54 protein-coding genes (1 of these 54 running past the window's edge) are annotated in these 57,671 nt (G+C 29.8%); 5 read left to right on the forward strand and 49 right to left on the reverse strand.

Annotation, left to right across the window (positions count from 1 at the left end; all coding sequences use genetic code 11):
* Positions 1-423 precede the first annotated feature (423 nt).
* From VJY32_RS06355 to typA, 5 genes are all read left to right on the forward strand, one after another.
* Positions 424-1,047 carry a LuxR C-terminal-related transcriptional regulator gene (locus VJY32_RS06355; RefSeq protein ID WP_353677067.1) on the forward strand — a complete coding sequence of 208 codons (624 nt, stop codon included), beginning with the start codon at positions 424-426 and terminating at the stop codon, positions 1,045-1,047.
* A gap of 120 nt (positions 1,048-1,167) precedes the next feature.
* Positions 1,168-3,531: a TonB-dependent receptor gene (locus VJY32_RS06360; protein WP_353677068.1), complete on the forward strand. Its 2,364-nt coding sequence runs from the start codon at positions 1,168-1,170 to the stop codon at positions 3,529-3,531.
* A 32-nt stretch (positions 3,532-3,563) separates the two neighbouring features.
* Positions 3,564-4,196 carry an HmuY family protein gene (locus VJY32_RS06365; protein WP_353677069.1) on the forward strand — a complete coding sequence of 211 codons (633 nt, stop codon included), beginning with the start codon at positions 3,564-3,566 and terminating at the stop codon, positions 4,194-4,196.
* A 21-nt stretch (positions 4,197-4,217) separates the two neighbouring features.
* The gene (locus tag VJY32_RS06370) at positions 4,218-4,817 is read left to right on the forward strand and encodes a sirohydrochlorin chelatase (RefSeq protein WP_353677070.1); all 600 of its coding nucleotides are present in this window, start codon (positions 4,218-4,220) and stop codon (positions 4,815-4,817) included.
* A 174-nt stretch (positions 4,818-4,991) separates the two neighbouring features.
* Complete coding sequence (gene typA, locus VJY32_RS06375; RefSeq protein ID WP_353677328.1) at positions 4,992-6,800, forward strand: translational GTPase TypA; 1,809 nt, start codon at positions 4,992-4,994, stop codon at positions 6,798-6,800.
* Positions 6,801-8,426: 1,626 nt separating this feature from the next.
* Here the strand turns inward: typA and VJY32_RS06380 are convergent.
* The 49 genes from VJY32_RS06380 to fliQ all read right to left on the reverse strand — a co-directional run.
* A complete protein-coding gene (locus VJY32_RS06380; RefSeq protein ID WP_353677071.1) occupies positions 8,427-9,428 on the reverse strand; it encodes a Gfo/Idh/MocA family protein in 1,002 nt (333 codons plus the stop codon).
* 87 nt (positions 9,429-9,515) lie between these two features.
* Positions 9,516-11,597: a HAMP domain-containing methyl-accepting chemotaxis protein gene (locus VJY32_RS06385; RefSeq protein WP_353677072.1), complete on the reverse strand. Its 2,082-nt coding sequence runs from the start codon at positions 11,595-11,597 to the stop codon at positions 9,516-9,518.
* A 21-nt stretch (positions 11,598-11,618) separates the two neighbouring features.
* Positions 11,619-12,014, reverse strand: coding sequence for an energy transducer TonB (locus VJY32_RS06390; protein ID WP_353677073.1), 396 nt, complete (start codon positions 12,012-12,014; stop codon positions 11,619-11,621).
* Positions 12,015-12,043: 29 nt separating this feature from the next.
* Positions 12,044-12,451, reverse strand: a complete 408-nt coding sequence (locus VJY32_RS06395; protein ID WP_353677074.1) for a bacteriohemerythrin — start codon at positions 12,449-12,451, stop codon at positions 12,044-12,046.
* Positions 12,452-12,529: 78 nt separating this feature from the next.
* Positions 12,530-13,024: a chemotaxis protein CheW gene (locus tag VJY32_RS06400; RefSeq protein WP_353677075.1), complete on the reverse strand. Its 495-nt coding sequence runs from the start codon at positions 13,022-13,024 to the stop codon at positions 12,530-12,532.
* 162 nt (positions 13,025-13,186) lie between these two features.
* Positions 13,187-13,450: a hypothetical protein gene (locus VJY32_RS06405; RefSeq protein WP_353677076.1), complete on the reverse strand. Its 264-nt coding sequence runs from the start codon at positions 13,448-13,450 to the stop codon at positions 13,187-13,189.
* Positions 13,451-13,454: 4 nt separating this feature from the next.
* Positions 13,455-13,787, reverse strand: a complete 333-nt coding sequence (locus VJY32_RS06410) for a hypothetical protein (RefSeq protein ID WP_353677077.1) — start codon at positions 13,785-13,787, stop codon at positions 13,455-13,457.
* 6 nt (positions 13,788-13,793) lie between these two features.
* Positions 13,794-15,581 carry a flagellar filament capping protein FliD gene (gene fliD / locus VJY32_RS06415; RefSeq protein ID WP_353677078.1) on the reverse strand — a complete coding sequence of 596 codons (1,788 nt, stop codon included), beginning with the start codon at positions 15,579-15,581 and terminating at the stop codon, positions 13,794-13,796.
* Between the two features lie 4 nt (positions 15,582-15,585).
* The gene (locus VJY32_RS06420) at positions 15,586-15,918 is read right to left on the reverse strand and encodes a flagellar export chaperone FliS (RefSeq protein ID WP_353677079.1); all 333 of its coding nucleotides are present in this window, start codon (positions 15,916-15,918) and stop codon (positions 15,586-15,588) included.
* Between the two features lie 78 nt (positions 15,919-15,996).
* Positions 15,997-16,842, reverse strand: a complete 846-nt coding sequence (locus VJY32_RS06425; protein ID WP_353677080.1) for a flagellin — start codon at positions 16,840-16,842, stop codon at positions 15,997-15,999.
* A 428-nt stretch (positions 16,843-17,270) separates the two neighbouring features.
* Positions 17,271-18,101: a flagellin gene (locus tag VJY32_RS06430; protein WP_353677081.1), complete on the reverse strand. Its 831-nt coding sequence runs from the start codon at positions 18,099-18,101 to the stop codon at positions 17,271-17,273.
* 194 nt (positions 18,102-18,295) lie between these two features.
* Entirely contained in the window at positions 18,296-19,819 is a 1,524-nt protein-coding gene (locus VJY32_RS06435) for a glycosyltransferase (protein WP_353677082.1), read from the reverse strand.
* 2 nt (positions 19,820-19,821) lie between these two features.
* Positions 19,822-24,675 (reverse strand): rhamnosyltransferase WsaF family glycosyltransferase, encoded by a 4,854-nt coding sequence (locus tag VJY32_RS06440; protein ID WP_353677083.1) that lies wholly within the window; start codon positions 24,673-24,675, stop codon positions 19,822-19,824.
* Positions 24,676-24,685: 10 nt separating this feature from the next.
* Positions 24,686-25,756 (reverse strand): rhamnosyltransferase WsaF family glycosyltransferase, encoded by a 1,071-nt coding sequence (locus VJY32_RS06445; RefSeq protein WP_353677084.1) that lies wholly within the window; start codon positions 25,754-25,756, stop codon positions 24,686-24,688.
* A 7-nt stretch (positions 25,757-25,763) separates the two neighbouring features.
* Positions 25,764-28,430: a CmcI family methyltransferase gene (locus VJY32_RS06450; RefSeq protein WP_353677085.1), complete on the reverse strand. Its 2,667-nt coding sequence runs from the start codon at positions 28,428-28,430 to the stop codon at positions 25,764-25,766.
* Entirely contained in the window at positions 28,430-29,728 is a 1,299-nt protein-coding gene (locus VJY32_RS06455) for an RraA family protein (protein ID WP_353677086.1), read from the reverse strand. The genes VJY32_RS06450 and VJY32_RS06455 overlap by 1 nt, the downstream gene beginning before the upstream one ends.
* A 128-nt stretch (positions 29,729-29,856) precedes the next feature.
* The gene (locus tag VJY32_RS06460; RefSeq protein WP_353677087.1) at positions 29,857-31,689 is read right to left on the reverse strand and encodes a hypothetical protein; all 1,833 of its coding nucleotides are present in this window, start codon (positions 31,687-31,689) and stop codon (positions 29,857-29,859) included.
* Positions 31,690-31,703: 14 nt separating this feature from the next.
* A complete protein-coding gene (locus VJY32_RS06465; protein WP_353677088.1) occupies positions 31,704-33,557 on the reverse strand; it encodes a PAS domain-containing sensor histidine kinase in 1,854 nt (617 codons plus the stop codon).
* A gap of 9 nt (positions 33,558-33,566) precedes the next feature.
* Positions 33,567-34,214, reverse strand: a complete 648-nt coding sequence (locus VJY32_RS06470) for a hypothetical protein (protein WP_353677089.1) — start codon at positions 34,212-34,214, stop codon at positions 33,567-33,569.
* A 48-nt stretch (positions 34,215-34,262) separates the two neighbouring features.
* Complete coding sequence (locus tag VJY32_RS06475; RefSeq protein WP_353677090.1) at positions 34,263-34,916, reverse strand: response regulator; 654 nt, start codon at positions 34,914-34,916, stop codon at positions 34,263-34,265.
* Entirely contained in the window at positions 34,906-35,310 is a 405-nt protein-coding gene (locus VJY32_RS06480) for a response regulator (protein WP_353677091.1), read from the reverse strand. The genes VJY32_RS06475 and VJY32_RS06480 overlap by 11 nt, the downstream gene beginning before the upstream one ends.
* A 3-nt stretch (positions 35,311-35,313) precedes the next feature.
* Positions 35,314-36,132: a flagellar motor protein MotB gene (locus tag VJY32_RS06485; protein ID WP_353677092.1), complete on the reverse strand. Its 819-nt coding sequence runs from the start codon at positions 36,130-36,132 to the stop codon at positions 35,314-35,316.
* Positions 36,132-36,986 carry a flagellar motor stator protein MotA gene (motA, locus tag VJY32_RS06490; RefSeq protein ID WP_353677093.1) on the reverse strand — a complete coding sequence of 285 codons (855 nt, stop codon included), beginning with the start codon at positions 36,984-36,986 and terminating at the stop codon, positions 36,132-36,134. The genes VJY32_RS06485 and motA overlap by 1 nt, the downstream gene beginning before the upstream one ends.
* Positions 36,987-36,995: 9 nt before the next feature.
* A complete protein-coding gene (locus tag VJY32_RS06495) occupies positions 36,996-37,715 on the reverse strand; it encodes an Hpt domain-containing response regulator (RefSeq protein WP_353677094.1) in 720 nt (239 codons plus the stop codon).
* Positions 37,715-37,951: a carbon storage regulator CsrA gene (csrA, locus tag VJY32_RS06500; protein ID WP_353677095.1), complete on the reverse strand. Its 237-nt coding sequence runs from the start codon at positions 37,949-37,951 to the stop codon at positions 37,715-37,717. The genes VJY32_RS06495 and csrA overlap by 1 nt, the downstream gene beginning before the upstream one ends.
* Before the next feature lie 3 nt (positions 37,952-37,954).
* Positions 37,955-38,335, reverse strand: coding sequence for a flagellar assembly protein FliW (gene fliW / locus VJY32_RS06505; protein ID WP_353677096.1), 381 nt, complete (start codon positions 38,333-38,335; stop codon positions 37,955-37,957).
* Positions 38,336-38,340: 5 nt separating this feature from the next.
* Complete coding sequence (locus VJY32_RS06510; RefSeq protein WP_353677329.1) at positions 38,341-39,114, reverse strand: OmpA/MotB family protein; 774 nt, start codon at positions 39,112-39,114, stop codon at positions 38,341-38,343.
* Positions 39,003-39,779: a motility protein A gene (locus tag VJY32_RS06515; RefSeq protein ID WP_353677330.1), complete on the reverse strand. Its 777-nt coding sequence runs from the start codon at positions 39,777-39,779 to the stop codon at positions 39,003-39,005. The genes VJY32_RS06510 and VJY32_RS06515 overlap by 112 nt, the downstream gene beginning before the upstream one ends.
* Positions 39,779-40,654: a flagellin family protein gene (locus tag VJY32_RS06520; protein WP_353677097.1), complete on the reverse strand. Its 876-nt coding sequence runs from the start codon at positions 40,652-40,654 to the stop codon at positions 39,779-39,781. Before VJY32_RS06520 ends, VJY32_RS06515 begins: the two co-directional genes overlap by 1 nt.
* A 3-nt stretch (positions 40,655-40,657) precedes the next feature.
* Complete coding sequence (gene flgK / locus VJY32_RS06525) at positions 40,658-42,049, reverse strand: flagellar hook-associated protein FlgK (protein ID WP_353677098.1); 1,392 nt, start codon at positions 42,047-42,049, stop codon at positions 40,658-40,660.
* Between the two features lie 2 nt (positions 42,050-42,051).
* Complete coding sequence (flgN, locus tag VJY32_RS06530; RefSeq protein ID WP_353677099.1) at positions 42,052-42,495, reverse strand: flagellar export chaperone FlgN; 444 nt, start codon at positions 42,493-42,495, stop codon at positions 42,052-42,054.
* Positions 42,492-43,301, reverse strand: a complete 810-nt coding sequence (locus VJY32_RS06535) for a transglycosylase SLT domain-containing protein (protein WP_353677100.1) — start codon at positions 43,299-43,301, stop codon at positions 42,492-42,494. The genes flgN and VJY32_RS06535 overlap by 4 nt, the downstream gene beginning before the upstream one ends.
* 1 nt (position 43,302) lies before the next feature.
* Positions 43,303-44,403, reverse strand: a complete 1,101-nt coding sequence (locus VJY32_RS06540; protein WP_353677101.1) for a flagellar basal body P-ring protein FlgI — start codon at positions 44,401-44,403, stop codon at positions 43,303-43,305.
* 9 nt (positions 44,404-44,412) lie between these two features.
* The gene (locus VJY32_RS06545) at positions 44,413-44,982 is read right to left on the reverse strand and encodes a flagellar basal body L-ring protein FlgH (protein WP_353677102.1); all 570 of its coding nucleotides are present in this window, start codon (positions 44,980-44,982) and stop codon (positions 44,413-44,415) included.
* A 4-nt stretch (positions 44,983-44,986) separates the two neighbouring features.
* Entirely contained in the window at positions 44,987-45,637 is a 651-nt protein-coding gene (gene flgA, locus VJY32_RS06550; RefSeq protein WP_353677103.1) for a flagellar basal body P-ring formation chaperone FlgA, read from the reverse strand.
* 2 nt (positions 45,638-45,639) lie between these two features.
* The gene (gene flgG, locus VJY32_RS06555) at positions 45,640-46,440 is read right to left on the reverse strand and encodes a flagellar basal-body rod protein FlgG (protein WP_353677104.1); all 801 of its coding nucleotides are present in this window, start codon (positions 46,438-46,440) and stop codon (positions 45,640-45,642) included.
* Between the two features lie 15 nt (positions 46,441-46,455).
* Positions 46,456-47,166: a flagellar hook-basal body protein gene (locus tag VJY32_RS06560; RefSeq protein ID WP_353677105.1), complete on the reverse strand. Its 711-nt coding sequence runs from the start codon at positions 47,164-47,166 to the stop codon at positions 46,456-46,458.
* 11 nt (positions 47,167-47,177) lie between these two features.
* Positions 47,178-47,789: a hypothetical protein gene (locus VJY32_RS06565; protein ID WP_353677106.1), complete on the reverse strand. Its 612-nt coding sequence runs from the start codon at positions 47,787-47,789 to the stop codon at positions 47,178-47,180.
* Positions 47,786-49,096 carry a sensor histidine kinase gene (locus VJY32_RS06570; protein ID WP_353677107.1) on the reverse strand — a complete coding sequence of 437 codons (1,311 nt, stop codon included), beginning with the start codon at positions 49,094-49,096 and terminating at the stop codon, positions 47,786-47,788. The genes VJY32_RS06565 and VJY32_RS06570 overlap by 4 nt, the downstream gene beginning before the upstream one ends.
* The gene (locus tag VJY32_RS06575) at positions 49,093-49,974 is read right to left on the reverse strand and encodes an HDOD domain-containing protein (protein WP_353677108.1); all 882 of its coding nucleotides are present in this window, start codon (positions 49,972-49,974) and stop codon (positions 49,093-49,095) included. The genes VJY32_RS06570 and VJY32_RS06575 overlap by 4 nt, the downstream gene beginning before the upstream one ends.
* A 9-nt stretch (positions 49,975-49,983) precedes the next feature.
* The gene (locus VJY32_RS06580) at positions 49,984-50,853 is read right to left on the reverse strand and encodes an HDOD domain-containing protein (protein ID WP_353677109.1); all 870 of its coding nucleotides are present in this window, start codon (positions 50,851-50,853) and stop codon (positions 49,984-49,986) included.
* A complete protein-coding gene (locus VJY32_RS06585; RefSeq protein ID WP_353677110.1) occupies positions 50,846-51,472 on the reverse strand; it encodes a sigma-70 family RNA polymerase sigma factor in 627 nt (208 codons plus the stop codon). The genes VJY32_RS06580 and VJY32_RS06585 overlap by 8 nt, the downstream gene beginning before the upstream one ends.
* Positions 51,465-51,701, reverse strand: a complete 237-nt coding sequence (locus VJY32_RS06590; RefSeq protein ID WP_353677111.1) for a hypothetical protein — start codon at positions 51,699-51,701, stop codon at positions 51,465-51,467. The genes VJY32_RS06585 and VJY32_RS06590 overlap by 8 nt, the downstream gene beginning before the upstream one ends.
* Positions 51,702-51,789: 88 nt before the next feature.
* Positions 51,790-52,632: an AAA family ATPase gene (locus VJY32_RS06595; RefSeq protein ID WP_353677112.1), complete on the reverse strand. Its 843-nt coding sequence runs from the start codon at positions 52,630-52,632 to the stop codon at positions 51,790-51,792.
* The gene (flhF, locus tag VJY32_RS06600) at positions 52,632-53,744 is read right to left on the reverse strand and encodes a flagellar biosynthesis GTPase FlhF (RefSeq protein WP_353677113.1); all 1,113 of its coding nucleotides are present in this window, start codon (positions 53,742-53,744) and stop codon (positions 52,632-52,634) included. Before flhF ends, VJY32_RS06595 begins: the two co-directional genes overlap by 1 nt.
* On the reverse strand, positions 53,734-55,791 hold the full coding sequence (gene flhA / locus VJY32_RS06605) for a flagellar biosynthesis protein FlhA (protein ID WP_353677114.1): 2,058 nt from the start codon (positions 55,789-55,791) through the stop codon (positions 53,734-53,736). The genes flhF and flhA overlap by 11 nt, the downstream gene beginning before the upstream one ends.
* Before the next feature lies 1 nt (position 55,792).
* The gene (gene flhB / locus VJY32_RS06610; protein WP_353677115.1) at positions 55,793-56,878 is read right to left on the reverse strand and encodes a flagellar biosynthesis protein FlhB; all 1,086 of its coding nucleotides are present in this window, start codon (positions 56,876-56,878) and stop codon (positions 55,793-55,795) included.
* Between the two features lies 1 nt (position 56,879).
* Positions 56,880-57,656 (reverse strand): flagellar biosynthetic protein FliR, encoded by a 777-nt coding sequence (gene fliR, locus VJY32_RS06615; protein ID WP_353677116.1) that lies wholly within the window; start codon positions 57,654-57,656, stop codon positions 56,880-56,882.
* Positions 57,653-57,671, reverse strand: the final stretch of a protein-coding gene (gene fliQ / locus VJY32_RS06620) for a flagellar biosynthesis protein FliQ (protein WP_353677117.1). The gene runs 251 nt beyond the window's last position; 19 of the gene's 270 nt are visible here — the last part of the coding sequence; the start codon falls outside the window, past its right edge; it ends in the stop codon at positions 57,653-57,655. The genes fliR and fliQ overlap by 4 nt, the downstream gene beginning before the upstream one ends.

Below are 57,671 nucleotides of genomic sequence, written 5' to 3' on the forward strand. Positions count from 1 at the left end.
GACGAAACGAGATCTCGTCACTTTTTCAAAGTGACGGAAATCTCGCCCTCTCCGCAAATATAAATAAACCTAAAATCGCAATCTTATGTAATTTCTACTTTCCATTAAATAAAGCTTTGCATTAAAAAAAGTCATCAATTTTGTCATCACTTTTTTGATGCTTTCTACGAACTCAAAGAACGTTTTATTAAATGAAAAGACCCCTCATGAAAAACTTAGGGCTTGGCGTCCCTAAAACTCTGAATGGCTTTCCATTAAAATAATTTCATACATTTGGCTTTGTATAAAAAGTTTATTATCAATTATTAATAAAAACTAAATTAACATAATTTAATTCTTGCTTAAATAGAGAATATTCAAAATACTTGCTATTGTTATTATCATTATTTAGATTTAGTCTTGATAATAATTAGGCAATTTCTTATGAAAAATATTATGATAGCAAGCTCTGTTTTCCTTTTTAGGGAAGGATTGAAATCCATCCTTAAAAAAAACAATAATTTTATTCTTCAAGATGAAATAACAAACAAAAAAGAGTTTTGGAATAAATTAAAAATATCACAACCTGATATTTTAGTAATTGATATTGATCAACGAAACTTCATACTTCATGATGATATAGATATGATTAATGAAGTCTCTCCATTAACTAAAATTTTGGTAATATCAGAGAATAATAAAAAGGATATTATTCTGAAAGCTATAAAAAACGGAGTCCTTGGTTACTTAACTAAAGAATGCGATGAAAATGAGATATTAATTGCTTTAAACTCTCTATCCAGAGGAGAGAAATTTTTCTGTAATAAAATTCTTAACATTATACTCGAAGAAAAAATAGAAGAACCTAAAAACGAGGCTGAATTAACAAAAAGAGAAATAGAAATAATTAGACTTATAGCGGAAAAGTATTCCAATCAAGAAATTGCTGATAAACTTTTTATAAGTATACATACTGTTTACACTCACCGCAAAAACATTATGAAAAAATTGAAACTGAAATCCCCTGTAGAATTAATTCTTTATGCAATTGACTCTGGGATTATTTAATATCATGCAATCCTAAAATTTTATACCTAAAATTGTTAAAAAAATTACCTAACCCAGTGAATTGTTATTATTATCAACAAAAAATAATTTTGTTGTTAAGATTTAGTCTTAATAAGAATTATGCACACAATAAAAATTAAAACTTTACATTTTATAATATTTCTCTTTTTGGGATTTTATTCACTCTTAAACGCACAACAAAAATTTACAATTTCAGGAATTGTTATTGATGAAGATCAAAATCCTATATCAAATGTAAATATAAAAATTGAGGGGACAAAGATTGGTGCCTCTACAGATATTAAAGGCAATTTTGAGATTAATAATGTTGATTCAGGAAAATATGTCATAGTTTTATCTGCTATTGGTTATGAAACAGAAAAAAGAATTGTCGATTTATCGGTAAATCATAAAATCTCACTAACATTTACCCTTAAAAAGAAAAGTATCTTATTAGATAATATTGTTGTAACTGGAACTCGTACAAACAAGAATATCCTTAATACCCCAATTAAAACAGAAATTGTAACTAAAAACGATATAAAAAATTTTGCATTTACAAAATTAGACCAAGTAATTATTGAACAACCAAATTTATTAGTTATTAATGAACCTTGGGGTAAGGGCGTTCAAATGCAAGGGTTAGACCCAGATTATACTCTCGTTTTAATTGATGGAGAACCATTAATTGGAAGAAATGCCGGCACCATTGATCTTTCTAGATTTTCTGTGTCAAACTTAAAACAAATCGAAATAGTGAAAGGACCCTCATCTTCACTTTATGGAAGTGAAGCACTTGCAGGTGTAATAAATTTAATTACAGATATACCCGACAATTCTTACAACCTGACTTTTCAATCACTCTACAAGACATACAATACATTAGATGTTATTAGTAATTTATCACTTACTAAAGAGGAAGTCTTTAAGCAAAATGATAAAATTTATATTTCTCTCCTTTTAGAAAGATTGAGTTCCGATGGGTACAAAATTAATTCATCATCTTTATCTTCAACCGTACCAGAATTTTATAATTACTCTATATCACCTATAATAAAATATAAAATTAACGATTCTTCTTTTTTTAAATTTAATAGCAGAATTTTCTTGCAGCAGCAAAATAATATAGAACAAGCATCAGTATTAAACGAAATAAAATTAGTTAATACTATCGATAAACTAACCGATTGGAACAATAGTTTATTATTCGAACATAGATTTACTTCATCAATTAAAACGGAAGCTAAATTATATTTTTCAAGATACTTTACAAATTCCAAATCAATTTTCCAAAATGATTACAGTATTTATGAAGAAAATATTTTTGACCAGTACTTTTATAAAGCTGAAATTAAAAATGACTTTTTGTTAGATACCAAAAATTATCTTATTGTTGGTGCAGGATATATTTGCGAAACTGTAAAGTCTGATAGAATTTATGATGGTAAAAAAAATACAAGCTCTTACTATTTTTTTGCACAGGAAGAATGGTTACCAAATGACAAATTCGATTTTGTAATTGGTGCTCGATTCGACCATCACAGCGATTTTACTGCAAGGTTAAGTCCTAAATTCTCGATGCTTTTCAAACCTTATAACTTTCTAAAAATTAGAGCATCTATTGGAAGTGGATTTAAAGCACCAACGCTCCAGCAGCTTTATCTTAATTTTACAAATGCTCAAGTTGGTTACAGTGTTTATGGTTCTTCAAACATTCAAGAGTCTATTAAACAACTATTAGAATCGCAGCAAATCCAAAGGATATTAATAGACCATAAAAGCATATCAAAAATTCGTGCTGAAAGTTCTGTTGGTTTTAATCTGGGAATAGAATACTCCCCCACTAATTCATTTTTCGCTTCAATAAATCTTTTTCGAAATAATGTTAAAGATTTGATTGAAGCAAGTCCAATTGCAATCAAAACAAATGGACAAAGTGTGTTTACTTATTTCAACATTAATAAAATATATACTGAAGGAATTGAAACTTCGTTAGCATATTCCCCATTTGATAATTTTTCCTTTTCTATCAGTTATCAATACTTACAAGCAATAGATGAAAAAATTCTTAACGAAATAAGGAATGGCAAAATTTCAAAAGTTGGATCTAATGGAAGAATAAGGTTAGTACGAGAATCAGAATATGGCGGACTCTTCAACCGTTCAAATCATTCAGGTACAATTAAACTTTCTTATCAAAATATTGAACTGGGTATTTTAGCAAACTTGAGAGGAATTATACGCAGCAAATATGGATTTGGTGATACTAATGGCAATGGAATTCTTGATGATAAAAGTGAATATGTTCCTGGCTATGCTGTTTGGAATTTTACTTTAAAAAAACAAATAAAGAATAATTTAAATATTGTTTTGGGAATAGAAAACATTCTCGATAAAACTAATCCACAATTTATTCCTTCGTTACCTGGCAGAATTATTTACGGTGGAATAAATATAGAATTTTCAAAAAACACAATTGATTAACTATTCTAAACATTAATAAATTAGGAGTATACATGGCTAAATTATCAAAACTAAATTACAAAGCAATAAAATATTTTTTGATTATCACGCTAATCGGATTAATTACTACAAGTTGTTCTAAAGACAATCTAACAGAACCTGAAGCACCACCACAATCGGCAAAAGTTCATACAATATACAATATACCTGCGGATACAGCTAATCAAAATAAAAGCACATATTTCAGATTTAAGGATAGTACAATTGTTACTGGTCCTGATACTGCCACTGCCAATTGGGATATAGCTTTCAATAAAACTATAATTTTTACAAACAGTGGCAGCAGCGGTCCTGGCAAAGGTGGCGCTATTGTTTTAAGAAATGTTAATTTTGAAGATGTAATCGAAGCCCCTGAGACAGGTTATGATATTGATTCTACATCAGCGCCGGCAATTCCATCCGGCTCCGATAAAGGCTGGTATCACTATTCAGGTCCACCAAATCATTTAATAACACCTATACCCGGGGTAGTTTTAATTATAAGATGTGGAAATGGTAAGTATGCCAAAGTCCAAATATTAAGTTATTATAAAAATGCACCACAAAATCCTACAGGGAAAGAACCTTCAAGATTTTATTCATTCAAATATTTTTATCAAGATGATGGTTCAAGAAATCTTAAATAAAACAAAAAAGGAGAATTAAAAATGAATAGAAAAATTTTAATACAATCACTTTTGTATTTATTAATTAATACAGTCGTAATATATGCATCTCATTATAATTTTACCCAGTATAATTCAGATAAACCCCTATCTAAAAAGAAAATTTCTGTTATAATTGTGGGACATGGAGCTCCTGCAAAAGATTTTCCTAAACTAAGCGAATATTTTAAGCTACATGATACTCATTCAATTGAAGCAGAGTTATTAGAAGAAGAGTTAAGAAACTGGCCTAGAAATGCCAATAATGACCCTTACTGGGCAGGTTTTATCGAAGTAATTAATGAATTCAAAAAACAAAATAAAGAATTTTATTCTGTGTATTATGCTTTTAATGAAATGTGCGGACCTACAGTTGAAGAAGCTCTTGAACATGCTGCTCACGATAACCCTGAGATAATAATTGTGACAAGTATAATGTTTACACCAGGAGGGAATCATTCTGAAATAGATATACCTGAAAAGATTGAATTATTTAAGGAAAATCACCCAAATATAAAAATTATTTACGCATGGCCTTATAAAACCACAGATATTGTTAATATGCTAAGTAAACAAATCTATAGTTTTATTGAAAAAAATTAATTATTGATGGTATTGTAAAAATGTATAAAGTATGTTATGGTATTATTGGTTATTATAAAATTTGAGTCAAAAATTTTCTTTAATATTTGTTTTCTCTCTAAATGTTAATTACAAAATAAATGTTTATCTTTATTTTTTATTAAAAAAATTATAATGAATTTCATCATGAATAATATAAATAAGCTTAGAAACATCGCTATAATCGCTCATGTTGACCACGGGAAAACTACATTAGTTGACCAGATTTTAAAACAATGTCAGATATTTCGTAAGAATCAAATTGTTCAAGAAAGATTTTTAGACTCCAATGATTTAGAACGAGAACGCGGTATTACAATACTTGCCAAGAACATTAGCATCCCTTTCAATGGTTATAAAATTAATGTAATAGATACACCTGGGCATGCTGATTTTGGCGGTGAAGTTGAACGTGTTCTAAAAATGGCAGATGGCGTTTTACTTCTTGTTGATTCATTTGAAGGACCGATGCCTCAAACAAGATTTGTGCTGGAAAAAGCTATGAGTTTACACTTAAAGCCAATCGTTGTAATTAATAAAATTGATAGACCTGATAATAGGCCTCAAGAAGTGTTAAATGAAATTTTTGATTTATTTATTGAACTTGATGCTGATGAAGAACAATTAGATTTTCCTGTTCTTTATGCAAGTGGCAGAGAAGGCTGGGCAGTTTTTAACCTCGATGACGAAAGAAACGATTTAACACCTTTACTTAATGCTGTAATAAATTATATCCCTCCACCACCAAATAATTCTGGTCCTACACAAATTCAAATTTCATCTCTTGATTACAATGATTATGTCGGAAGAATTGGCATAGGCAGAGTTTTCAGAGGAACTCTTCAAAAAAATGATAATTTATGCATTATTAAAAGAGATGGAACTATTCATATTGTTCAGCCAAAACAATTATTCGTGTTTGATGGATTAACGAGAACAGAAGTTGAAGAAGTTGTTTGTGGAGATATTTGTGCAATTGTTGGAGTAGAAGACATTGATATTGGCGATACTATTGCTGATGCAGAAAATCCAGAACCTCTGCCAATAATTTCTATTGATGAACCAACCATAAGCATGACATTTACAGTGAATAATTCTCCATTCTATGGCAAGGAAGGAAAGTATGTAACATCACGCCAATTAAGAGATAGACTTTATAAAGAAATGGAACATAATATTGCTCTAAAAGTTCAAGATACAAATTCACCTGACGCCTTCAAAGTTTCTGGAAGAGGAATTTTACATTTATCTATTCTAATTGAAAATATGAGACGTGAAGGATTCGAACTTCAAATCAGGGAACCGAAAGTAATTTACAAAGAAATTAATGGGAAAAAAGCTGAACCGATTGAAATTTTAGTTGTCGATGTTCCTGCCGAATATGCTGGCAAAGTAATAGAATTAGTAGGTCAACGTCGTGGTGAATTAATTAAAATGGAAAATAAAGGAAATTTACAAAAACTTGAATTCCATATACCATCAAGAGGATTAATGGGATTAAGAACCAAAATTCTTACAGCTACATCTGGCGAAGCTACTATGCATCATCGCTTTTTTCAATATGAATATTTTAAAGGAGCAATTAACAAATCTAAAAATGGTGTAATAATTTCGATGGATGAGGGACCAGCCACAGCCTATGCAATTGATTCTCTTCAGGATAGAGGTAAATTTTTTATTGAACCTGGTGAAGTTGTTTATAAAGGACAAATTATTGGGGAACATAATAAAGAAAATGATATTGAAGTTAATATCCAACGCGGTAAAAAATTAACTAATATGAGAGCTTCTGGTTCAGATAAAGCAATTAAAATTGTTCCTCCAATTAAATTTACACTCGAAGAAGCTCTTGAATATATTGAAGATGACGAAATGGTTGAAGTAACTCCGAAATCAATTCGATTGAGAAAAATTTATTTAGATCCGAATGAAAGAAAAAAATATAATTTAGGTAAAGCTGTATAATTATTTTATTAAAAGATTAACAAGATTAACAAATTGTCAAGATTACTTAATTAATAAGGTTATAAAGATTAAAAGATTTTAAAAGATTAAAAAATTCCAAGATTTAGAAAGATTATCTTGTTACTAAGATTATAAAATTATCAACACTCAGATTCATTGAATGATACATTCTTTGAGAACTTTGCTCTTACCTTTGTGAACTTTGCGTTTCTAAATTACAGAATTGCTATATCAGTTAAACCGTGCCTTCGACGGAATTAAAATGACAATTATACTTTTCCTGTCATTCTGAGGAATCCCACCGAAAGGTGGAGGACAAAGAATCTATTCACAGTTTTTGTTTTAAGAGATTCTTCATTCCGCTTCGCTTCATTCAGAATGACTGCGTTATTTTCCCTCCTGTCATTCTTAGGAATCCGCCATTATTTTCTCCCTGTCATTCTGAGGAGGCTGCCGTAAGGCATTCGACGAAGAATCTCAAAAACAATATTATATTTAGATTCTTCCTCGCCTTCGGCGACTCAGAATGACAATTACACTTTTTTCTGTTATTCTGAGGAGTCCGCCGTTATTCTTTTCCCTTGTCATTCTGAGGAGACCGCTGAAAGCGGGCGACGAAGAATCTAATCCCATTTTTCATTTTTAAGAGATTCTTCAATTTTAGACTTTATCACATAATTCAATCATTTTATATAACTCTCCCTAAATCCCTCTCTTAAAAAGAGAGGGACTTTAAGCTTCAGAATCTTCACATTTTGAATATTTTCTTTAATTTTTTTAATAACATAGAATAATTCATTAAAATGCTTTATACTTTTCCTGTCATTCTGAGGAATCCCACCGAAAGGTGGAGGACAAAGAATCTATTCACAGTTTTTGTTTTAAGAGATTCTTCATTCCGCTTCGCTTCATTCAGAATGACTGCGTTATTTTCCCTCCTGTCATTCTTAGGAATCCGCCATTATTTTCTCCCTGTCATTCTGAGGAGGCTGCCGTAAGGCATTCGACGAAGAATCTCAAAAACAATATTATATTTAGATTCTTCCTCGCCTTCGGCGACTCAGAATGACAATTACACTTTTTTCTGTTATTCTGAGGAGTCCGCCGTTATTCTTTTCCCTTGTCATTCTGAGGAGACCGCTGAAAGCGGGCGACGAAGAATCTAATCCCATTTTTCATTTTTAAGAGATTCTTCAATTTTAGACTTTATCACATAATTCAATCATTTTATATAACTCTCCCTAAATCCCTCTCTTAAAAAGAGAGGGACTTTTAAGTCTCAGAATCTTCAAGTTCTGAATATTTTCTTTAATTTTTTTAATAACATAGAATAATTCATTAAAATGCTTTATACTTTCTTGTCACTCTGAGGAGACCACCGAAAGGTGGAGGACAAAGAATCTATTCACAGTTTTTGTTTTAAGAGATTCTTCATTCCACTTCGCTTCATTCAGAATGACTGCGTTATTTTCCCTCCTGTCATTTAGATTCAGCGGGTTTTCGCTGATTTTTTCTGCGTTTATCTTGTATTTTATTTTTTTACACTCTCAAAATTTTTTTGATTTTTATCTTACTATCACAAAACTATCGCTTCGTGTAACAAAGACATAAAAATTACATTAAGAATCACTTTATTTTACGAAAGTCAATTATTTTATTTTTCTCGGCTGATTTAAATGCATTCAATAAGGTCTTAACATCATTATATCCTTCTTCAAATGTATTGATGAACTTTTTACCTTTTACAACTGCATTATAAAATTCATTAAACTCGTTTTCAAAACCGCCGTCAGTTTCTACAATGATTTTCTTTGCTTTCTTATTCTCTCCATAAATTTCAATTTCATTATTAGTCGTGATTATAGTTCCATTATCTCCAAAGATTAATAATTCGTTTTTGTAAATACCATTTACAGAAAAGTAAATATTTAATACTCCTATCACACCGCTTTCAAATTCATAATTAAATGAAAAAGTATCATCCGTGCCAATTTGTTTTCTTATTGATTTTTTAATAGCATACCCATATTTAACACTGCCGAAAAGTAGTCTTAATGCAGCGATATTATGTATTCCTCCGTCATAGACAAAACCACCAGGATATTTATTTTGTTGTCTCCATTTTGTTTGAGCATATTTATTCTTTAATGAAAGATTATTAAATACATTCCAGATTACTGAATAAACATTCCCAATGATTTTTCTTTCCAATAATTTTTTTATTTCTAAATAAAGTTTGTCGCATCGATAATTTTCTGCAAGAAAACATACAACGCTTTTCTTTTTTGAAACATCTACTAATCTTTTTGCTTCAATTAAATTTGCTGCAAGAGGTTTTTCAAGAAATACATGTTTATTTGCATTAATTGAATCCACAGCAGTTTTATAATTTAATTCTATTGGAAGAGTTATATCGACTGCTTCAACATTTTTATCTTTTAATAAATCTTTATAATCAAGATAATAAGGGACATTCCCTACGAGTTTAGAAAATTCTACTGCTTTTTTTTCAGTATGATTGCATACTGCAGTAATTTCGAATTTGTCGTATAATTTTTTAAGTGCTGGCAGATGAAGTTCTTTTGCAGCAATTCCACAGCCAATTATTCCCAATTTTATTTTTTTCATAAATTAACCTTAGATTTTTTTGAATATACTTTTACAAAAATAAAAAACTCCCTCTTTTGGAGGGAGTTTATTTTTGGGAGGGGTTCTTTAGTTTGTTAGTAGTTTTTCTTTATATGCAAGAGTTTTTGACTGTCCATTATTTCTATTATCAAACTTAAAACGACTTATTAATTCTTTAAGATTGGTTGTCATTCTATTGAGTTCATCTGCAGCAGAAGCAATTTGCTGTATTCCAGCAGCACTTTCATTAGTAACTTTGCTGATAGTTTCTACATTTCTATTAATTTGTTCACTTGTAACACTTTGTTCTTCACTTGCAGCTGCTACTTGATTTACAACATCAAGCACTGCATCTGAAGCAAGAATAATTTCTTTCAAAGAATCGCCAGCTTTTTGAGCAAGAGTTTTACCTGATTTTACTTCACTGCTTCCTTCACTCATTGATTCAACAACATTTTCTGTTACTTCCTGAATTCTCTTAATCATATCCGAAATTTCTTTTGTAGCTTTAGTTGTTCTTTCAGCTAACTTTCTAACTTCGTCTGCAACAACTGCGAAACCTCTTCCCTGTTCGCCAGCTCTTGCAGCTTCTATAGCAGCATTCAAAGCAAGTAAATTAGTTTGATTAGCAATATCATCAATTACCTGAACTATTTCTCCAATTTGTTCGCTGTTCTTGCCTAATACCTGAATCTTTTCAACTGCTTTTTCAACGAACTCTGCAATACGGTTCATTCCTTCAACTGTTTTTTCAACAACTTCTCCACCTTCACGAGCAACCTGTCCTGCTTTCTTTGATGCATCTGAAGCTAAAGTTGCATTTTTAGAAGTGCTTAAAATTGTTCTTGTCATTTCTTCTACTTGAGTAACAACCTCAAGAGCCTGTGAGCTTTGTTCCTGTGCACCAGCAGCCATCTGTTCGGTTGATGAAGATATTTGTTCGCTTATCGAAGCTGTCAAATTAATCATCTCAGCTATATTAGATAAAATATTTGTTAATGAATCGCCAAGTGTATTTATACTGTTAACTATTAACTTATGGTCTCCTTTAAATTCACCGGTTATTCTTGCATTAAAGTTACCTTTAGCCATTTCTTCAAGAACTTCAATACCGGCTTTAATTGGCATGAATAAAGCATCAAGAGTTGAATTTACACCAACAATAATTTCCTGATATGCACCATAGAATTTATTAGCATCACCTCGTTTTGTAACTTTACCTTCGATAATTTCATCTGTCAAGTTTTTCATTTCTAAAATTAAACTCTTAAGATTGCTGACCATCAACTCAAAACTTTGTGATAATTCATCATCTTCAGATAATACCTTAATATCAACATTAAGATTTCCTTTTGATATTTCAATTGCTGCTTTAATTTTATCATGCTGAGCGTGTCTTAATTGTTCAAGCATCTCAGAAAGTTCACCAAATTCATCTTTAGAGTCATATTGAACAACTTCTTTAAAATTACCAACAGAAAATTTTGCAATCACATTTTTTAAATATTCTACAGGTTTTGTAAGGGAAGATACAATTTTTGTAAAAGCATAAAGGAAAAACAACATGCCAGCAATCATACCTGCAAATATTACTATTCGAGATGATTTAATAGCATCTGATAAATTTGTATTAAGAGTTTCTCCTTTTGTACTCAAGCTTTCTTTTAAATTCTGGAAATTACTCAACATTTTCTCACCAATTTCTTCTCCCGAAGTTGTAGCAACCTCAGCAGCAAGTTCATAATCTTTAATTGCAGCAGCACTTAGAGTTCCATCAATTACTAGGCTTTTATAATCTGCCCACGCTTTATTAACCTCTTTTAAGTCTTTTTCAATTGAAGTCCCTTCATACTTTTTAATCAAATTAGTTAAAGATGAATCAATAGAATTCTTCATTTTAGCAAGGGACTTAAGATTTTTTTCCATTTGTGGTTCAAAACTCGGGATGGAAAATTTAAGCAATGTGTTTTTTATACCCTGAAACTCTCTATAGATTAAATCAATTTCATTAGAAGGAGCTATATAATCAGAATAAATCTGATTTTTATAATTGTTGATTTTAAACATCTGTACTAAATCGTTCAAAATAACTATGGTACAGAGAGCTCCAAGAATAAAGTATGAAACACGAAGCTTAGCTTTGAACTTAAGATTTTTTATCGATAACATGGCTATCATCTATTTTTGTTATTAATTTAACTTAAATACAAATGACATTGTTAATTTTACTTTTACAGGTTTACCTTCTTTTTCACCTGGTTTAAATTTACTTGCTCTTAATACTCTCTCTACTTCTTCGTTGCAGCCACCACCAAGACCCTTAATAATTTTAACATCATCGACACCCCCATTTTCATTTATATATGCCATTGCTATAACTCTTCCTTCAATTCCTGCAGATCGAGCAATACTTGGATAATTAATTTTTTTCATCAAATTTACTAAACCTTCTGCAGGTTCTGGCATTACATCTGCTATTGGCAAGTAATCTTCATCTCCAGGTAAAATTATATTTTTACCTGCAATAGTTTTAGATGAAAATATAATTACAAATATTAAACCAAATAATACATAATAAGAACGCATACTTTATACTCCTAAATATTTTTTTACAATTAATAAATTCCATTTTTATTTAAGAACCCGGAATAAGCTTTATCTGAAACTTGAATATGATTCGTAAGCCACTTTGTTAAGAAGTTCATCAATTCAAACGATATATTAGTTTTCCCTGATTTATATTCCGTCATAAAATCATCAACTTTCTTGACAAACATATCATGCTCTTTCTTATGTTTAATTTTATCTGGATAATTATATTTATCAAATAATTCTTCCTCCGATTTAAAATGTGTTTTAGTATATGCAGCCATTTCAAAAAGAATTTTTGTGAGGACTTTGCTAGATTCACCCTTTTTCATTGCATCATGCAGTTCATTAATAATGCTTACCAGTTTTTTATGTTGATTATCCAGTCCCTTTATATTAACACTTAGATTATCACTCCAGTTAATTAATGCCATAACATATCTCCAGAATTTTCATTTATATTATCGTTTAGTTAATAAATTTTTTAAGCAACATTTTGAAAAATTTTTAAATTATTCTTCATTATTTATTGCACTTAATTCTAACTTCTCGTTTGATGATAAAATTTTTTCTAAATCTATTAGAATTAATAATCTATCTTCGAGTTTACCAACAGCTTTGATAAATTCTGAATTGACATTTGTTATCAAATCCGGAGGTGGCTCTGTTATTGAAGCTGGAATACGTAATACTTCTGTTACAGCATCAACAATAAATCCTACAGTTTTACCTGAAACTTCTACAACAATAATTCTTTTATCTTTATCAACTTCTTTTCTCGAAAGACCCAATTTACTTCTAAGGTCAATTACAGGAATTATTCTCCCACGTAAATTCACAACTCCATCAACAAAATCTGGTGCATTAGGCACTTTAGTTACTTGCATCATTCTTATAATTTCCTGGACCATTAAAATATCAACAGCATATTCTTCTTCAGCAATTTTAAAGCCTACAAGCTGAAGTATTTCAGCTGCTTCATTTTTGATTTTTGATTTCTCAGACATCGTATACCTCAAAATAATTTTAATACATAGTATTATCGCAAAAAACTAATGTATGTTTAACTATAAAAAAAGGCAGACAAAAATTTTTCATCTCTGCCTGCCTTTTTAGGAGTATGTATGTTAAAGTAAAGGTGAATACAATCCAGTTGAATATTCCACAATTTACTTACCTTTCAGTTCTTTAATTATGGCTTCAGCTACTTTGTTAATTACTTCCTCTGAATCATAAAATTTGTTAGCAATTTTCTGCTTAATTTCTTCCAACTTTTTTGAAGCCATTTCACTCTTTGCTAAATCTCTGGCTGCAGAGGAGATTTCGATTTTATCCTTATCTTTTAATTCGCCCGAACTTTTAGAATCTTTGTTCTTTACCTGGTTCGGCGTTTGTGTAAAAGGATTATTATTTGATATACCTTTTATTTGCACAGTTTCACCTTAGATAATTTATAATTTTTCTCTGGCTATTTAAGCTGGATAACTCTTTTTCTAATTTTGAAGCTGCCAACTTAAATTGCTCTATTAGATTATCGTATTTTTTTTCAATTAGTTTAGCCCTATCACATACTTCTGGAACATTTTTTTTAAGATAATCAACTCCGTATCTTTTTATTAATTCATCTTTGATTTTTTGAATGACCATCATGGTTTCTAAAGCAAGCTGAAATTTATCTTCAAAATTATCCGGTGTAATTTCATCAAGTTGAATTGATAAATTATCCAGAAGATTAATCATTGCACTGATTGTGTTTTTTAAATCGTCCATCTCAAATTATCCTGTTAAACTTGTATATGATGAAGTACCAAACAATGAAAAATAATTTTGATACGATAATAACTGTGCCAATTGCATTTGCATCTTTTGATATTTTGACCTCATAATTTCAGCATTTTTGTCTATACTTTTTTGTGCAGCCGTAATGCTGTCGCTTAATGAGGATATAGTTGTATCAAAACTTGATTTTGATTTTGCAATGTAGCCGTCAGCACCAAGATACGGATTAATTCTATCATATAAATTTACTGCAATACCATTGGTATCCAAAGTAAATAAATTTATTAGTTCATTTAGATTATTATTAATAACATCTTCCAATCGGTCGGAATCACTAAGAATCAAACCACTATCAACATTAAATGTTATACCAATTTTAGATAAGGTATTTATTTCATTATCTGGAATTCCTGTAACAGAACTATAAGCAATATTACTTAGTGTACTAAGTAAAGATGAAGCTGTTATATCTCCAACAAATAAACCACGAGAGGAATCAACAGTCTTGGATTTATCTTTTATGTATTTATATACATCATTAAACTTTGTAATAAAATCATTAATCTTATCTTTGATTTTTGTTACATCATTATTAATAGATATTTCAACATCAGCATCAGAAGATTGCATTACTGATTTTAATGTAATCGTTGTGCCGTCAATTAAATCACTAATTGTATTTGAATTTCGTTCAACATCAACTCCGTTAAATGTAAGTTTAGCATTTAGTTGGTCAGTAGTATAAATAAATCCCGGAGTATCATTGCCTGAATTTTGCACAAATGCTTGTCTTGTTGTACCTAAATTTAATCCGATAGCTGAAAGAGCTGTATTACTGCCAGTTTCAGAAATTTCTGTAATTCTGTAATCATAACCTGAATTTTTAGACTTTATTGATAATTGTGAATATCCTGTTACAGGTGAAAAAATAGAAGCACTTACCAATCCTGAAGCACCTTTCTCTTTTGTTACATTAATTCCAAGTTCGCTCAGTAAAGTTCCGGTATCATTTTTAATCGTTATATATTTTGATGAATCATTGACAGTAATTTTCAATTGATAATTTGAACCATTAATAATTTTTTCTGCAGTAAGGCCATTGATGGAATTAACTTGAGAAACAATACTATCTATTACATCGCTGTAAGTACCTGCTGAGTAATTTATTACTGTTTCTGTTCCATTCAAGTCAATTACAAAAGAGCCTGATGATGTTGTGCTACCTGTAACTGATGAAGAAGTTATAATAGCTTGGTCGGTGTTAATTGCATTCTGAACTTTTTGCATCAATGTACTATTTGATATCTGCCCATTAGTAAAATCTGAACTTTCAAACGTAACTGAAACTTTGCTTATAAATTCACCGCCTGAACCATCGCCAGCTTTAATAATAAATTCATGAGTGCCTGGTTCTGTAATTATTGTTGATGCTGCACTTGAATTTAAATCTATTGATAAAACAGTGTCGTTCTTTGCAATCTGATTTATTCTAATTGAATGAGTTCCATCTATTGCACCTGAAGTAGCAATTACATTCAAGAAATTTGTATTAGATGATACTGCTGCTTTAGAATAGAAAATTGAAGTAGAAGATGCATTCTTTAATTCACTCAAAATTGATTTCAAGCTATCTAGTTTGCTGCTTAAAGTTGAATAAGCAGAGTTAAGATTTTCATAGTATGATTTACGTATTGTTAAAGGAGTAATTCTTTTACTCTGCTCGTTAGTCTTATAAGTATTAATTAAATTATTGATACCTGATGTTGTCAGCGCATCATATGCCATATTTTTATCTCATATTTTTTAAGGCATTAACCCATGTATCGCGAAGTTCTGTCAAGATTTTCAAAACAATTTGATTATTGTGTTTTCTCATCTGCTCCTGACAATACTGATAAAGTCTTAATAGCCCAATTGAAATTTCTTTTGCAGCAGGGTCGTCAAAATTGAGTGAATTAATCAATACCTGAATTGCATCATTTGTTTTTAGCATATCATTTTTCTGGCAATTCAGAATTGCAAAATCATAAACTTTTAAAATCAACTCTTGTGGAGTTGCATTATTAATTTGATTGAAGATATATGGATTACTCTTATTTCTTAAAGTTTGAGCAGTATACATTGTTCAATCCAGATAATTTTTATTTATAAAATTTCCCCCCGAATAATCTCGGGGGGATAGTTGTCAATTAATTCTCAATTAACGGAATAAGCTAAGAACTTGTTGTGGTGCTGTATTCATTTGAGCAACCATAGCTGTTGCAATTTGCGCACCAATTTGGCCCTTGGTTGCATTCAACTGCTCCATTGCTACATCCGCATCGAAGATGTTGCTAATTGTAGCTGTATTGTTTGCGATGGCGGCGGTTAAGTATTCTTCTCTTGAATCAAGTGTCTGTCTTAAGTTACCTATCCTCAAAAGTGCATTGCGAACATTTGTTGTAACATCAACCGAATTTACAATTAATGTTGTAGAATCGAGAACTGTATCATTATTTGTGCTTTGTAAACCTGAGGTACCAATTGCACTTGCAAGATCACTAACTTTCAAATAAGAAGTGCCTGCAAAATCAACACTAAATGAAGTTCCGCCTACATCAAAAGTAGAATTACCTAACGACGTAGAACCATCTGTACTTGCTAACAACTGAGTACCATTAATATTTGTACTCTTAAGAATTGAATCAATTTCTGATGCAAGTGTTCTGATGTCATTAGCAATTGCAGCTTTATCTTTCAATGGGTCTTTTGCATCGACTTGTTTTGCTTTGATTTGATTTAATTTGTCTGCAATCTGCTGCAATGCTGATTCTGCAGTTGACAAGAAGTTCTTTGCTGATGCGATGTTGTTTAATTGAGCTTTTTGAACAAGGGTCTGTGCTTCCAGCTGCTTCCCTACGTTGTAACCTGATGTGTCATCTGCTACACTGTTAATTTTTTTCAACGTAGAGAGTCGCAGTTGTGCTTTTTCTGTTTGTGCATTTACTTTTGCTAATGCATTATAAGCCTGTAAAGCACCAACATTTGTGTTAATTGAGAATGCCATAAATAACCTCCTTGTATTTTGTTTTGATATTACCTGAGCTTCCTTGCTCAAGTTTGTTAATTAATGAAATTTGTTTCTCACTTTAATTATCGTAAACCACTTAAAAATGTTTAGTGTATTTTTATGTTTATTTTATTTATTGTTGAAGTGAGATTAAGAATAAAACTACAGATATAATTTTGATGATATATAAATCATTGTTTCCCTAAATATTACAGAACAAAATTTTTTTTAAATATGTATCCGTAATCAAAAATGCATCTTACAATTAATTAGACTCACAGGAATTAAATACACAATTAGTCAACAACTTGAACAAATAAAAACCCCGTCAATAAGACGGGGCTAGTAAATTCTAAATAACCGGATAATTAACATTTTCTTCGTAATACAGCATCTCCGTTAAAAGAGCATTAAAATATTCCCAATTAACGAAACAGGCTAAGAACTTGTTGTGGTGCTGTATTCATTTGAGCAACCATAGCTGTTGCAATTTGCGCACCAATTTGGCCCTTGGTTGCATTCAACTGCTCCATTGCTACATCCGCATCGAAGATGTTGCTAATTGTAGCTGTGTTGTTTGCGATGGCGGCGGTTAAGTATTCTTCTCTTGAATCAAGTGTCTGTCTTAAGTTACCTATCCTCAATAATGCATTTCTTACATTAGTTGCAACAGTAGATGTATTGTAATCGAGGACAGTGCTATCAGTTGTGCTTTGCAAACCTGAGGTACCAATAGCAGTTGCAAGATTTCCAACTTTCAAATATGAATCACCTGCAAAATCAACCGAGAATGATGAACCACCAACATCGAAAGTAGATGCACTTAATGCAGTTGAGCCATCGGTGCTTGCTAATAATTGTGTACCATTAATATTTGTGCTCTTAAGTATTGAATCAATTTCGCTGGCAAGAGTTCTTATATCATTGGCAATTGCTGCAGAATCTTTTAATGGGTCATCTGCATCAACTTGCTTAGCTTTAATTTGATTCAATTTATCTGCTATTTGTTGTAATGCAGATTCTGCAGTAGACAAAAAGTTCTTAGCAGACGAAATATTATTTAATTGAGCTTTTTGTGTTAAGGTTTGAGCTTCCAACTGCTTACCAACGTTGTAGCCAGATGTATCATCTGCTACGCTGTTAATTTTCTTTAACGTTGAAAGACGAAGTTGGGCTTTTTCAGTTTGAGCATTAATTTTTGCCAACGCATTGTAAGCATTAAGAGCACCAATGTTTGTGTTAATTGAGAAAGCCATAAATACCTCCTTGTATTTTGTTTTTAATTTCCCCAATCATCCATGATTGGGTTTGTTAATTAATAAAATGAGATTTATTTCTCACTTATATTATCGCAACACTAATCAAAAAGTTTAATGATTTTTATAAGATATTTTTTAGTTAATACCAAGAATTGTTAGCAGTTGAGAGGAACAATTTTGAAGTAATAGCATCAGGATTTTAAAGCACTCTCTAAACGTAATTTTATTGCTTTTACTTTTGGTATCATATCCATTAGATTCGAGAAATTTTTCTCGATTTCTGTAAACAACTCATAAGATTTTTGAATATTATTCATCTTCAAATAAAATGATGCTAAGTAAAATAAAGCTGCGGGGTCATTCTTTACTATTTCCATATTGCTTTGTAATAATTCAATTGCATTTTGAGTATTATTAATTTCATCATAAACAGAAGCAAGATTTTTAATTATTTCAACATTATTTGGGAACAAATTTCTTAGCTTTAATAAAATACTCAATTTTATGAGATTATTTTTTTGACGATTGATACCCATTAAAAATAATTCCAGATTATTTTTATTAACACATTTTAATAAAACCTGAGAAATTTCCTCTGTTATCTCTCTGCCTTGAAATATACTTTCCATAAGCTTAATCATCTGAATTTTTTCTGTTACCTGTTCCTCTTTAAATAATCTATATAATTCTTTTGTAAAATATTCAATCATATCATTATCATTTGATTGATAAGCCAAATATAAACCAAAATAAATTATTTCACGGGAATCAACATAAATTGTTAGCTTATTTATTTTCTCATTCCTTTGAATATTTTTATTTACTTCTAATGCTTTTTGAACATATAACTTGGCTTTGTAAATATTATGTTGTTTATAATGTAATTTTGATGTAAAAAAGAAATATATTGGCTGCCGAGGATTTAATTCTATAGCTTTATCAATATATTCTTGTGCTTTAATAAAGTTAAAACTCATCAAATATTTTTGAGCTAAATATAAATAACAATCTGCTTTTAAATCCTGCGATAAATCTTTTTCTTCTAATGCAATATTGAAGTATGATTCTGCTTCATTATAATTCCCAAGTAAGAAATAAGTTTGAGCAATTTTATATGCAACATATACAGACTTACTTTCATCATAATCATTAAGAAGTAATTCTAAATTTCTTTTAGCTTTAGCTTCTTTTTCGCTGCGTGATACATCATATCCTATGTGATTAATTAAAACTGATGAGTGATATATTTCATATTTATTTTCAATAAGTGAGGGCATAATCTGTTCATGAACTTTGCCTGTAAATTTAATTTCTTTACTATTCTTGAATAATCTCACATAACGAATTGCATGTTCTCTTTCGTTTTCGCTATCGATGCTTTTTACAGTGCAGTAATAACCAATTTTTGCTACGCCTGATATTAATCTTTTTATTTCTCTAATTGAATTTGGGTCTAATCTTTCATCAGCATCTAAATAAAGAATCCATTCACCTGAAGAATACTGGAGGGCATAATTTCTTGCAGCGGAAAAATCATTAATCCAATCAAAGTGATAGATTTTTGCTTTATACTCTTTCGCAATTTCTATTGTTTTATCTGTTGAACCTGTATCAACTATTACAATTTCGTCCGCTACACCTTTAACGGACTCAAGACAATCTTTAAGATATTTTTCTTCATTCTTAACAATCATTGATAAAGTCAATGTACCCATAACTATCCTCCATCGAGCGATGAATGAGATAATTCATAACCGAGCAGTTCATTAACTTTTTCAAGAGCAGATTTAGCAGAACTATTTGACGGGTCATTTTTTACAGCCCATTCGAACATAATTTTTGCTGCATCATAATTTTCCTGTGCAAAAAATACCTGTCCTAAACCGTAGCAAGCAGAAGATGATTGAGGATTAAGATTTAGTTCTTTTTCGAAATATTCCTGAGCTTTAGTAATATCATTACTTGCTAAATATATATTACCTGCTAAATCAAGTAATTCATCATAGCTAATAATTATGCCATTCCCTTCTTTATAATTTTCAATTGCCTTAGCAATAGAATCTTTTGCAAGATTCAGTTCGTTATCTGCTATATGTATCTTAGTTCTTTCAAAATATTGTTTGAACAAATCGTTATCTATGGGATAATATATTTGGCGCTGCTTAATAGTTTTATTTTGGAGCCAGATTTCATCTGGTGTAGCACCCCATTTATCAATGAAAATTTGTTTATTAGTTTCAAGTCGTTTTCTATAAGCTTCTGTTCCATTAGCTTTAAAACTCTTTGAACCAAAGTGATGAATAAAAACATCTTTTGCAATTACAGTTTTAAATCCAGCAAGTTGAGCACGCAGACAAAAATCATCATCTTCATAATTACCAGGGGAAAATCTTTCATCAAGTCCGCCGATTTTTTCAATTAATTCCTTTTTAATTAAGGTACAAAGGAATGCGACACGTGGGAAAAATAATAGTTGACCTTTATTATTTTCTCTAATAAAATTCGAATATTTATGCATTTCTTCGATCGAAGTATATTTAGCATCCAAATCCCTTTGTAAACCGCTAACTTCATTGCTTATAGGTGCTACGATACCAATATTGGGATCTGTTTTAGCAAAATCAATTAATCTATCAATTGACTTCTCAGTAAAGATAATATCATTATTTACTATTAATAGGTAATTTGAATTTGCCAATAAAATAGCTTGATTAATAGCTTTGGGAAATCCATAATTTTCTTTATTATAAATTATCTTGATGTTATTAATTTTATTTTCCAATCTTTTAAGATATCTTAAAAGTTCAGTGTGACTGTTATTATCTACAATAATTAATTCATAATTTATATCAGTAGAAGAAATTAAAGATTCAATAAATTTTTGTGTATACTCCAATCCATTAAATGTTGCCACTAAAATAGATACTTCATAGTTCATCTTTTTTTGATTAATACTTGTCTTCGTAAATTCTTCATTAAATACATTAACACTTTTTTGAATATTCTTATTACTTTCTAAACTATTAAAATCTTCAAATAACTCTTTTGAGTATTCCTTTATAATACTGTTTTGTAAAAAAGGAGGGATTTTTTTTGATTTCATATAAAACTTATTCAAATACAATTTGCTCAAATTGAGTTGAGCTATAGTATAATTATCATCTTTAATTTTTTGTAATATTTTAATTGCTTTGTCAATATCTCCGATTGAGAATGAAAGTCGTGCTAATTCATTATTTGCTTTAGGTTCTCTATTATACAAATTTAAGATCTTTTTCAAATAACCAATTGCTTCTTTCATTGAAATATGTTGAGTAATTTTGTATAGTAAGTATAAAGTAGATATTCTATTAGGGTCTATAGAAAGAGCCTCTAATGCATATTTGAGTGACTCTTTATATTCACCATTCATATAAAATACTAAGGCTTTATCACATAAATTTTTTAGATTATTTCTCTCATCTATTGTTAATCTATATATTATTGGTTGCTCTAAATTAAAGAAGTTATATCTCATATTGCATAATCTAAGAAACCCTTGAGGCCAAGTAGTACGATGAAGGTTTTCTTCAAAAGATGAAAAATTACCTCTTAAGTATTCTTCTTTAATAAAATTCATTTCTTGTAAAAATTTACTTTTATTTTCATACTTACCTAAACCAAAACTTTCATTATGATTTAGACTATAGTATGCCTCAGATATAATTTGGGGTGGATTATTTATTAGATTTTTCAAAATGTCTATAGATTTTCTTTTAAGTTCAACACTTGTTAAAGAATATCTTCTAACATAATTACTAAGATATGGTATAGCTGATAAAACGCCATTCTGGAAGTATTTTGTATATTTAATAAAAACTTCTTCTTCACTTGGTTCTATTTCTCTTTTAGCGCATATCTCTGATTCATTCTTATAATATTTTTTTACACTGCCTCCATCCGAATTAAATAACATTTCAATTGGAGAGACAAAATTCAATAAAATATCATTTTTGCTGTTCTCAATGTTTTGATTTGCAATAAATGCTTTTTTCAATGAATTAACTGGTTGAGTGTTTAGATATTTAAATAATCCAAAATAATACCCATAGAAAATATTCTTATCAAAAATGTAAGCTAAATTATCCTGTATAGTTCCACGCCATCCGATATCTACAATTGCAATTTTACTCCCATTGTTTTCTATACCTTTTGCTTTGAAATATTCAATAAAAAGTTCTTTTTGCTTAGAAATCTCATTAAGTAATTTTTGTTTAAAGTCGATATCAGAAAATAAATTTTTTATTCTTTCGTCTGTCCAAGGGTATATTATTTCTGTTTCTGGTTTTAAATTATATTTTGACAAAATCGGGAGGAAATTATCAGTAACTACATTTAATGATTTAAATAATGCACTTACGGTTTGTTTTGAGTATAAATTCCAAATGCGCATGAATTCCTGAGTTGTAATTTCTCTAATCGAAGGAGCAAAAGTAGATAAACGACTAACCTCCAGTATATAGGCTTCTGGTAATTCAAAATCAAATAAGTTTGATTTTTTTATTTCATTATAAATTTTTATGAAAAATTCACCTTCTCTGGTGAAAAAATATAATTTATTAAAACCTTCAGATACTACTTCCTCTATGATAAAAAGAATAAAATTAAACAATAATAATGATGTGTCTAAACCAATATTAAATAATTCGTCAGATTTAGATGAATTATTTCTTATTAATTCTCTGTAACTCTGTTGTAATTCAACAAAGTATGATGTTCTATCAGACCTTCGCAATTTGAAACGATTATGTTTATTACGCTTATTTTCCTCATGTTGATTAAAATACAAAATTGACGAAATACCAAGATGCATAGGAATAAAATAATCAGAAAAAACATTGTCCCCTAAATGGATATGTTTAGGTTTTGTGATATTGAATAATTCTTCAATTCTATTAAAAATATTGCCACTTCTTTTATTGTATCCAAGGTCTGCCGAAGTAAAACCCTGCAATAAATGTTTTGGAAAACCTTTTTTTTCAAGTAAATATTTCACCTGTTCGTTACTCATATAAAAGTCTGAAAGAAATACTTTATTTTTTGCACGAATAGAATCAATTCTCATCAATATTTCATTATCTAAGTAACAGTTTTCTTCTTCAAACGATAATTCCAATTTGACTAATTCGTTAACACAATTAGAATAAAATTCCTCTGAGTATGTATCAACAAAAATTTCTTTTAACCACATTTTGAAAACATCTTCAATTTTATATTCATCATCATAACCATTCTTTTTATTAATCACTCCAATTGTTCTTTCACAATTAATTCTTTTTAATAGCAATTGATTCTGATTAATGATGTTTGGCCTTAAATATTTTCTATACTTTAACCATACATAATGTGCTGTATGAAGTTTTATCTCGTCCGGATGACATGTTCTTCTTAATACTGTGTCCCAAATATCATATGTTAATAGTTCATATTCCTTTGTGTTGTTGATAACCCCAAGGTCATTTTTTGTAAAACATTTTGACCTATAAATTTTAGCTGGAGGTAAATATTTTTTTTGTTTTTTGTTTTCACTCAAAAATGATTCTATTGCTTCTAAAAACTGTTTTTTCTCTAATGCTGATGTTTGTTGAGAGATAAACTCATAAGCAGACCTAGAAAGTTTTTCTCTATATGATGAATCTGCTAGTATTTTTAGTATTGCACTTGATATTGATTCTGGATTCTGTTCAGCTAATAATATGCATCCTTCAGGCATATCAAATAAATTATTTTCTCTAAAAATATCTACAACCGCCAATCCAGATGCCATCATTTCGAAAGGAATTCTTGATGGATTGGTAGAACTAATGCATAAACCGGCAATACATTTATTATATAATTCGTTAATTTGAGATGGTGATAAAATTCCAAGATGGATAAAATCTTTAGGTAATGCATTATCATTATCAGTTCCGAAAGAATAAATTTTTAAACTTGGAAAAATATTTTTGAGTAATTTCATAGATTCAATTGCTAACAGAGGACCTCGATGAGATTTTTCAGGTTGATATATAAAACAAACAGCGAATTCCTTTTTTACTTCCTTTAATGGTTTATAAATATCTGTATTAACACAAAAATCTATATACTTTGACTCAATTTTAAATTCATTATATAATTTGTAGCTTAACCATTTCCCAACAGTAATTTGATGATAATCTTTGAATCTATAAGTATTTTCTGCTAATATATACTGTCCCCCCATTGGATAAAAGTAAGGTTCGTAGTCTTGAATAAAATAAGCCTTTTTGTCAATAAACTTTAAGTTTTCTATATAATATAAGGTATGCCACATTGTCCCAAATACTAAGTCATACTTTTCATTAATATTCCACCCTGAATGAATGATTAAATTTTTTACATTATAGCTACTTTCAACTATCTTACGAAGATGCTTTTCATCAGTATTACCTTCTACGAAGGCATGGCATTCATATCCACTTTCAACCAAATAATTAATATTATTGAAAATAGTTCTTAAACCACCCGAAGCTTCAATAATATGTGGTAAAACCCATGCAATTTTTTTCCTCATAATAAACCCATTAAATTATTGGATTCTTCTTATACAGTATTGGCATTTTACCAACTGTATGATTATTAAAGTCATTATTAAAAATGGAATCCACAGCTTCTGCAAATTTCTCAAATTCGCTTTTCATATCCCTATATAACATAAAGTTTATGCCACCATTGGACATATCTCTTCTTAAATTGTTATCCAACAAAATCATCTTTAATGCTTTAGCAATAGAATTTGGAAATGGCTGAGCTAATAAAACACCTTGTTCAGGGAAATCATATAGATTATTATTCATATAAACATCTACAACTGGTAATCCACAAGCCATCATTTCAAAAGGAACACGCGATGGATTTGAAGAACTTATACACAATCCTACACTACATTGATTATATAATTTCCTTATTTCATGTAACTTCAAAATACCTAAGTTAATATGTTCAAACGGAATATCAACTTTTTCATTCGAACCATAAAGATAAATCTTAATATCTGGCAATTCACTTTTCAAAATTTTTAATGCTGATAAACCAATTTGATAACACCTTCTTGGCTTTTCAGGTTGAAAAATAAATGCAATAGATAATTCTTCTTTTTTCACTGAATCATCTTTATAGTAAATATTTTTATCAGCACCAAAGTCAAAATATCTTGAATATACACTAAATTTTTCATTTAATATTGTCGGCAACCACCTCCCTAATGTTAAATGATATAATCCATATTGGTAGGAATTTTCTGCTAATAGAAACGCATCTCCCATTGGATTAAATAGAGCTTCAAAATCTTGAATTAGATATGCTTTATGACAATTAAATGGTAAATCTGCTACTATTTTTGCTGAATACCATATTGTAGCTACAACAAGGTCAAAGGGTTCGTCAACTTTCCAACCTGAATGGAAAATTATTTCATTTACTCCAAAGTAATTTTCAGCTTCTTCTATTAAATGAAATATGTTACTTTTCCCTTCAACATAAGCATGACATTCATAATCCTTTTCAATTAAATAATTCATGTAGTTTATTATGGTTCTTATCCCACCCGAACCTTCAATTAAATTTGGTACTATAAATGCCACTTTCTTATTCATATATTTTTTACTTCTGAATTATTGCAATTCCATTAAGATCTTGATAAACACTATTTTCAGTATTTAATGTATCTTGCTCATTATAAATATTAATAAATCTTACATCTGGATTAAGATTATGCCATTCATCTAAAGCTGATTTAACACCACCTTTTTTTGTTGAATCCCACTGTCTTGCAAAATCACTTGAATCATGAAAAATCATTAATCCACCTTTAATAAGGTGATCGAACCATAAATTTAACTCTATAATAGTTTGGTCTTTTTGATGAGAGGAATCTACAATAATTAATTTTGGCGGTTTATCACCAAAGTGATTATATGTTATTTTAACAGTATTAATGTCGGTAGAATTGCTTAATTCTAATCTAACATATTCATCTAAAGATGCTAATTTTATATATTTTTTTGCAAATTCAGTTGAATGACTATCAATATCAAAAGAAATAAAACCATTTTTAACATTCATTTTTCTTAGCATAAACCCAATTAATAAACTCGAATACCCCGCATAAGTACCAAGCTGAACAATTCTATCAATCCTGTTCCCCATTATTAATCCTAATAAAAAGGAAATAAAAGGAACCGGAGATTCACCTATTAAATTTTCTTTTTCAGATTCATCAAACCACAATTTAACAATTTCCCATTCTGTATCATCAAGAAATGAATAACACGGTGGTAAGTAATTATTCCCTCTTAAATTGTGCCACCAATAGCGATAATGAGATTTATTAGTGAATTGAATAGACCTATAATCTTTTTTATAATTTACTGATTTTAAGTTTTCTGAATTATTGAATTTACTTTTATCTCCTATGTCTATACTTTGTTCTAAGTTACCCTCATTTATTTTTTCTAATAGATATTCATAATTCTCTTTTGCTACAATATTATTTGGTTCAGAAACGAGTATATATTCAAGTAATCTTTTTGCATATAAATAATTTTCTTTAAGAATATGTATAACAGCCAAATCATTTAATGCTTCAATATGATTTGGTTCTATGTTTAATATATAATTTAATTTTTTTGCTGCTTCATCTAATTTGTTGTTCTCAATCATTCTTTCAGCTTGAATAAGAAATTTAGCACTCTTACTTGGTGACCATTTTAATTCTCTTTTAATTAGCTCCCGTTTATCATATAGTTTACTTATTATCCTTGTATTATCAAGAAAATTCAATTTACCATTCATATTTTTAATCATCATTTCTATATTTAATAAATCACCTTTCTTAATTTTTTCTTCATAATAATCTAATATAGGTTTATAATAATCTTTTATTTTTTCTTTGTACCTAACTGAATAAAATTTTAGACTAACTGCAGAATTATCATTCGTTATCTCATTCTTAGCATTATTATTCTTCAAACAATTTGAGTATATATAGTTTTGGAATTGTAAAAATTTTGTTATAGAATTTTCACTACAACCATTAATATCAATGTTATTACTTATAAAATCACAAAAATCTTCTGTATTTTTTACTGAAGGGATATTATCAATATAGAAATAAGTATAATTTTCTATGATTTTATTTACAAAATTTATAATCTCATCATTGTTTGTTTTGTTGAAATCACCATTTATTAATTTTTCTAAAACATTACCTAAATCTTCTTTTGATTTTATAATGTTTGGGATACTACTGTACTTCAATCCACTATTTGTTAATAACAATATTGGTTTATCATAGAATAATGCTTCATATTGTAAAGTTGTGGTAGTAAAGATTAATAAATTAGAATTTCTAAATAAGCTTCTAAAATAAATTTTATCACTAACAATTATTCTTTCAGACTCAATGTGTTGATATTTTTCCTTTACATCAATTGGATGGGTTTTTATTATTAAGAACAAATCATTTGATTTCTCAACATACTTTGCCAATTCGTGAGCCATTTCAATGTGAGATGTAAATAGGTTAGAAATTTCTTTAGATAGTTTATGTTCTCTTGGGAAAAGTGGATTATCGGGATTTGGGAAAAAACTAATTATTTTCTTTTTGCCTTTTATTTTTAATAATAATTTTTCTTCTTCATTATTATAACTGACAGGATATTTAGTGATATTAGTATTGATATAAAAATTCTTAATTAAACTAAACAAATCTTTATTATTTTCTTGTTTTAACTTATTATTATCTAATTCCTCATTCAATAAATTTTCTATCATTAAAGTACCTGTTAAATACCCTCTTTCTAAGTAATGATTTTTAATTCCATATAAATCCAATAACTTTTTAAATATTTCTGATTGAGCAAGATAATTTCCCCAAACAAATACAATCGAGGGATTAATAAACATTATTAATTGTTTATAAAATTCTCTGCATTTTAGAAAACCTTTATAATGATTTTCATAACTATCAATATCTACATTGCTCCAGAACATATCTCTTTCGATTAACAGATAGTCTTCTTCATCCAAATCTTGTAAAGTATATTCTTCTAACTTAAACCTCTCATTAAATTGATGAAGAAAAATTGGCACATGAATAACTGGAAAATCTAAGTCTGAATAATTCTCTGAAGATGTAATTAAAATAAAATCAATATTTTTTTTCTTAAGGCTATCATTAATTTTTTTCCATAAGTTCTTGTATTCTGTTGTTAGAGGAAGGAAACAACAAACTAAACATAATTTATTTTTATGGTTCAATTCATTCATTAAAATAATCCATATTTATTTACAAGTTCGCTTGTATGAATACCTTTAGCTACATCAATCAGTATTTGTTTTTCATTTTGAAGTTTATTAAATGCTAATTCAATTATTTGATTTTCATACTTTTTGGGTATTACAACAATTCCATCTCTATCGCCAAATATTAAATCGTCCTTATGTATACTTATCCCATCAATTATAACAGTTTTATTTTTAGAAGTAACAATTCCTCTTTTCCTAGTATCTTTACAATAATTACCTTTAGAAAATACTGGAAATCCCATATCAGAAGTTTCTTTAGTATCTCTTGTTACTCCATCAATAATAGCGCCGGAAGCTCCTGCTCTTAATGCTAAATTTGCATTTAGTTCGCCGAAAAATGCATAATCAGGAATTTTATTTGCTACTACAATAACATCATTAGTAACAACATGATCATATAAATCAAGACTATCATAAATTTTTTTATAGTCCTCATCATCAGGACATAAATCTATTTGTAAAGTTTTAGCCCTTCCTAATACTTTACTATTTGGTAAATTCAAAGTGAATTTGCTTGATAGTACACCCAATAATCCTAAATCGTCCAGTATATCTGATAAGAGCGCACTAGTTAAAAGTAATTTTAAATTATTAAATAATCTTCTTTCTTGTTCACGCAATCCAATAGCAATTAAATTAGCTAATTCAAAATCAGGTGGATAATTAACATCTATTGATTCAATAGGATCTATTTCTAACAAATAAGGTTTATTGCCAATTCTTTTCTTAGTTTGTATAGCCACATCTCTTCTAACAATATACAGACCCATTGATTCGATAATTGTATCTTCCAGTTCATAACTATTAGGTATATGTTCTATATTATATGCAGGTTTGCCATTTTTCCAGAGATATTGTTTTTCTTTTCTCACTGCTACAACCGAATCATAATTATCATCATTCAATAAAATTTTAATACCTTTCTCTATAGTTTCTACTTTAATAAATGGACTTGTAGACAAAAGCTGGATACATATATCTGCATCTGTATGCAAGACTTCATTATAGAATAGTTGATTCCCATCAGTTTTATTAGTAGCTAACGAAGGATCTCTATGCAGTATTTTACACTTAACTTCCGATGCTAAATCAATAATTTCATATGATTCTGTATCAAGATATACTTCATCAATTAAATTTATAGTCAATAACTTTTTTAAACTTCTTAGAAACAACGGCTCTCCATCCAACAACATTATATTCTTATTGGGAATTCTATGACTATTCCCCTTAGCAGGTAAAAAAGCAGCGACTTTCATATCATTAAAAATTTATTTAACATTTTATTAAGCCAAATTATATGCCAGTTCAAAAACTAATTTTTAATATGAAATTGGCTCTTTAATTGATTATATATATTATCTTGGCTAATATTAACCAGGTAGGTTTATCGGACGGTCTCTAATTCTTCTGTGAATTTTTTGATTCTTTCTTCTGCTTCGGCAGTTAGTTTTGCTCTCTCGGTCTCTTTTTCTTCTTTTAATTCTTCAATCCTCTTTTGAAACTGCATTATATTACTGTTTATATTATTTACAGTTACTCTCTCTTTTTCTTTCATATATTCTTCTGTTTCTTTAATTAATTGTTCTTTGTGAGTTTTTAACATGTTTATTCGTTTTACTAAACGCTGTTTTTCTTCTGCTCTGTCAATAAATACTAATCCCGCTATAATTCCCGATATTAACGTGCCAACAAGAAAACTAATTAAGCCCCATTTGAACCCAGAAAATATTACATAACCTAATATTGAATTGAACTCTGATACATCAACCACAAATCTATTTGAATAACTTGCCAATCCTCCAATAATAAATACAATGAATGCAATAATTGTGTTATTTAACATACTGGTTGAAAATGATTTTGCTGGATTGAATCTTTCGATGAAAGGAATTTTTGCAATTTGTTCTTCTAAGTTTTTTACCTCATTTTCATAATTGTCATTAATATTTTTAATTGCTTTTTCAAGATTTTCTTTTGCTTTTATATGAAAATTCTCTAGTTCCTTTCTCAATTTTTCTTCTTCTTTTGCATACTCAACTATATACTGGTCATATTGAACAAGTTTTGAATCAATTTCTTCAAAGACAAGTTTTTTCATTTGTTCAATTATCAAATCAATTGTCTGACTGTATTTCCTTTCAAATTCAGGATACATTGCAATTATTAATGTGTTTGTAGAGTTAAGGTAAGATTGAGCAAGTTTTTCTAGAAATTTTATGTTTTTTAAAACATCATCCGTAAAATATTCTTTCACTTGTTTTTCTTTAAGTAAATTTAATTTATGCATTATTTTATTAATCGAATTCTCTTCTGCAAGTCGATAAGGTTGAAGCACTCCTGCAATTAACTGAACTGCTGCAGCAAAATCTTTTTCATAAAAAATATTGTTGATAAATGCATTTATCAGAAAATAGTTAAACATTCCAAAGTTAGATAAGTCCAGGGCAATAAGAAGTCTATGTAAATCATATGAAATTATTTCTTTAATATAATAAGAGGTCACTTCATCATTACCCATTTTTAATTCTGTAAGTGCAATATAAATTTTTGCAGTAATTCCGCTGGATTTTATGTCAACTGCTTCTTTAAAACATTGATTTGCTTTTATATAATCTTTTTCTTTTAAGTAAACAAAACCAGAAAATAAATTAACTATGTAATTAATCTCTTTTTTAACATCATCTGATAATCTTAATGTATTTATAATTTCTTTTACAGAATTATATAGCTCTAAGGCTTTTGAAGGATTATAGAGACTATTGTGATATGTTAGAATAATAGCATGAATTATATGCTTAAAGAAATTATGTTTATAAACATCTCTTTCTATAAAATTAATGATAAGATTAGCATAGTATTCGCGTTCACTTCTTAATTTTGTTGTTGCCCACTTAGTAAAATTTTCTTTTATTGATTTATGAAGGTCAAAATATTTCACTTTCGAAAAATTCACCTTCATAAATTCTTCTATTTGATTTAATAACCAGGAATCATAAATCCAGTAGACAGGTGCATGAGAAAAAGGAATAAATATTTCTTTTAGTTCATCAGGTAAATCAAAAGCAAGTATTTTTATATTTTCCTTTATGCTTGTAATAAAATCAAAATCAGCATGTATAGTTAAATCAAAATGGTCTTTCCCTAATCTATAAAAACTGGTTAAAGCAGATTCACCATCTTTGATTGCATAATTATTTTTTTCTAATTGCTCAATCATTTTTTATTTCCTTATCAAACATCCTTTTTGGGGAAAGATAGAATAATTTCTGTGCCTTTATTTTTTTCACTGTTAATTGTAAAACTTCCTCCCATTAATTTTGTTAATTTATATGCAACTGTTAAACCCAGGCCAATACCTTCATAAGGTCTTGTGTAACCTTCAATTTCTTGACTGAACGGCAGTAATATTCTATCAATCTGAGAATTATCAATACCAATTCCAGAATCCGCAATAATAATTTCTACTTTATCATTAAAATTCCTTGAGCCCAGGTAAACATATCCATAAGAAGTATATTTAATTGCATTATCCACGAGCAAATCAATAATTCTTTCTAATTTTATCCAGTCTATTTCAATAAAAGCTTCATCTTCACTAAACTCGAGTTTAAATGTTAAATTCTTTTTTTCTGCATCATTTAGTCTTTTTTCATAAACATGTTTAAGCACTTGATTGCAGTTTAATATTACCATCTCAAGTTCAATTTCATCAGATTCTATTTGTGCTAATTCAACAATGTTCGTAAAAGCATTCAATACTCTTCCTAACACTTCTTTTACGGAATCCATTAATTCTTTTATTGCTACATAATCCTGAGCAGCAAGACAATCATCAATAATTTCAGAATAACCAATAATACCATTAAATGGAGTTCTGATTTCGTGTGAAATATTGGCTATAAAAGCCGATTTCATTTTGTTGAGCTGCATTTCCTTCAAATAATTTTTCTCAAGCTGTTCTCGATATTTTGTTTCGTCTGTTATGTCTTTAAGAGTAATTATATAAATTTTACTCCCGTTTCCATTGTGGTGGGTGGATGTAATTTTACAATTAAAATGTTGACCTGATGAATGCTGATAAAAAAATTGCTGAAAAGAATCCTCATTTTCTTCAAGCAGTTTTATATTTTGTTGAATAATATTAAATAACTGTGGAGGCAAATAATCATTAATTACCTGAAGATATAAATTATTCTTATCAAGATTAAATAACTTGCAAAAATTATCGTTTGCATTTTCAAAATATATTTGATTATCAATCGATTTCAGGATTAATAATAAATCAGAAATATTTTCAATTATTAACTTCTGTTTCTTTTCCGATTCCTCAATAACTTTTTTCTGATAAATATGTTCAGTAAGATTGTTAGCACTGAGGACAAAATTTATTTCAAAGGAATCAATTGGAGAAAAAGGCTGCAACGTAAAATCCCAATAATGTATTTCACCTCTCTTTTTTATTTCAACTAATTTTTTCCAGAACCTACCACTATTCAGTGCAAGACTTAAAAGACTAAGTTCAGAATCGCTCAAAAATTCTTTCATTATCTCTGTAATTTCTACATTGTATAGCTTATCCAGCCCTCGGGAAAATATTTCTTCAAAAGAACTTGTTGCGTAACTAATTCTTTTTTGATTATTAATAATAATTATTGGAACTTTACCATAATCCAGAGCATGATGCAAAGAATCAATTTTCTTTTCTATAATTTTTCTTTGTTCAAGAGATTCAATTGTAATTAATAAATATTCATGAGATAAAACGAAAATTCTTTCTATTCCTACTTGATAAGCAGTATTATTTGAATTAAAATTTGTATTAATAGTGAGATCGGTCGTTAGATTTCTATATTTACTTTCAACAAATCCTTTAACAAATACTAAAAATTCTGATGAGGGATTAAGCCGTTGTAAATTATCATTAATATTTAACTGAAATAAATTTTTAAATGCAGTATTACAATAAACAATTTCAAGTAAAGAAGATACAATTGCAATTGCTCTGCTGGTAGGCAATTCTTTATAATTAAAAAATTCCTTTTCGGAATTTCTTAGATTTTCATTGAAGTTCTTCCATTCAGGCATAATCAAGAATCACTTTATATGTATACTTTTAATTAATATACCATCTCGTTCACCTCGTATTTCATCATTTTGTGAATGATGAAGTTTTAATGAAGCATACTTATTCAAAAATTTTATCAAGCAGTCATTGATATAATTAAATTCTTTATTTAAGGAATCAATATAATCACTTGTTAGTGAATCGATGGTATATTGGTCAGTTATAATATTCGGTTTCTTTACACTTTGTGATTTAAATTGTTCAAAGAATTCATTTAATGAATTAAGAGATTTATCAAAATCACTATCATTCATATTAAAATTAACAGGGGCAATTAATGTTACAATTACAGTAATTTCTGCTGCAAACCCAAGAACATCTTTTTTAATTTTATATTCAATGTTTCTGAATTTACTAAGCTGATTTATATCAACTGTTGTATCAAATTCGAACCCATCGAGCTCAAATATAATATGGACTTTATCCGATTCCTGCTCTATCTTTTTTAATTTCCATCCATAAGCAGCAAGAAGTGCAGTGGCAGGAGAAATCAATGCAGAATCATTGATTGAATTAGATGAGTATGTATAAGAATTAATTTTCTTATAATACTTTGGACTGCCGGTAGACTTTTTATAGTCTGAATTCGGACTAATATTTACAACTTTTTCCAACATGCCTTCTCCTCCATCTTATTATCGAAGGAAAAGGCAATTTTTTTAATATCAATCTGTCTTAATCATTCGATTTTCGTCAATATAATCAATCAGCTGTGGATTTTGCAGGTAAATTAGTTGTTGCACAAATTTATTTATTCTATCAACTGATTCATTAATTGTTTTTAATTCTTCTGATAATTTAGATTTTTCTTCTTCACTTAATTCATTTTCTATAGTTTTAAGAGATAACACAAGACTGCTTAATGGATTATTTATTTTATGACCAATTGTACAAGCCATTTCGATAACAGCTTTATTATGTTCAGCATTCTTAAGTTCATTTTGTAAATTATAGATTCTTACACCTGAACGGATTCTTGCAAGTAGTTCTTGATTTTCTACAGGTTTTACAAGAAAATCATCAGCCCCAATGTCCAATCCCATAATTCTATCTTTTAATGAAGAGCGAGCAGTTAAGATTATAAAATAAATTCCTTTATACTTTTCATCGCTTTTCAAAATATTGCACAATGCCAAACCATCAAGAACAGGCATAGTCCAATCTGCAAGAATTACTTTTGGTGAAAATGTTTTTAAGACTTCTAGCGCATCTTCACCATTGATTGCAGTAACTACTTCATAATTATTTCGAGTTAATAATTTTTCGAGGATAAACCTGGTATCTTTTTCGTCTTCTACAACTAAAATTTTATCTTTCATTGATAAACCTATTTACTTTTTGAATTAATTTATCAAAACTTACTATTGGTTTCAGGATTACATCGTCTGCAAGGCTTTCCCTTAAAAGATTTTCTCCACAATAATTTGGAGAATAAGCTGTTACTAATATAATAGGTAAAACTAAATTATTAAAATTTTCTTTTATATATCTTGATAATTTTATTCCATCGTATTTTTCTGAATTCAGATAAGTATTTCTTAAATTTATGTCCATAATAATCAAAGATATTTTTTCAGTCTTTATTGTTGAAATAATTTTTTCACCATCTTCCAGTATAATAATATCAATTCCAAGTTTTCTAAATAGAATTCTATAAAATTCCTGCAATATATTATCGTCTTCAATGATTAATATTTTATGATTTTTGTTCACAATTTATTTCGAATATTTTAATGTTATACTTATTCTTCTATTTACATAACTGTATGGGTCGTTTGGGTCTCGTAGACGGGTATCAGCATAACCACGAATTTCATCAATTTGTTTTTCTGATACACCTCCTGCTACAAGTGCGCGTTTTGCAGAATTTGCTCTATCAGTACTTAATTCAAAATTTGTATAACCTGTTCCATCATTGCGATATTGACGAGAATCAGTATGACCTTCGATAATGATTTTATTCTTCAGTTTAGAAATTTCAGAACCAATTTTAAGAAGCAGCTTTCTTGCTGCAGGTTTTAGCTCTGCAGTCCCAATTTCAAAAAAAATGTCATTAGCAGAATCAATTAATTCTATTCTCAAACCTTCTTTTACAATTTCAATTTTTACCTGCTCAGATAATTTCATTAATTCAGTATCACTGGATAATTCTTCTTTTAATTTTTCACCCATTCGTTCTAATTCTTGTCTTTCCATTTCTTTTTGTTTGATTTCTTCCTGAAGTCTCAAATCAAGAAGTTGAGAAGAAGTCCCATCAAACAAATTTTTACTTTTAGTAGAAAATCCAATAGGGTCTGCAAAATAAGCTGCTACTGCCTGTTTTACTTCTTCACTTTGACTTAAAACCCAAAGCACAATAAACAACGCCATCATTGCAGTTACAAAGTCTGCATAAGCAACTTTCCATGCTCCACCATGATGACCGCCATGACCTTTTTTAATTTTTTTTATTATGGGAGGTTCGTCAAAATGAACTTCTTGCGGAGGAGGAGTTTCTTGCTTCTTTGTAGGTCTTTTATTTGCAACTTCAGTCATTACTTCTTACCTCGCAAAGCATTTTCTAATTCTTGGAATGTAGGTCTATGGTCAGAAAATATTGTTCTTCTCGCCATTTCAGCAGCAACGAATGGTGGATTCCCCTTAACATAAGCTAAGATGAAATTTTTAATGATTATCAAATCCTGAACTTTATCCGCAGTAAGATGATGCAGATTTGCCGAAATTGGATTAACTAAACCATAGCTTAATAATACACCTAAGAATGTACCAACCAATGCTGCAGCAACGTGATGACCAACAGCTTCTGCTCCTTGATTTATTGATGACATAGTTATAATAACACCAAGAACCGCAGCTACTATACCTAAGCCTGGCAGAGAATCACCAACTCTACCTAAGGTTTCAGAAACTGGTTTATTTTCATTTTCATAAGTTTCAATTTCTGCATCCATCATGTTTTCTAATTCATGGGGTGGAACTGACCCTGCAAGCATAACTTTCATTGTATCACAAAAGAAATTTTTCAGCACTTCATCTTCCATAAATTTTTTGCTCTTTGAAAGTATATCACTTTTTTCCGGTGTTTCTATGTGTTTTTCTATTGCTAATAAACCTTCTCGCTGAGCTGTTAAAAATAATGTGCTGAATGCCTTTAACATATCAATATAATCTTCTTTTGAAGATACATGACCTTTAAATAACAACGGCAGTTGTGATACTATTTTCTTTAATAATACAGGAGGCGAAGAAATTAATATACTTCCAATAGCAGCACCACCTATTATCATAAATTCAGAAATTTGAATAAGCAAAACTAAATTTCCTCCTGCTATGAGGAAACCTAAAACAACTGATGCAAATACTATAGCAATTCCAATTATAACAAACATTATAATCCCCTATTTTGAGTTTAATATTTCTAATACTTCTAATTCATGAATTAAATCCTGATATTTACTATAAATTTCAATCCAATCAATATTTTCTTCATTTAATAATTCTTCAATGGAATTACAAATATTCGATATAATATTAAATCCAAGTGTCCCGCTCGATCCTTTTAGTTCATGAGCTACTGTTTTTAACAAATTGATATTTTTTGCATTCAATGATTCTTCAAATATCTTTAGTTTTTGTGGTACATTGGCAAGGAAAAATTTTTTCATGCTTTCTAAAATTTCTTTCTTAGCAGAACTACTTAAAGATTTTTCTTTCTTAATATTAATCAAAAAGTCATCTCCAAGTGCTTCTCTAATTCCTTTTAGTAATACTTTTTTACTCAAAGGTTTAGAGATTACATGAACAGCACCTGCTTCTACAGCTGCAATTACATTTTTTTTATCAGTATGACCACTTACAACAATCACTGGAATATTTTTCAAATCATCAAGTATTTTTATAATTTTTATCATTCTTAAGCCATCAAGATTTGGCATCATAATATCTACAAAAATTAGTTTGGGTCTGTATTCAATTGCTTTTTGAATACCTTCAAGACCATCGCTGCAAGTAATTACTTCAATATTATAATCAGACAAAAAACTTTTGAACAGTGATTGAATCACCTCAGAATCATCAATTACAAGTATTCTAACCTTATCATCATACAGCATCGGCATTATTCTACCTTTTTAATTTTATACTTCGACAAATCAACTTTTTCTGTTGAACTTGATTGTGAAGCTTCCATAGAATATTGAATTACCTTTTCATAAACTTCACCTCGATAAATTTGAATGGAACTCGGTGCAGTAATACCAATTTTTACCTGGTTCTCTGATATTGATAATATTTTTATTGTTATATCAGAACCGATTTTTATTTCTTCGTCAATTTTTCTTGATAATATAAGCATACTCTACTCTGTAAATAAATTGTAATAAAGAGAATATTTTTCGCTATCTAAAATTTTTTGAAAACCTGTTTTACTATCCTGATTAATATAAACAGGTGCTTTTAAATTAATTGTAATCTTGAGCGGATCAGGATTAAGAATGACAATCCCGAAAGCTTCATGGTTCTCTTCCTGAGGATAGTTTTCGTCAATTAATCTCATGGCAAATAATGGAAAAGCTATCTCAGGTTTTTCAACTGAATTAAGCCAGTAAAAAATATTTTCTTCCGGTTTAATGAAGACAAATTTTTTAAGTTCTTCAAAACCAATTAAACCATTTTCGAACGTGATGACAAGGTCATCAGGAAATTCGATTTCACCAAATTGTTTTGTTACTATTTTCATATTACTCACTTTAATATTACTATGTCTACTCTTCTATTTAATGCTCTTGTTTCCGGGAGATCATTTGATGCAATTGGTTTATATTCAGAATATCCAACTATCGACACTTTATCAGGAGACAAATTTTCATTCTTAATTAAATAATATGCAGTACTTAATGCTCTATCAACTGATAAATGCCAATTAGATGGATATTGCGGTGTATTAATAGGAATATTGTCAGTATGACCTTCAATTCGAATATCATTAGGTAAATTTTTTAAAACTTGTGCAAGTCTTTTCAAAACTAATTTTGAATTTTCACTTAAAGTAGCTTTGCCAGGTGGAAACAAAATATCATCCAGTATATGAATAGTAACCCCTCTCTCATTCTGCTCGAGTCTTATTGAATTATTATAATTATACATAGCAATTAATTTAGTCAAATCCTCAGCTAATTTATCTTTTGGTGTTGGAATAATTTTTTCACCATTAATAACAGAAATCTTAGATTCGCTCCCAAAAATATTTCCTAAAGCAGCAACAACACTTTTATATTTACCACTGTCAATACTAGACATAGCATATAAAATTATAAATAGCCCGAGCAATAATGTAATTAAGTCTGCATAGGTAATTAAATACCTATCTTTATCACTTTCTTCACGAAAGAGAGTTTCATCAGAATCTAAGCGCTCTTTCTTTCCAATTGTTCGCTTTGTGGAAGCATACCCACCAAACGAGCTTTCATTATTGAGGGGATTTCTCCACTTAGAAGTGTTATCACTCCCTCCAGCGATATTTCCATCATATGTTTTTCTTCGAGGTGACATTTTTTTAATCTATCTCCTATTGGCAGCCAGATAATATTTGCTGTAAAAATTCCCCATAAAGTTGCTATAAATGCAGTAGCAATATTTCTTATTAATGAATTAGGGTCTGCACCTGCATTAGCTAATGTCATTATTAAACCCATTACAGTCCCAATAATTCCCATTGTTGGTGCGTAACCACCCATTTTTGTAAAAATAAAAATATTAGAATTATGTCGTTCCTGCATTGTTCTTATTTCAAGTTGAGCCAAATTATAAAGAGATTCAGGGTCAAGTCCATCAATTGCATATTTAGTCATTTTTTGCGGAAACTTATATGGGAACTTATGCAAATCTTTTTCAATTGCTAATAACCCTTCTCTCCTTGCTTTAACTGAAAGTTCAATAAAAGTTTCAACAACTTTTTTTGTATCATAATGTGGTGGAAAGTAAGCTAATTTAATCAATGAAAACATCTTCTTAAAATTATCAAGACCAAAACCAATGATAATTGCTGAGAATGTTCCACCAATAACTATTAACAATGAAGAAAAGATAAACAAAGCCCTTATCGAACCACCTTCGAGTATAAAAGCTCCAAAAATTGAAAATACGCCTAATGCTAATCCTAATAATGAACCTGATTTTTTCATCACAAGTAATCCAAAATTGATTTTGGTAAAATTGATGCAGCTAATTTATATGATAGCTGCAGTAAATAATCTTGATATTGCAAATCAATTGCTAATTGACCTGGGTCAACTTCTTTTCTTTTTGATAAAAATTCTTGATAATCCTGCAATTGTTTTGATAAAATTGTGTTTATGTCTTCAAGACGATTATATTTTTCACCTGTTAATGACTGAATAGAAAGAATTTCTTTATAAGCAGCATTTAATCTATCTTTCAAAGTCTGGTCTGGTGGATTACCCGCATCAAGAGAATCAATTATATCATTGATAGTATCAAGAAAATCTGAATTTACAATTCTATCTCCTGTAACATTAATTGTATCTTTTATGTTATTAGCAATCTGAACTTTTACTTCACCAGTTAAATCTGTAGAATTTGTTACAACTTTTCCATTTGAATCAATAGCCCAAGGTTCAGTTGAATAATTTGTTCCTCCAAAAATATACATGTCATTATACTTTGTATTCAAATTTTGCACAATAGATTGAAGTGAAGCTCTAACAGATTGAGCAACAGTTTTGAAGTTTGTGTTAAGTGGATTCGTGATATTTACAGCTTGAGTAATAATTTTTTGAATTTCATTACCAATATTTTCCAGTGAATTAATTGTAGTATTCACAAATTCTTTTGCATAATCAATATTTTTTTGAAATGTCTCTATCTTTCGAATTTGAGAATCGATTTTTATGATTTCAAGAGATTCAAATAAGTTGTCGCTCAATTTTTCAATTTTACTATTCGTAATAAGCTGATTCTGAATTTTAGCTTTTCTTTCATTAATCAGATTTTGGTTATAAATATATTTCTGGCTCAATATGTTATCTGAAATTCTCATTTATTATACCATTTCAATTAATGTTTTTAACATTTCATCCGAAGCTCTGATTAATCTTGCGGCTGCTTCGTAAACTCTCTGGAATCGGATTACATTTGTCATTTCTTCATCAATTGATACTCCTGAATAAGAAGATTTCTGAAGATTCAATTGCTGCATAACCATTTGAGTAGTTTCAATTCTACTATCACTGGTTACTTTTTCTAAGCCAAAATCATTCAGAATTGATGAATAAGTTTCGAGAATAGTTTTGTCGCCAAGTTCCGGGAATTTCTGGTCTGCTAATCTTGCAATACTATTGGCAATATCTCCATTCCCATCATTCCCTGCTACACTTGATACAGCAATATTTCTTGGATTATTAAGAATATCAGGATTAATTTGAATTTTCCCATCGACAAAAGAATCAACTATAGCACCATTACTCCATGTTCCAAAGAATGGAATATTTGTAAATGAAGTTCCACTTTGAAGAAGAGTGTATCCTTGAGTATGTAGTTCATTTACTTTCTGAATAAAAGTATTTGCAAGATTTTCTAATTCACTTTTGTATTTGGGAATTTTATTTGAATATAAATCTGTAATTGCATAAAGTTCGCCGCTGTTTAAGACAACAGAAGTAGTTGTATCAGCTTTTGGGACAACTTTCATTTTCCCATTTTCAAGCCGAACTTCAAATTCATTATAAACATTTTTATCGACTGCATGTATTCCACCTATACTGACTGATACAGTTCCATATTCATTTTGTTGAACTGTAATATTTGCAAGTTCACTCAATTTGATAAGGAGAGCATCACGTCTGTCCATTAATTCACTTGCTTTAACCCCAACAGCTTCGTTTTCATAGATTTTTCTATTCAAGTCATAAATTTCTTTCAAATAAGAATTCATCTGGTTTACTTTATCAACTGCATCTCTCTGAAGCAAATAATGAACTGATGAGATGCTGTCATACACATCTTTAAATCTCTCACTGAGTCTTTGAGCTTTTTCAATAATTTGGGTCCTCAACTGAATGGAAGTTGGATTTGTTGTTAATTGGTCCCAAGAATTAAAAAAATCATTAAAATAAGAAGACAGACCATAGTCCGTAGGTTCTGCTAAAATTGTTTCAATTTGTTGCAGCAATTCTGAACGTTTATTGGCATCGGAATAAGCTGATTGAAATTGACGAATTTGATTCTCTATTAAATCATTTTTTACTCTTACAATATCCTGAATTTTAACACCCATTCCCATACCAGCTTGAGTTTGCTCGGTGCCAAATACAACTTTTTGCCTTGTATAATCTGTACTTCCTGCATTAGAAATATTTTGTGAAGTAACATCCAGAGCACGCTGGTATGTTGCCATTGTTCTTACTGATATGTCAAAAATTCTTCCGATACCCATTACTAAACTCTTTTATTTACAATGTTATTTTCACCTTTGCCAAAAACAGTCAAAATTGTATCTCGAATAATATTTCTTGACACATTAACCAGAACGGTTATATGAGAATTAAGTTTAATAATTTCTGCTGCTCTGCTTTTTATTGCATCTCTTTTTTCTTTAATCCTATCAAGATTTTTATTTGGCAAAGAGTTAATCAATTCTTCAATTGAACCATTTTTTAATTGAATTGAATTCTCTTTCGCATATTCGAATGTTAACTTCTTTCTTTCTTTTTCTTCTTTTGTAATTGCAGAAAGTAATTTTTGTTCGTCGTCTACTGCTTTATCAAGCAGTGACATATCATTTTTTAGAAGTGCTTCTTTTTTGATTTTTACTACTTCTAAAAGGTCATCAAAATTTTTTTTCTGTCTTTCAATTGAATCTGTTAATTCTTCAATTTTCATGATTCACTCTCACTAAAATGATTTAAATAACTCATTACTTTAGTAATGTAATTCTGTGTTTCTTCAAAAGGTGGAATTCCTTTATATTTTTCAACATTTTGCGGACCGGCATTATATGCAGCCAGAGCTAATTTCAAATCACCATTATATTGTCGAAGCATTTTAGCGAGATATTTAGTTCCTCCATAAATATTTTCTTTTGGGTCAAAAATATTTCTTACACCCATTTCTGCTGCAGTAGTATCCATTAACTGCATTAAACCCTTTGCTTTAGCAGGTGACACCGCTCTGTGATTTGCTGCTGACTCTGCTAAAATGACTGATTTAATAACATTTTTATCAATTCCAAATTCTTTTGAAGCTTCTTCAATCAAATCATCATATTTCTTTAGTCGATTTAATGATTCGTTACTTGGCTGAACTTTTGGAATTTCATTGTCATTATCTTTTATGTCAATTTTTTCTGATGATTTTAATTTTATTTTAAAAGCCGGGTCCATCTCTTCGCCGGTTATTTTTTTATAAAGTGCTTCTGCAATACCTAAACTTTTACCCTGAGAAATATATGAAGCCATTTCCTGTTCAAATATTACATCGAAAGTATCGTTTCCATAACCCTCTTCGCCAAATAATCCATTTGTTGTTTTGGTCATCGACTGAAGAAGCATTGCTGTAAATAAGCTTTCAAATTCTTTTGCAGCTTTTGCAATTTTTGCTTTTTGCTTCTGGTCATAATTACCTTTCATCTCCTGAAGCTGGGAGATGTGCTTATTCATATCCGTTATTTTTAATGAAATCTTTTCCATATTACATTATCACTAATTCTGCTATTAATGCTCCAGCTTCTTTTAATGCTTGAAATATTGCGATAATATCTCTTGGAGAAACTTTTAATGAATTCAATGCCGCAGCAACTTCCTGTACATTTGTAGCACCTTCAATTGCTATTGTTCTTGTCGAATCCTGCGATACATAAGGAACAAGGTTGTTGAATACAGTAGTTGTCCCCCGCGAAAAAGCACTTGGCTGCGAAATAATTGGATAAGAACGAATTTGAATATTTAATCCGCCATGTGTAATTGTAACTGGTTGTATTCTTACATTGTTGCCTGCTATTACTGTTCCGGTTCTTTCGTTCAATACAACTCTTGCAATTTCATCAACCTGTATATTTATGCTTTCTAATTCAGCAAGAAATGAAATTAAATTATTTTGTCTTTCCTGTGGAACATTTACACGGACTTCAGCAGCATCAACAGCTTTCGCAATTTCTCCGCCAAACTTAGAATTAATTGCGTTGCTAATATTATTTGCTGTTGTAATATCAGGTTCTTTTAAAAATACAGATACTTCATTATTTGATGATTCATTAAAATTAATTTGTTCTTTTAATGAACCGCCGCGAGGTACTCTTCCTGCAAGTGTATGATTTTTTGAAATTCTATTTCCTGTAATTGTATTTATATCATAACCACCAACTGAAACAGGTCCCTGAGCAAAACCATAAACTTTACCATCCATTCCAGAAAGCGGAGTCATCAATAAAGTCCCACCTTGTAAACTTGTTGCATCACCAAGCGAAGAAACAGTCACATCAAATTCTGCTCCAGGCTTTAAATTTTTATTTAGTGATGCTGTTACCATCACTGCAGCAACATTCTTGGTTCTGATATCATTTTGTGGAACTGTAATTCCGAATCTTTTCAACATACTTGTTATTGACTGAATTGTAAAAGAAGAACGATAGCTGTCGCCTGTTCCTGCTAGTCCAACTACCAATCCATAGCCAATAATCTGTTCCGAACCATATCCGCTTAAATATGCTACATCTTTTATTCGTTGAGCTAATAATGAGTTATAACCAATTAACAATAAAATCAAAATCGATATAATAATTTTTCTTTTCATAGTAACACCTTAAAACAACCAGTGAAATAGTCTTGTAAGAATTCCTGGCTTTTGAGATGAATCAATCATTCCACTTCCTTCAAAAGTAATTTCTGCATCAGATATGTTATATGAATAAACTGAATTATCCGAAGAAATATCACTGGGTCTAACTATTCCTGTAATTTTTATCATCTGTTCTTCACCATTTATAACAATTTTTCTGCTTCCTCTTATACGCATATTTCCATTTTCATAAACTGAATCAACAATTGCACTAATTTTTGTTTTTACCACACCAGTAGTTTTAGTAGAACCCGAACCTGAAAATGAGTTATCAGTTCCAAGATTTATATCAGTTTTAGGAAGATTTGTTTTATCAATTCCGCCTGCTAAATTTGCTCCAATAGAACTGTTTCTTCCTGTAGTCGTTTCTGCATTGTTTGATGCTTGAGATGATTCCAGAACAATAATTGTTATTGCATCTCCAATTTGAAAGGCTTTATTGTCTGAAAACAACGAATATAATGAATTCTGTCTCATATTCTGTGAATACAAAATTGATGAGGTAAGCCATATAAAAATCATTAATCTTTTCATAGCTCTACTCAATTAATGAAACATTGTACTTATCAATTATTTTGGCTTTGAATAATTTATTATCACTTGTAACAACTCTTATAACATCACCAATTCTTCCTTCCTCTTTGGCAGTAACTTCTGTTGAAATATCCACTCCATTTCTTCCAGCATGAAGAATTAACTTTTCATTATAAAAAACATCAGGAACTGGCTCGATTAATTCTTCAATAAGTACTGAACCATTTTTAATTATTGCTTTTGACCTAAATACTTCGCTAAAATCAATTCTTTGAACTATTTTACCGCGTATATTCGTAACATCAATTAATTTTTTCGTGAATTGATTTTCGGATAATAATTCATTCCTGCTGATATCTTTCAAAGCAACAAGAACATATTGATATAATTTTATTTTAAGAGTAACTATAGAAAGACTTGCTCGATTTTTTCTGTCATAAATTTTTACAGGAACAAAAGCATAATTTTTATTCAGCCTGAATTCTCTGTCATAATCCAGCTCAATCTTAAAATAATTTTTTGGCAATTCTGAAATTTGATATTCATACTTAACATACGAAGCAAATTTCTCATCAAGATAATTCTTCAATTGAGATTCGAATACTTTATCACTATTAACAAATATTTGCAGCAATATTAATAATGATGAAATCATTTTTAACTTCTCTTAAGATTGTTTGCAATTGTCATCATATCTTCGACAGTTTTTACTGTTTTGGAATTAATTTCATATGCTCTTTGGGCAGCTATCATTGCAATCATTTCTTCAACTATATCAACATTAGAAGATTCAAGATAACCCTGATGAATTTCACCAAATCCTTCGCTGCCTGGAGTCCCAAGTATTGGTTGACCTGATGCTGGAGTTTCAGCATAAAGATTATCTCCAAGTGCAAGTAATCCTCCATTGTTCATAAACCGAGCTAATTCAATTGTGCCCAGTGTAACTGTAGAACCGTCAACCTGTTGTGCAGTAACAGTTCCATCTTTTGCAATTTGAATATCAACAACATCATCTGTTAAAGTAATACTTGGTTCAAGCTCATAACCACTTGCAGTAACAATTTTTCCATCTGCATTTAACTTGAATGAACCATCTCTTGTATAAGCAAATGTTCCATCACTTTTCCTTACCTGAAAAAATCCTTCACCATAAATTCCTAAATCGAGCTGATTATTTGTTGCAACTAAATCACCCTGTTTAAATATCTTTTGAGTTGATGCAGGCTTAACTCCATTGCCAACTTGAATTTTATTATTTGTATTTTCATAAACGCCAGGTGTTGTGGTTGAAAGTGGATTAATATTTACTTCTTGATACATCAAATCCTGAAAATCTGCTTTATTCTTCTTAAAACCTGTGGTATTGATATTGGCAATGTTGTTAGAAATTACTTCAATATTTATTTGCTGTGCATACATTCCAGAAGCTGCTGTTCTTAATGCTCTTGTAGGCATTTATCACCTCACTAATTAAATTTTCCCAATTTGATTTGCATGGTCTAAAGACTGATCCAGTGCATTAATAATTTTTTGAGCTCTTTCATATGCTTTGTTCAATTGAATCATGGCTTCCATTTCAAGTATTGGATTTGCATTCGATTCTTCTAAATATCCTTGAGATATTTTATATTCATCCTGGTTTGCTTCAGTATAATTTTCATCTGTAATTAAAAAGTTTGATTCTCCACTTCTTGTTAATTGTTCAGGTTCATCAACTTTTACAATTAATAGAGTATCTATGTAATGTTCATCAATTTTAATTTCACCTGCAGTTGATACTAAAATCTGAGAGTTTTTTTGACGAAGTGTATCTTCAAGAAAAATTCCGCCATTTTTCCCAAGAACTTTTCTTCCTTTTGCATCAATTAGATACCCTTCATCAGAAATTTGAAATCTTCCATTTCTTGTCAATTCAATAGTTCCATCTTCACTTTTTACAGCAAAGAATCCATTCCCGTTGATAGCTAAATCAAGCGGATTTGAAGTTAATACTAATTCCCCCTGCTGTTGACTTGTTAATTTTCTAATCTGAGATTCACCAGCTTCATTTATGTATTCAGCAAATGGAATTTCTCTTTTGAAAGCAGTTGTATTAATGTTTGCAAGGTTGTTCGAAATAATATCAATATTTTTTGCTCTCTGGTCCATGCTTCGTGCAACTGTGTAAATTCCTTTAATCATTTTTCAGCTCCTTATATTTTTTCATACTCAAGATATTTTAACCTTGCAGCAAGCATCAACTCGCCTTTAGAAATTTTTAGTTCTTTAGCTTTCTTGGTAATATTTTTTTCTGATAATTTTTTTACTGGCAAATCGTGAATTAATTCTCTTCTTGATTTTGATTTTTTATCCTCTATCCTTGAAGGAACTCTTTCTTCTCTTAATAACTTAATTTTATTTCTTAACTCAATACCTTCTTTAATTTTAATCCTTAGAACAATTCTTCTTATTGCAATTAGAGTAAAAAGAAATATTGAGAAGATTAAGAGAAACTTTACTTCAAATGAAAGATTCTGAAATAGCTGAATTAAAGTTTTTTTTGGTTTAAAGTTCGGCACTTCAGAAACATTCAACTTATAAGAATTATTTGAATCATTACTAATCGATTCTTTCTGCATTTTTAATTTTGCTGCCAAAATCTGCTGCTCTACCAATCTTCTTACATTAATTGTATCTTCTGTAATTGTATCTTTAACAACACCAGACAAAATGCTGACAGATTTGCTAATTAAGCTATCATTATTAATTTGTGCATTTGTTGCAGCAGTATAAGAAATTATTAATGTAATAATTATCCTTTTCATTCTTTCAATTTCCTCTTTAATGGAAATAAAAGATGAATGCTTGTTCCTTTTAAAGGCAGAGAATCAAATTCAACTTTGCCTTCGCTCTTCTTCATCAATTCTTGAATAATTTTAACAGTAAGATTAGAAACATAATCAGAAGGTTCACCAAAATTTTCCCAGTAATCAGTAATAAAAACAGAAAGAATTACAATTTCATTTATATATTTTGTTTGAATTACAATCCCGCTTCCGCTTTTTGATTTCTTTTTTATCATCGAAAAAATGTTTGTCAAAATCTGTTTAATTTCTTTTGGACTTGTCAAAATTGGAGGCAGATGTTCTTCGAGGTCAAGAGCACATTCAAGTCCCATATTTTTAAGTGTAGAATTAATTATTCCATAAAATTCTTTTATAACATTATTAATATCACATGGTAGATTTTGCTTTGTCTTTCCAGTATTTATATCATTGAATTTGAGTAACTTTTGCGAAAGACTACTTAAACGAGAAATTCTTTCTTTGATTTTTTCAAATATTTCATTCTCAATTGCGGTATTGGTGCTTTCAATGTAATCCACTCCGCTTTGAATTACCTGAAGAGAATTCAGCATGTCCTGAATAATTCCTTCTGCAAATTCTCCAACTGCATACAGCTTAAAATCATTATTCAGTTTTGATTCATAAAGCTGAACTTCATCATAAAGCTTGTTAATTGTTTTTCTATGATTAAAAGAAATTATTTGAGGGACTATAATTCCAAGCAGTACATAAATTGTTTGATTCTCGATTGAGTTTTCTGATATTTTATTTGCTGGACCCAATAAAGAAAGCACACCAATATTATTCTTAACATAATTCACAGGAAAAATTGTTTGATATAATCTCACTCCTTCTCCAGTGTATGAATTCAAATCAGGAATTAAAGTTGGTTTTTGGGTTTCAAATATCCAATCAAGAATTCCATTTTTATAAGCTTTATTGACAAGATTATTTTGCAGTGAAGAAACATTTGGATTAACAGCAACTAAATTTCTTTTTGTATCATCAAACAAAAACAGGTCAACTTCTTTGGAGGCAACAATTCTTTTTACATATTGACTGAACAAATTGTGTATTTCTTCGGGAGTTTTTAACTCTGCAACTGATTTTTGAAAACTGAATAAATTTTGAATTAAATAACTATATTTTTCGAACAAATTAGTTTTACTCTGGTGAGTTTCAAAACTAATTCTCTTATATTCTTCAGTATCACCGCCTTTAGTGAAATACTGAAGAGTTTTCGAAAATGGTTCGTACTTTAGAGTATTTTCTTTTAAGACTCTCAAATTAAATACCTCAATGAATCTATTTGAAGAAGAATTGGTTCATGATACATTGAAATAAATTTTTCAATTTCTTCTACTTCTTTGAACTGAAGAATTTCTGCAGCTTCTTTACTGAATTCCAAATCATCATCCCAGCTAAATGTTGCAAGCTTAAGTTTCTGAGTCATATAATCAGCTAGATGAACAATTGATGTTAATATTTTTGTATTGTAAGATAGATTTGGTGTATGATGATATTTAACTATTTCACAAATTGATTCAGGAATATTCCAGTTTTTTAATAAAGTGTAACCAACACTTTGATGGTCCATGCCAAGTTGAGAATTTTCTGCTTCGAGATATTTCGTTCCTTTCTTTGCATTTTCCATAATAGAAACAAAATCGCTGTGCATATAACGATGAATGACCGAGATACCTAAATCATGCAACAACCCCCCGATAAAGACATCATTACTTTCACGAATTCCCATATCATCAGCAATTTTTTTAGCAGTTGTTGCAGTAATGTAGGAATGAAGCCAGAAGCTCTTCTGGTCCATGTATTCATCACTTTTGTTCTTCATTGATTCCATCAATGAAAGTGCGGTTACAATATTGCGTATTTCATTAAAGCCCAGAATCATAATTGCATATTCTATAGAAGAAACTCTCTTGGCTAATCCATAGAACGGAGAATTTGCAATTGTAAGAATTTTTACAACTATGCTCTGGTCTTTTGAAATAGCCCTTGCAAGTGTGTGCGGGCTGGTATTCAAATCTTTCAGCAGTTCCAGTACTTCAGATAAAATTTTGGGTACTGGTGAAAGACTTGTAACTCTTTTAAGAACTAATTGAGTTCTTTCCCTTTTTTGTGCCTGGTCAAACGATATTGTATACATAGCTCTTTATTAATTTAGTGATTCAAAATGCTTTTTTAATAATTCTTCATAACTAAGAATAAATTCTTCCAGATATTCATGATTTCCAAAACCAAGAATATCGATTATGTTTTCATCAAATTCATAACCGGTATCCCAGGTAAAATTTCCTATGCCAAGTTTATAAGTCATGTAATCAACAAGATGAATTAATGATGCAAGCACCGGATTTTTTTCTGCCAAAGATGGGCGATGATGATGAACAATTGCATCAGTAATATGAGGAGGAAAATTCCATCGTTCGAGCATAAATTCTGCAATATCACCGTGGTCGTATCCCAGCACAATTCTTTCTGCTTCGTGATATGTTATTCCTTCATTCTTAACCATCTTAACAATTTTTTTAAAATCGTAATTCATATATTTATTGAGAATTACCAGACCTAAATCATGAAGTAATCCGACAGTAAAAACTTCACCGGATTTTGGATACTTTAAATCATCTGCAATTCTTTTTGCAGCTGTAGCAACCATAAGAGAATGTGCCCAGTATTCATTGTGATTCCAATCAATAGATTTCCTTACTCTTAATGTGTCGAGTAACGACAATGCCAGTAAAATATTTCTTATATGTTCAAATCCAATAATGACAATTGCAAATTCAATTGTAGCTACTCTTCTTGGTAATCCATATAAAGGCGAATTTGCAACTGCCAAAATTTTTGTGGCAAGAGCCTGGTCTTTTGAAATTACTTTACACAAATCAGAAGCACTTGTTTTATCATTGTCTAAAAGCTGAGTTACCTCTGTAATTATATGAGGTATAGCAGGAAGATTACCAATCCCGGAAAGCTGCTTTCTAATTTTCTCTTTAATCTCTGATGTAGTCTGCTCAAACATTATATAAAGCCAATTTTTGTTTCAATGATTTAATAATCTTAGAATGAAGCTGCGATACTCGTGATACTGTTATATTTAATACTTTTGCAATTTCCTGATAGTTAAGTTCTTCATAATAATAAAGGCTGAGCAATGTTCTGTCTCTTTCATTTAATTCTTTTATTAATTCAACAAGTTTTTCTTTAATTTCATTTTTTTCAAGAATTTCATCAGGAATCTCGCTTTCATCAGAAATCATTTCATAGACCTGCATACCTTCATCTTCAATAAATGTATTGTTTAATGAAATTGATGCCCCAATTGATGCCGAACCATCCTCACAAGCCATTTCATATCTATGAGTATATTTTCTTATCTCATCATAAATTTTTCCGCGAATACGTTGGATGGCATATGTTTCGAACTTTGTCCCATAATCAGGGTCAAATCTGTCTATCGCTTCACTCAACCCTTCTATACCAAATTGGAAGAAGTCTCTTCTATCGAATATTTCGTTCTGATTAAAATTGCTTTTATGGATTACATAATGGACAAGATTAACATAATTAAGAATAATTTGTTTTTTTAGTTCAGGCGTTGGCTTAGCCTTGAACTTTGCCCAGAGCTCTTGATTATTCATTCTTCTTTGTTCCTGTTAAATCTTGTGTAATACTATTTATTTTTTCGTACGAATTTTTATTTATTGCTTTAATTAAGCCGAGAGTTATTACGCTTAGCATAACTGTTAGAGTTACAAATATTGCAAACGAATTCAGTATAATTTTTATTATATCTTCTCCCTTCTGAACAAAATAAATGACTGAAAAAAAGAATACTAAAAGACCAATCTGAAGAATTATTTTGTTCATACTTACTCCGTTTTGTTATTATAATTTCAAACACCATACCATCGGTTAATAGAAAAAAAACAATAAAAAGAGGCAGTTTTGTAATGATTTATAAATGGTTAGATGAATAAGGTTGGTTATTATTAGCCACATGTTCGATTTTCAAAAATCGATGAACAATATCTTCTATTTCAAGTGATGCTACTGAATTTGGATATGCTGCAGTAAATAATTCCTGATTTACAATAGATTTATATACTAATCTATCGTAATCAATTACTCCTAACAAAATAATTTCTGTTTTCAAAAAATGATTTACTGCAGTATTTAAATTTTTGAAAGCCTGTTCACCCTCTTCTTTATTGTCTGCTTTGTTTATTACAACAAAGTTTCTTGGTTGTTCAAGATTTTCTGTAATAACTTTAATTAAAACATAAGCATCCATTACGGCTGTTGGTTCTGGCGATGCTACAATAAAATTTATATCAGAGCGGCTTAATTGATAAATTACTAAATCATCAGCTCCGGCAGAACTATCGAGGATAATGTAGTCATACTCATTCGATATGTAATCTAAATGAATAAAAAAATATTCAAGCAAATCGTTGTTAAGTTTTGGAAATTCAGATGAGCCTGAATCACCAAAAATGAAATGTAAATTTTCAGTGTATTTAAATATTAATTCATCTAATGAGGACTTTTGCAAAAACAAATTTGAAATAGGATTTTCTGAAATTTCATTTATCATTAAATGCAGATTAGAAAAATTTAAATCAAAATCAACAACAAGAACTTTCTTATTAAGCCTTGAAAGTTTATAACCAAAATTCAAAGCTAAAAATGATTTACCAGTTCCTCCTTTCCCCGAGCAAACAGATATAATTTTTCTATCAGTTTTGTTTTTTCTTTCAAGACGCTTAATTTCAATCAGCCGTGATATTTGCTCGTTCATCAGTACAGCTTTCCTTTGTAAATTAAATTTGCTAAATATTCTGAATTAACAGAAATAATATCATCCGGAATAACCTGACCATTCGTTAAAAATACTATCGGCAAATTAAAATTATTTGACAGATTCAAAATGTTGCCGTAAGTAACTGCTTCGTCAATTTTTGAAAATATAGCTGAACTGTAATTAAGCAATTTAAATTTTTGTGCAACATCATATAAAGTTCTATATGAACTTGTAGAACTTAAAACAAGTATTGTTTCATCAACATTAGCAGCATCAAGATATTCTTTAATTTTGTTCAGATTATCTGTGCTTCGCTGACTCCTTCCAACGGTATCAATAAAAATTAAATCCTTATCTCTAAACTTTCTTATTAATTTCTGCATGTCCGAAGGTTCATAAGCTACAGACATTTCTATATCACTTATTTCAGAAAATATTCTTAATTGGTCTATAGCTCCAAGACGATATGTATCAATTGATATTAAACCTACTTTTAGTTTGTGAATTATTTTTGATATTACTGCTAATTTAGCAATGCAGGTTGTCTTACCAACTCCTGTAGGTCCTACAAGTGCAACTTTGGTTGTTTTACTTTTTCTCACCTTAAATTCTTTTGTATGAATTAAAGATGACATTCCTGCAATTAAGTAACTTTCAAGATTTATCTCGCCAATAAGTCCATCATAATTCTTAAGCTGATTTATCAAAGCATTAGCAATATTCTTCTGAACTTCTCTTTCAAGAAGCAATTCATAGAGCTCATCAAGTTCTTTTTCAATTTTTTTGTTGGCCGAAATAGATTTTTCTAAAGCAGGTTTAGCAGCAGTCGAAAACTCTTTGCTGGCAGAAAATATTTTTTTTGAAAGTTTTTCTATTTCAGATTCGATGGTTGTTTTGTGTTGTGATACTTCTTCTACAGTTTTTGATTTTATTGAAGCTGGAATGTCTTTATCTATGCCAGCAGTTATTTCAAACATTTTTTTGTTATTAAATCTTCTATCTCCTTCAATTACTCTTGTACCAAGAATTATTGCTTCTCCACCGAGTTCATTTTTCATCTGCTCGGTTGCTTCTTTTAATGTTGGTGCTATAAATTTTTTAATCTGCATTTTCCACCTCTATCTTTCCAATAAATTCTATTTCAACATTTGCTGGTAATTCACTATATGATAACAAAGCATAATCAGGAAAACTTGAGTTGATTAAACGATAAAAATATGGTCTGATTGCTGCAGAAGTAATAATAACAGGAGGATATCCAAATCGATTAAAGTTTTCTAATTCTTCCTGAAGTTTTGTATTTAATTGCCTTAGAACATTTGGGGATAAACCAAGTGTAATAATACTATCTTTTTGTGATTGAAGTGATTTAGTAATCATTGCTTCAAGATTTTCTCCAAGTGCAGCTGCATGAATAATTCCATTAGAATCTTTGTAAATATTTGCAATCGTATCCCCTATTGTATGACGAACATATTCTGTAAGAACATCAATATTCTTCGTTGTTTTTGAATAATCAATTAAAGCTTCGAGTATTCTCACAAGATCTTTTATTGGAATGCCTTCTCTTAACAAATTTTGTAATACTTTTTGAATCATCCCAAGATTTAGAACTTCTGGATTAATATCTTCAACAACTGCAGGATAATCTTTTTTGATGTTTTCGAGAAGTTGTTTAACATCCTGCCGCGATAATATTTTATCGAAATTTTTCTTCAATGTTTCCTGAAGATGAGTAGCTAAAACAGAAATCGCATCAACCACAGTGTAGCCAAGCATTTCAGCTTTTTCTTTTTCTTCGTATGTAATCCAGTAGCTTTTTAATCCAAATGCAGGGTCTGTTGTTGGAATGCCAGAAATTTCTTCTTCAATTGCTCCTGGATTCATAGCTAAATATCTTTCCGGGTACATTTCATAATTTGCAACTACATTCCCTTTAATCTTTATAACATATTCATTAGGTGAAAGCTGCAAGTTATCTCGAACTCTTACAGGTGGAATTAAAACCCCATATTCAAGAGCAATAATTTTTCTTGTCGATGCAATTTTTTGGAAAAGATTACCTCCTTGTTTTTCATCAACAATGCTTATTAAACCGTAGCCAATTTCAATTTCTATTGGGTCTACCTGAAGATATTGTTCAACTTTTTCTTCAACTGGCTGCTCTGCAGATTGAACTTCCTGTTCAATCTCTCCACCTGATATTTCCTGTAATTTATTTTTTCTATTTATAAAAGAAGATGTTCCAAGTATTGCACTTAAAATCAGAAATGGAATTGTAGGCATACCTGGAATTAAAGCAAAAAGAAATACTGCTCCAGATACAGTGCCTAAAACACGCGAATTAGCAAGTAATTGTGTTTTCATCTGAAGGTCAAGCGCAGTTCCAGAAGCACTTCTTGTTACTACAAGTCCCGCAGCAGTTGAAATTAATAAAGCAGGAACTTGAGATACTAATCCATCCCCAATTGTTAAAATTGTATATGTTTGAATTGCATCTTGAAAACTTAAACCTCTTTGTGCAATCCCAATAATAAATCCGCCAATAATATTTATTCCATTAATTACCAATCCTGCGATTGCATCACCTTTAACAAATTTACTTGCTCCGTCCATAGCTCCATAAAATTCTGCTTCTCGTGCAATTAAATCCCTTCTTCTTCTTGCTTCTGCTTCAGTAATCAAGCCTGTATTTAAATCTGCATCAATTGCCATTTGTTTACCTGGCATTGCATCAAGTGTAAAACGAGCAGCAACTTCTGAGATTCTACCCGAACCTTTTACAATTACAACGAACTGAATAACTACAAGTATTATGAAAACAATAAATCCAACTACATAATTTCCTCCAACTACAAACGAACCGAATGATTCAATAATTTTTCCTGCATAACCATCAATTAAAATTAATCTTGTTGAGCTAATATTTAGTGCAAGACGATATAGTGTAAGAATTAAAAGTAATCCAGGGAATACAGAAATATCGAGCGGAGATTGTATATATAATGCAACAATCAATACAAGAACAGCAGTAGAAATATTAACTGCCAAAAGAAAATCAAGAATTGTAGGAGGTAATGGAATTAACATTAAACCAAGCATCAGAATCAAACCGAATGCTAAAAGTATATCTGTATTTTTGCCAAATAGTTTCATACTAAATTATGCTTCGTTGTTTCTTTAATTTCTTCATTTGATAAATGTATGCAAGAATTTGAGCTACTGCTTTGAAAAGTTTAGCTGGAATTTCATCACCTATTTCGCAAGATTTATATAGTGCTCTTGCAAGTTCAACATCTTCATAAAGAGGAACATTATTTTCAACAGCAATCTTTTTAATTCTTTGAGCAAGTTCATCAAGCCCTTTTGCAACAACCTTTGGTGCATTATCTTTTTCCATTTCATATTTTAATGCAACTGCTACGTGTGTTGGGTTTGTTATTACAACATCTGCAGTTGGAATTTCTTTCATCATTCTGCGTCGTACTGCAAGTATCATTTGCTTTCTAATTCTCGATTTTATAAGCGGGTCGCCTTCTGTTTGCTTAAATTCTTCTTTGACTTCTTCTTTTGTCATCATCATCTCTTTTTTGAATTTATACTTCTGATAAATGAAGTCTACCGCCGCAATTATCGAGAAGAATAATACAATCTTCCAGGTCAATGCAAAAAATGAATCGAGCATAAATTGAACAGTATCTTCAATGCTTAAGTCAACAAGTTTTACTGTATCTGATATTAACTTTGAAATAATAAAATATGTGAAAAGGCTTATTACAAAAAGTTTGATTAATGCTTTTAATAACTCCACAAGCGAATGAACTGAAAATAATATTCTTTTAATACCATTTATTGGATTAAACTTACCGAAATTTACTGCTAAAGCTTTTGGGGTTATCTTAAAACCAATTTGAGCAATATTGCTAACGAGTGCTATAATCATCACGCCAAGCAAGATTGGTAATGACAATGTGAAAAAGAATAATGCCCATTTTACTGCATATGTTTGAAGAACTGCTTTTGTTAATTCCACATTATTCAAAGAATTAAGAGCATCTTTTGTAAATTGATAAAATTTTTCTCCAATGAAATTTTTAGTAAGATAAATCAATATCAAACCTGTTCCAAAAACTGCAAGAGAATTTATTTCAATACTTTTTGCAACCTGACCTTTTTCTCTTGCATCTGCAAGTTTTTTACCCGTCGGTTGCTCAGTTTTTTCCTGTCCTTCGTATTCCGCCATTTTATGACCCCATTGCTCTAATTAGTTGAAGCAGGTTGGATTCATAACCTTCGAGCAAATTTTTAATTGCATAAACATAAAATGGAACAAGACTTAAAAGCAGAAGAATTCCAATTCCACTTTTCAATGGCTGTGAAACAAATATAATTTGTATCTGAGGAATTACTCTTGCAATTATGCTTTCAGCAATGTGAATTAGAAAAAATGATACTATAATTGGTGATGCAATTTTAATTGCAATTGTAAAAACAACAAAAGAATATTTAATTATAAGCTGGTAAATCGATGAATTAACAACATACTTCCCAATGGGAACTACTTGAAAAGATACCACAATACCACTGATTACATAATGATGTCCATTAATCAAAATGAAAATCAATATTGAAGTATAATACAAAATTTCACCAATGATATTACTTTGAATTTCTTCCATAGGATTTAATACTTCAGCGAGCATCAGTCCCATATCAAATCCAATATAAGTTCCTGCATAAGCAACTCCCCAGAAAATAAAGTTCATCACATAACCTATTATTAATCCGGTAATCAATTCTCTTATTGAATAGACAACAAGAGTAATTAAATTTATGTCAACAATTATTTTGCTTTTATCAATTGTCAAAAAAGTTATATAAGCAATAATTAGAGCTAAAAAAATTTTTGCCAGAACAGGAGTTGAATTGTGTGCAAAAATTGGTGCAGAAAAAATCATTCCTGCAATTCTCATAAAAACAAAAAGAAGAATTATAAAATCTGCTATTAAAATGTTTGTCATTTTATTACTGTCAGA

Source organism: Rosettibacter primus, from assembly GCF_036860675.1.
GTDB lineage: Bacteria > Bacteroidota > Ignavibacteria > Ignavibacteriales > Melioribacteraceae > Rosettibacter > Rosettibacter primus.

Bases quoted from the DNA above. Each gene is read 5' to 3' on its own strand.
- VJY32_RS06355 (WP_353677067.1), top strand. From the start codon at position 424: ATGAAAAATATTATGATAGCAAGCTCTGTTTTCCTTTTTAGGGAAGGA.
- VJY32_RS06360 (WP_353677068.1), top strand. From the start codon at position 1,168: ATGCACACAATAAAAATTAAAACTTTACATTTTATAATATTTCTCTTT.
- VJY32_RS06365 (WP_353677069.1), top strand. From the start codon at position 3,564: ATGGCTAAATTATCAAAACTAAATTACAAAGCAATAAAATATTTTTTG.
- VJY32_RS06370 (WP_353677070.1), top strand. From the start codon at position 4,218: ATGAATAGAAAAATTTTAATACAATCACTTTTGTATTTATTAATTAAT.
- VJY32_RS06380 (WP_353677071.1), bottom strand. From the start codon at position 9,428: ATGAAAAAAATAAAATTGGGAATAATTGGCTGTGGAATTGCTGCAAAA.
- VJY32_RS06385 (WP_353677072.1), bottom strand. From the start codon at position 11,597: ATGTTATCGATAAAAAATCTTAAGTTCAAAGCTAAGCTTCGTGTTTCA.
- VJY32_RS06390 (WP_353677073.1), bottom strand. From the start codon at position 12,014: ATGCGTTCTTATTATGTATTATTTGGTTTAATATTTGTAATTATATTT.
- VJY32_RS06395 (WP_353677074.1), bottom strand. From the start codon at position 12,451: ATGGCATTAATTAACTGGAGTGATAATCTAAGTGTTAATATAAAGGGA.
- VJY32_RS06400 (WP_353677075.1), bottom strand. From the start codon at position 13,024: ATGTCTGAGAAATCAAAAATCAAAAATGAAGCAGCTGAAATACTTCAG.
- VJY32_RS06410 (WP_353677077.1), bottom strand. From the start codon at position 13,787: ATGGACGATTTAAAAAACACAATCAGTGCAATGATTAATCTTCTGGAT.
- fliD (WP_353677078.1), bottom strand. From the start codon at position 15,581: ATGGCATATGATGCGCTGACAACATCAGGTATCAATAATTTAATTAAT.
- VJY32_RS06420 (WP_353677079.1), bottom strand. From the start codon at position 15,918: ATGTATACTGCTCAAACTTTAAGAAATAAGAGTAATCCATATATCTTC.
- VJY32_RS06425 (WP_353677080.1), bottom strand. From the start codon at position 16,842: ATGGCATTCTCAATTAACACAAATGTTGGTGCTTTACAGGCTTATAAT.
- VJY32_RS06430 (WP_353677081.1), bottom strand. From the start codon at position 18,101: ATGGCTTTCTCAATTAACACAAACATTGGTGCTCTTAATGCTTACAAT.
- VJY32_RS06435 (WP_353677082.1), bottom strand. From the start codon at position 19,819: ATGGGTACATTGACTTTATCAATGATTGTTAAGAATGAAGAAAAATAT.
- VJY32_RS06440 (WP_353677083.1), bottom strand. From the start codon at position 24,675: ATGAGGAAAAAAATTGCATGGGTTTTACCACATATTATTGAAGCTTCG.
- VJY32_RS06445 (WP_353677084.1), bottom strand. From the start codon at position 25,756: ATGAATAAGAAAGTGGCATTTATAGTACCAAATTTAATTGAAGGTTCG.
- VJY32_RS06450 (WP_353677085.1), bottom strand. From the start codon at position 28,430: ATGAATGAATTGAACCATAAAAATAAATTATGTTTAGTTTGTTGTTTC.
- VJY32_RS06455 (WP_353677086.1), bottom strand. From the start codon at position 29,728: ATGAAAGTCGCTGCTTTTTTACCTGCTAAGGGGAATAGTCATAGAATT.
- VJY32_RS06460 (WP_353677087.1), bottom strand. From the start codon at position 31,689: ATGATTGAGCAATTAGAAAAAAATAATTATGCAATCAAAGATGGTGAA.
- VJY32_RS06465 (WP_353677088.1), bottom strand. From the start codon at position 33,557: ATGCCTGAATGGAAGAACTTCAATGAAAATCTAAGAAATTCCGAAAAG.
- VJY32_RS06470 (WP_353677089.1), bottom strand. From the start codon at position 34,214: ATGTTGGAAAAAGTTGTAAATATTAGTCCGAATTCAGACTATAAAAAG.
- VJY32_RS06475 (WP_353677090.1), bottom strand. From the start codon at position 34,916: ATGAAAGATAAAATTTTAGTTGTAGAAGACGAAAAAGATACCAGGTTT.
- VJY32_RS06485 (WP_353677092.1), bottom strand. From the start codon at position 36,132: ATGACTGAAGTTGCAAATAAAAGACCTACAAAGAAGCAAGAAACTCCT.
- motA (WP_353677093.1), bottom strand. From the start codon at position 36,986: ATGTTTGTTATAATTGGAATTGCTATAGTATTTGCATCAGTTGTTTTA.
- VJY32_RS06495 (WP_353677094.1), bottom strand. From the start codon at position 37,715: ATGCCGATGCTGTATGATGATAAGGTTAGAATACTTGTAATTGATGAT.
- csrA (WP_353677095.1), bottom strand. From the start codon at position 37,951: ATGCTTATATTATCAAGAAAAATTGACGAAGAAATAAAAATCGGTTCT.
- fliW (WP_353677096.1), bottom strand. From the start codon at position 38,335: ATGAAAATAGTAACAAAACAATTTGGTGAAATCGAATTTCCTGATGAC.
- VJY32_RS06515 (WP_353677330.1), bottom strand. From the start codon at position 39,779: ATGAAAAAATCAGGTTCATTATTAGGATTAGCATTAGGCGTATTTTCA.
- VJY32_RS06520 (WP_353677097.1), bottom strand. From the start codon at position 40,654: ATGAGAATTTCAGATAACATATTGAGCCAGAAATATATTTATAACCAA.
- flgK (WP_353677098.1), bottom strand. From the start codon at position 42,049: ATGGGTATCGGAAGAATTTTTGACATATCAGTAAGAACAATGGCAACA.
- flgN (WP_353677099.1), bottom strand. From the start codon at position 42,495: ATGAAAATTGAAGAATTAACAGATTCAATTGAAAGACAGAAAAAAAAT.
- VJY32_RS06535 (WP_353677100.1), bottom strand. From the start codon at position 43,301: ATGGAAAAGATTTCATTAAAAATAACGGATATGAATAAGCACATCTCC.
- VJY32_RS06540 (WP_353677101.1), bottom strand. From the start codon at position 44,403: ATGAAAAGAAAAATTATTATATCGATTTTGATTTTATTGTTAATTGGT.
- VJY32_RS06545 (WP_353677102.1), bottom strand. From the start codon at position 44,982: ATGAAAAGATTAATGATTTTTATATGGCTTACCTCATCAATTTTGTAT.
- flgA (WP_353677103.1), bottom strand. From the start codon at position 45,637: ATGATTTCATCATTATTAATATTGCTGCAAATATTTGTTAATAGTGAT.
- flgG (WP_353677104.1), bottom strand. From the start codon at position 46,440: ATGCCTACAAGAGCATTAAGAACAGCAGCTTCTGGAATGTATGCACAG.
- VJY32_RS06560 (WP_353677105.1), bottom strand. From the start codon at position 47,166: ATGATTAAAGGAATTTACACAGTTGCACGAAGCATGGACCAGAGAGCA.
- VJY32_RS06565 (WP_353677106.1), bottom strand. From the start codon at position 47,789: ATGAAAAGGATAATTATTACATTAATAATTTCTTATACTGCTGCAACA.
- VJY32_RS06575 (WP_353677108.1), bottom strand. From the start codon at position 49,974: ATGTATACAATATCGTTTGACCAGGCACAAAAAAGGGAAAGAACTCAA.
- VJY32_RS06580 (WP_353677109.1), bottom strand. From the start codon at position 50,853: ATGTTTGAGCAGACTACATCAGAGATTAAAGAGAAAATTAGAAAGCAG.
- VJY32_RS06585 (WP_353677110.1), bottom strand. From the start codon at position 51,472: ATGAATAATCAAGAGCTCTGGGCAAAGTTCAAGGCTAAGCCAACGCCT.
- VJY32_RS06590 (WP_353677111.1), bottom strand. From the start codon at position 51,701: ATGAACAAAATAATTCTTCAGATTGGTCTTTTAGTATTCTTTTTTTCA.
- VJY32_RS06595 (WP_353677112.1), bottom strand. From the start codon at position 52,632: ATGAACGAGCAAATATCACGGCTGATTGAAATTAAGCGTCTTGAAAGA.
- flhF (WP_353677113.1), bottom strand. From the start codon at position 53,744: ATGCAGATTAAAAAATTTATAGCACCAACATTAAAAGAAGCAACCGAG.
- flhA (WP_353677114.1), bottom strand. From the start codon at position 55,791: ATGAAACTATTTGGCAAAAATACAGATATACTTTTAGCATTCGGTTTG.
- flhB (WP_353677115.1), bottom strand. From the start codon at position 56,878: ATGGCGGAATACGAAGGACAGGAAAAAACTGAGCAACCGACGGGTAAA.
- fliR (WP_353677116.1), bottom strand. From the start codon at position 57,656: ATGACAAACATTTTAATAGCAGATTTTATAATTCTTCTTTTTGTTTTT.